At 66.9% G+C, this 55,030-nt stretch carries 56 protein-coding genes and 1 tRNA gene (2 of these 57 only partly in view); 26 read left to right on the top strand and 31 right to left on the bottom strand.

Features of this window, described 5'->3' with window-relative positions; all coding sequences use genetic code 11:
• The 3 genes from QRT08_RS05905 to QRT08_RS05895 all read right to left on the bottom strand — a co-directional run.
• On the bottom strand, positions 1 to 745 hold the 5' portion of the coding sequence (locus QRT08_RS05905; protein ID WP_286044990.1) for an ABC transporter permease. 245 nt of this gene lie to the left of the window's left edge; only the first 745 of its 990 coding nucleotides appear in the window; the start codon lies at positions 743 to 745; its stop codon lies off the left edge, out of view.
• A 25-nt stretch (positions 746 to 770) separates the two neighbouring features.
• Positions 771 to 2,357, bottom strand: a complete 1,587-nt coding sequence (locus tag QRT08_RS05900) for an ABC transporter substrate-binding protein (protein WP_286044989.1) — start codon at positions 2,355 to 2,357, stop codon at positions 771 to 773.
• 134 nt (positions 2,358 to 2,491) lie between these two features.
• A complete protein-coding gene (locus tag QRT08_RS05895; protein WP_286044988.1) occupies positions 2,492 to 3,421 on the bottom strand; it encodes a DMT family transporter in 930 nt (309 codons plus the stop codon).
• Between the two features lie 80 nt (positions 3,422 to 3,501).
• Between QRT08_RS05895 and QRT08_RS05890 the strand changes: the two genes are divergently transcribed.
• Positions 3,502 to 4,128, top strand: a complete 627-nt coding sequence (locus tag QRT08_RS05890) for a reverse transcriptase-like protein (RefSeq protein ID WP_286044987.1) — start codon at positions 3,502 to 3,504, stop codon at positions 4,126 to 4,128.
• Here the strand turns inward: QRT08_RS05890 and QRT08_RS05885 are convergent.
• The gene (locus QRT08_RS05885; RefSeq protein ID WP_286044986.1) at positions 4,125 to 5,195 is read right to left on the bottom strand and encodes a M24 family metallopeptidase; all 1,071 of its coding nucleotides are present in this window, start codon (positions 5,193 to 5,195) and stop codon (positions 4,125 to 4,127) included. The genes QRT08_RS05890 and QRT08_RS05885 overlap by 4 nt on opposite strands.
• A gap of 174 nt (positions 5,196 to 5,369) precedes the next feature.
• On the opposite strand from QRT08_RS05885, the gene QRT08_RS05880 reads away from it, so the two are divergent.
• Positions 5,370 to 6,227: a COX15/CtaA family protein gene (locus tag QRT08_RS05880; RefSeq protein ID WP_286044985.1), complete on the top strand. Its 858-nt coding sequence runs from the start codon at positions 5,370 to 5,372 to the stop codon at positions 6,225 to 6,227.
• A gap of 209 nt (positions 6,228 to 6,436) precedes the next feature.
• Here QRT08_RS05880 and QRT08_RS05875 read toward each other — a convergent pair whose 3' ends face one another.
• The gene (locus tag QRT08_RS05875) at positions 6,437 to 7,882 is read right to left on the bottom strand and encodes a replication factor C large subunit (protein WP_286044984.1); all 1,446 of its coding nucleotides are present in this window, start codon (positions 7,880 to 7,882) and stop codon (positions 6,437 to 6,439) included.
• Between the two features lie 153 nt (positions 7,883 to 8,035).
• On the opposite strand from QRT08_RS05875, the gene QRT08_RS05870 reads away from it, so the two are divergent.
• Both QRT08_RS05870 and QRT08_RS05865 read left to right on the top strand, forming a co-directional pair.
• Positions 8,036 to 8,584, top strand: coding sequence for a hypothetical protein (locus QRT08_RS05870; protein WP_286044983.1), 549 nt, complete (start codon positions 8,036 to 8,038; stop codon positions 8,582 to 8,584).
• 48 nt (positions 8,585 to 8,632) lie between these two features.
• Positions 8,633 to 9,886, top strand: coding sequence for a hypothetical protein (locus QRT08_RS05865; RefSeq protein WP_286044982.1), 1,254 nt, complete (start codon positions 8,633 to 8,635; stop codon positions 9,884 to 9,886).
• 48 nt (positions 9,887 to 9,934) lie between these two features.
• On the opposite strand, the gene QRT08_RS05860 is transcribed toward QRT08_RS05865, so the two are convergent.
• The 4 genes from QRT08_RS05860 to QRT08_RS05845 form a co-directional block, all read right to left on the bottom strand.
• Positions 9,935 to 10,387: a pyridoxamine 5'-phosphate oxidase family protein gene (locus QRT08_RS05860; protein WP_286044981.1), complete on the bottom strand. Its 453-nt coding sequence runs from the start codon at positions 10,385 to 10,387 to the stop codon at positions 9,935 to 9,937.
• Between the two features lie 65 nt (positions 10,388 to 10,452).
• Entirely contained in the window at positions 10,453 to 11,637 is a 1,185-nt protein-coding gene (locus QRT08_RS05855) for a metal-dependent hydrolase family protein (RefSeq protein ID WP_286044980.1), read from the bottom strand.
• An 85-nt stretch (positions 11,638 to 11,722) separates the two neighbouring features.
• Complete coding sequence (locus QRT08_RS05850; RefSeq protein WP_286044979.1) at positions 11,723 to 12,211, bottom strand: GNAT family N-acetyltransferase; 489 nt, start codon at positions 12,209 to 12,211, stop codon at positions 11,723 to 11,725.
• 147 nt (positions 12,212 to 12,358) lie between these two features.
• Complete coding sequence (locus QRT08_RS05845; protein ID WP_286044978.1) at positions 12,359 to 13,003, bottom strand: metal-dependent hydrolase; 645 nt, start codon at positions 13,001 to 13,003, stop codon at positions 12,359 to 12,361.
• Between the two features lie 153 nt (positions 13,004 to 13,156).
• Here QRT08_RS05845 and QRT08_RS05840 point away from each other — a divergent pair, with 153 nt between their 5' ends.
• Complete coding sequence (locus QRT08_RS05840; protein WP_286044977.1) at positions 13,157 to 13,870, top strand: helix-turn-helix domain-containing protein; 714 nt, start codon at positions 13,157 to 13,159, stop codon at positions 13,868 to 13,870.
• On the opposite strand, the gene QRT08_RS05835 is transcribed toward QRT08_RS05840, so the two are convergent.
• A complete protein-coding gene (locus QRT08_RS05835) occupies positions 13,863 to 14,756 on the bottom strand; it encodes an AAC(3) family N-acetyltransferase (RefSeq protein ID WP_286044976.1) in 894 nt (297 codons plus the stop codon). The two genes, QRT08_RS05840 and QRT08_RS05835, sit on opposite strands and share 8 nt — an antisense overlap.
• Before the next feature lie 143 nt (positions 14,757 to 14,899).
• Here QRT08_RS05835 and QRT08_RS05830 point away from each other — a divergent pair, with 143 nt between their 5' ends.
• Entirely contained in the window at positions 14,900 to 17,581 is a 2,682-nt protein-coding gene (locus tag QRT08_RS05830) for a M14 family zinc carboxypeptidase (RefSeq protein ID WP_286044975.1), read from the top strand.
• Between the two features lie 95 nt (positions 17,582 to 17,676).
• Here the strand turns inward: QRT08_RS05830 and hmgB are convergent, their stop codons facing one another.
• Positions 17,677 to 19,026 (bottom strand): hydroxymethylglutaryl-CoA synthase, encoded by a 1,350-nt coding sequence (gene hmgB, locus QRT08_RS05825; RefSeq protein WP_286044974.1) that lies wholly within the window; start codon positions 19,024 to 19,026, stop codon positions 17,677 to 17,679.
• A gap of 134 nt (positions 19,027 to 19,160) precedes the next feature.
• Positions 19,161 to 19,745, bottom strand: coding sequence for a DUF2150 family protein (locus QRT08_RS05820; protein WP_286044973.1), 585 nt, complete (start codon positions 19,743 to 19,745; stop codon positions 19,161 to 19,163).
• 163 nt (positions 19,746 to 19,908) lie between these two features.
• Here QRT08_RS05820 and QRT08_RS05815 point away from each other — a divergent pair, with 163 nt between their 5' ends.
• Together QRT08_RS05815 and QRT08_RS05810 are read left to right on the top strand one after the other, a co-directional pair.
• The gene (locus tag QRT08_RS05815) at positions 19,909 to 20,853 is read left to right on the top strand and encodes a hypothetical protein (protein ID WP_286044972.1); all 945 of its coding nucleotides are present in this window, start codon (positions 19,909 to 19,911) and stop codon (positions 20,851 to 20,853) included.
• Positions 20,844 to 22,562, top strand: coding sequence for a pyrroloquinoline quinone-dependent dehydrogenase (locus QRT08_RS05810; RefSeq protein WP_286044971.1), 1,719 nt, complete (start codon positions 20,844 to 20,846; stop codon positions 22,560 to 22,562). Before QRT08_RS05815 ends, QRT08_RS05810 begins: the two co-directional genes overlap by 10 nt.
• A gap of 199 nt (positions 22,563 to 22,761) precedes the next feature.
• Here QRT08_RS05810 and fer read toward each other — a convergent pair whose 3' ends face one another.
• The 4 genes from fer to QRT08_RS05790 form a co-directional block, all read right to left on the bottom strand.
• Positions 22,762 to 23,223 carry a ferredoxin Fer gene (gene fer / locus QRT08_RS05805; protein WP_286044970.1) on the bottom strand — a complete coding sequence of 154 codons (462 nt, stop codon included), beginning with the start codon at positions 23,221 to 23,223 and terminating at the stop codon, positions 22,762 to 22,764.
• Positions 23,224 to 23,335: 112 nt separating this feature from the next.
• Positions 23,336 to 23,632, bottom strand: coding sequence for a GYD domain-containing protein (locus QRT08_RS05800; RefSeq protein ID WP_286044969.1), 297 nt, complete (start codon positions 23,630 to 23,632; stop codon positions 23,336 to 23,338).
• A gap of 198 nt (positions 23,633 to 23,830) precedes the next feature.
• On the bottom strand, positions 23,831 to 24,670 hold the full coding sequence (locus QRT08_RS05795; RefSeq protein WP_286044968.1) for a TatD family hydrolase: 840 nt from the start codon (positions 24,668 to 24,670) through the stop codon (positions 23,831 to 23,833).
• Positions 24,671 to 24,700: 30 nt separating this feature from the next.
• Positions 24,701 to 25,174: an NYN domain-containing protein gene (locus QRT08_RS05790; RefSeq protein ID WP_286044967.1), complete on the bottom strand. Its 474-nt coding sequence runs from the start codon at positions 25,172 to 25,174 to the stop codon at positions 24,701 to 24,703.
• A gap of 198 nt (positions 25,175 to 25,372) precedes the next feature.
• On the opposite strand from QRT08_RS05790, the gene QRT08_RS05785 reads away from it, so the two are divergent.
• From QRT08_RS05785 to nikR, 6 genes are all read left to right on the top strand, one after another.
• Complete coding sequence (locus QRT08_RS05785; RefSeq protein WP_286044966.1) at positions 25,373 to 26,914, top strand: S8 family serine peptidase; 1,542 nt, start codon at positions 25,373 to 25,375, stop codon at positions 26,912 to 26,914.
• Between the two features lie 38 nt (positions 26,915 to 26,952).
• Positions 26,953 to 28,035, top strand: coding sequence for a glycine cleavage system aminomethyltransferase GcvT (gcvT, locus tag QRT08_RS05780; protein ID WP_286044965.1), 1,083 nt, complete (start codon positions 26,953 to 26,955; stop codon positions 28,033 to 28,035).
• Entirely contained in the window at positions 28,035 to 28,409 is a 375-nt protein-coding gene (gene gcvH, locus QRT08_RS05775; RefSeq protein WP_286044964.1) for a glycine cleavage system protein GcvH, read from the top strand. The genes gcvT and gcvH overlap by 1 nt, the downstream gene beginning before the upstream one ends.
• Positions 28,410 to 28,488: 79 nt before the next feature.
• Positions 28,489 to 29,826 (top strand): aminomethyl-transferring glycine dehydrogenase subunit GcvPA, encoded by a 1,338-nt coding sequence (gene gcvPA / locus QRT08_RS05770; protein WP_286044963.1) that lies wholly within the window; start codon positions 28,489 to 28,491, stop codon positions 29,824 to 29,826.
• Entirely contained in the window at positions 29,823 to 31,280 is a 1,458-nt protein-coding gene (gcvPB, locus tag QRT08_RS05765) for an aminomethyl-transferring glycine dehydrogenase subunit GcvPB (RefSeq protein ID WP_286044962.1), read from the top strand. Before gcvPA ends, gcvPB begins: the two co-directional genes overlap by 4 nt.
• Before the next feature lie 64 nt (positions 31,281 to 31,344).
• A complete protein-coding gene (gene nikR, locus QRT08_RS05760) occupies positions 31,345 to 31,773 on the top strand; it encodes a nickel-responsive transcriptional regulator NikR (protein WP_286044961.1) in 429 nt (142 codons plus the stop codon).
• Positions 31,774 to 31,828: 55 nt separating this feature from the next.
• On the opposite strand, the gene arsB is transcribed toward nikR, so the two are convergent.
• The 3 genes from arsB to QRT08_RS05745 form a co-directional block, all read right to left on the bottom strand.
• A complete protein-coding gene (gene arsB, locus QRT08_RS05755; protein ID WP_286044960.1) occupies positions 31,829 to 32,992 on the bottom strand; it encodes an ACR3 family arsenite efflux transporter in 1,164 nt (387 codons plus the stop codon).
• A 96-nt stretch (positions 32,993 to 33,088) separates the two neighbouring features.
• A complete protein-coding gene (locus QRT08_RS05750; protein ID WP_286044959.1) occupies positions 33,089 to 33,538 on the bottom strand; it encodes a RidA family protein in 450 nt (149 codons plus the stop codon).
• A 95-nt stretch (positions 33,539 to 33,633) separates the two neighbouring features.
• Entirely contained in the window at positions 33,634 to 34,023 is a 390-nt protein-coding gene (locus QRT08_RS05745) for an ArsR/SmtB family transcription factor (RefSeq protein WP_286044958.1), read from the bottom strand.
• A gap of 106 nt (positions 34,024 to 34,129) precedes the next feature.
• Between QRT08_RS05745 and QRT08_RS05740 the strand changes: the two genes are divergently transcribed.
• Together QRT08_RS05740 and arsM are read left to right on the top strand one after the other, a co-directional pair.
• Complete coding sequence (locus tag QRT08_RS05740) at positions 34,130 to 34,501, top strand: ArsR/SmtB family transcription factor (protein WP_286044957.1); 372 nt, start codon at positions 34,130 to 34,132, stop codon at positions 34,499 to 34,501.
• Positions 34,498 to 35,292 (top strand): arsenite methyltransferase, encoded by a 795-nt coding sequence (gene arsM / locus QRT08_RS05735; RefSeq protein ID WP_286044956.1) that lies wholly within the window; start codon positions 34,498 to 34,500, stop codon positions 35,290 to 35,292. The genes QRT08_RS05740 and arsM overlap by 4 nt, the downstream gene beginning before the upstream one ends.
• A gap of 53 nt (positions 35,293 to 35,345) precedes the next feature.
• Here arsM and QRT08_RS05730 read toward each other — a convergent pair whose 3' ends face one another.
• The 4 genes from QRT08_RS05730 to QRT08_RS05715 form a co-directional block, all read right to left on the bottom strand.
• Entirely contained in the window at positions 35,346 to 35,783 is a 438-nt protein-coding gene (locus QRT08_RS05730; protein ID WP_286044955.1) for an arsenate-mycothiol transferase ArsC, read from the bottom strand.
• A gap of 182 nt (positions 35,784 to 35,965) precedes the next feature.
• Positions 35,966 to 36,127: a DUF7838 family putative zinc beta-ribbon protein gene (locus QRT08_RS05725; protein ID WP_286044954.1), complete on the bottom strand. Its 162-nt coding sequence runs from the start codon at positions 36,125 to 36,127 to the stop codon at positions 35,966 to 35,968.
• A 158-nt stretch (positions 36,128 to 36,285) separates the two neighbouring features.
• Positions 36,286 to 36,561, bottom strand: coding sequence for a hypothetical protein (locus QRT08_RS05720; protein ID WP_286044953.1), 276 nt, complete (start codon positions 36,559 to 36,561; stop codon positions 36,286 to 36,288).
• A gap of 75 nt (positions 36,562 to 36,636) precedes the next feature.
• Positions 36,637 to 37,851 (bottom strand): MFS transporter, encoded by a 1,215-nt coding sequence (locus QRT08_RS05715; protein WP_286044952.1) that lies wholly within the window; start codon positions 37,849 to 37,851, stop codon positions 36,637 to 36,639.
• A 143-nt stretch (positions 37,852 to 37,994) separates the two neighbouring features.
• Between QRT08_RS05715 and QRT08_RS05710 the strand changes: the two genes are divergently transcribed.
• A complete protein-coding gene (locus QRT08_RS05710) occupies positions 37,995 to 38,528 on the top strand; it encodes a cob(I)yrinic acid a,c-diamide adenosyltransferase (protein ID WP_286044951.1) in 534 nt (177 codons plus the stop codon).
• On the opposite strand, the gene QRT08_RS05705 is transcribed toward QRT08_RS05710, so the two are convergent.
• Positions 38,522 to 40,225 (bottom strand): adenine deaminase C-terminal domain-containing protein, encoded by a 1,704-nt coding sequence (locus QRT08_RS05705; protein ID WP_286044950.1) that lies wholly within the window; start codon positions 40,223 to 40,225, stop codon positions 38,522 to 38,524. The genes QRT08_RS05710 and QRT08_RS05705 overlap by 7 nt on opposite strands.
• Before the next feature lie 137 nt (positions 40,226 to 40,362).
• Between QRT08_RS05705 and QRT08_RS05700 the strand changes: the two genes are divergently transcribed.
• Positions 40,363 to 40,437: transfer RNA gene (locus QRT08_RS05700), tRNA-Val, on the top strand.
• A 461-nt stretch (positions 40,438 to 40,898) separates the two neighbouring features.
• Here QRT08_RS05700 and QRT08_RS05695 read toward each other — a convergent pair.
• Complete coding sequence (locus QRT08_RS05695; protein ID WP_286044949.1) at positions 40,899 to 41,024, bottom strand: hypothetical protein; 126 nt, start codon at positions 41,022 to 41,024, stop codon at positions 40,899 to 40,901.
• Positions 41,025 to 41,208: 184 nt separating this feature from the next.
• Here QRT08_RS05695 and QRT08_RS05690 point away from each other — a divergent pair, with 184 nt between their 5' ends.
• The 3 genes from QRT08_RS05690 to QRT08_RS05680 all read left to right on the top strand — a co-directional run bounded on the left by QRT08_RS05690 (position 41,209) and on the right by QRT08_RS05680 (position 44,627).
• Positions 41,209 to 41,970 (top strand): GNAT family N-acetyltransferase, encoded by a 762-nt coding sequence (locus tag QRT08_RS05690; RefSeq protein WP_286044948.1) that lies wholly within the window; start codon positions 41,209 to 41,211, stop codon positions 41,968 to 41,970.
• A gap of 38 nt (positions 41,971 to 42,008) precedes the next feature.
• Positions 42,009 to 43,157 (top strand): threonine synthase, encoded by a 1,149-nt coding sequence (gene thrC, locus QRT08_RS05685; protein WP_286044947.1) that lies wholly within the window; start codon positions 42,009 to 42,011, stop codon positions 43,155 to 43,157.
• Between the two features lie 369 nt (positions 43,158 to 43,526).
• Positions 43,527 to 44,627: a glutamate-cysteine ligase family protein gene (locus QRT08_RS05680; RefSeq protein ID WP_286044946.1), complete on the top strand. Its 1,101-nt coding sequence runs from the start codon at positions 43,527 to 43,529 to the stop codon at positions 44,625 to 44,627.
• 9 nt (positions 44,628 to 44,636) lie between these two features.
• Here QRT08_RS05680 and sucD read toward each other — a convergent pair whose 3' ends face one another.
• The 3 genes from sucD to QRT08_RS05665 all read right to left on the bottom strand — a co-directional run bounded on the left by sucD (position 44,637) and on the right by QRT08_RS05665 (position 47,493).
• The gene (gene sucD, locus QRT08_RS05675) at positions 44,637 to 45,506 is read right to left on the bottom strand and encodes a succinate--CoA ligase subunit alpha (RefSeq protein ID WP_286044945.1); all 870 of its coding nucleotides are present in this window, start codon (positions 45,504 to 45,506) and stop codon (positions 44,637 to 44,639) included.
• Complete coding sequence (sucC, locus tag QRT08_RS05670) at positions 45,503 to 46,648, bottom strand: ADP-forming succinate--CoA ligase subunit beta (RefSeq protein ID WP_286044944.1); 1,146 nt, start codon at positions 46,646 to 46,648, stop codon at positions 45,503 to 45,505. Before sucC ends, sucD begins: the two co-directional genes overlap by 4 nt.
• Before the next feature lie 137 nt (positions 46,649 to 46,785).
• The gene (locus QRT08_RS05665; RefSeq protein ID WP_286044943.1) at positions 46,786 to 47,493 is read right to left on the bottom strand and encodes a DUF2270 domain-containing protein; all 708 of its coding nucleotides are present in this window, start codon (positions 47,491 to 47,493) and stop codon (positions 46,786 to 46,788) included.
• 295 nt (positions 47,494 to 47,788) lie between these two features.
• Between QRT08_RS05665 and QRT08_RS05660 the strand changes: the two genes are divergently transcribed.
• From QRT08_RS05660 to QRT08_RS05650, 3 genes are all read left to right on the top strand, one after another.
• Positions 47,789 to 49,411, top strand: a complete 1,623-nt coding sequence (locus QRT08_RS05660; RefSeq protein ID WP_286044942.1) for an alkaline phosphatase family protein — start codon at positions 47,789 to 47,791, stop codon at positions 49,409 to 49,411.
• Positions 49,412 to 49,571: 160 nt separating this feature from the next.
• A complete protein-coding gene (locus QRT08_RS05655; protein WP_286044941.1) occupies positions 49,572 to 50,567 on the top strand; it encodes an ABC transporter ATP-binding protein in 996 nt (331 codons plus the stop codon).
• Positions 50,567 to 51,340, top strand: coding sequence for an ABC transporter permease (locus tag QRT08_RS05650; protein ID WP_286044940.1), 774 nt, complete (start codon positions 50,567 to 50,569; stop codon positions 51,338 to 51,340). The genes QRT08_RS05655 and QRT08_RS05650 overlap by 1 nt, the downstream gene beginning before the upstream one ends.
• Positions 51,341 to 51,540: 200 nt before the next feature.
• Here QRT08_RS05650 and QRT08_RS05645 read toward each other — a convergent pair whose 3' ends face one another.
• Positions 51,541 to 51,942 (bottom strand): nuclear transport factor 2 family protein, encoded by a 402-nt coding sequence (locus tag QRT08_RS05645; RefSeq protein WP_286044939.1) that lies wholly within the window; start codon positions 51,940 to 51,942, stop codon positions 51,541 to 51,543.
• A 247-nt stretch (positions 51,943 to 52,189) separates the two neighbouring features.
• Here QRT08_RS05645 and QRT08_RS05640 point away from each other — a divergent pair, with 247 nt between their 5' ends.
• Entirely contained in the window at positions 52,190 to 53,143 is a 954-nt protein-coding gene (locus QRT08_RS05640) for an NADPH:quinone reductase (RefSeq protein WP_286044938.1), read from the top strand.
• A gap of 41 nt (positions 53,144 to 53,184) precedes the next feature.
• Here the strand turns inward: QRT08_RS05640 and QRT08_RS05635 are convergent, their stop codons facing one another.
• Positions 53,185 to 53,787, bottom strand: a complete 603-nt coding sequence (locus QRT08_RS05635; protein WP_286044937.1) for a HalOD1 output domain-containing protein — start codon at positions 53,785 to 53,787, stop codon at positions 53,185 to 53,187.
• Between the two features lie 4 nt (positions 53,788 to 53,791).
• Positions 53,792 to 54,685 carry a DUF7504 family protein gene (locus QRT08_RS05630; protein WP_286044936.1) on the bottom strand — a complete coding sequence of 298 codons (894 nt, stop codon included), beginning with the start codon at positions 54,683 to 54,685 and terminating at the stop codon, positions 53,792 to 53,794.
• 152 nt (positions 54,686 to 54,837) lie between these two features.
• Between QRT08_RS05630 and QRT08_RS05625 the strand changes: the two genes are divergently transcribed.
• Positions 54,838 to 55,030, top strand: the beginning of a protein-coding gene (locus QRT08_RS05625) for an SDR family NAD(P)-dependent oxidoreductase (RefSeq protein WP_286044935.1). It continues 509 nt past the right edge of the window; the window shows 193 of its 702 coding nt (coding positions 1-193); the start codon lies at positions 54,838 to 54,840; its stop codon lies off the right edge, out of view.

Here is a 55,030-nt window from a genome sequence, read left to right as displayed (position 1 = left end):
TTCTGAGGACGTGTTTGTACCGCACGAGCGTCTCGGGGAGCCCCTTCGCGCGGGTGGCGTCGACGTAGTCCCTCCCGAGCTCGTCGACCATTCCGCTTCTCGTCAGTCGGGTGATCAGTGCCGTGAAGTAGGTCCCGAGGGTGATCGCCGGAAGCACCATGTGCCGGGCCCAGATCCGGATCCCCTCGGGGCGCGCCTCGAAGACGAGCAGTTCGATCGCGGGGCCGAGGCCGATGGGACGGCTGCTCGTCGGCAGCCACTTCAGTTGGACCGCGACGACGAGGATCAGCATGATCCCCAGCCAGAAGTTGGGCGTGCTGATGCCGATCAGCGAGAAAAAGGTCGCCCCGTAGTCGGCGGGCTGGTGACGACGGGTCGCGCTCACGACGCCGAGCGGGATGGCGATGACGACCGCGACGAGCGTCGCCGCGACCGCGAGTTCGACGGTGGCGGGGAGCCGCGCGAACACCCTGATGCTCGCTTCCGTCCCCGAGACGTAGGAGTAGCCCATGTCGCCCTGGAGCAACCCTGCGATGTAGTCGACGTACTGTACGTGGATCGGGTCGTTGAGCCCGAGGTCCTCCGCGATCGCCTCGCGTAGCTCCAGGTCCGCCCCGGGCGGGGCGACGAACGCGACCGCGCTGCCGGGCGTCATGAACCGCAGGAGGAAGACGAGCGTGATGACGCTCCAGACGACGAACACGCCCTGGAGGAGACGCTTGAGTACGAACTTGCCGAGTGCCATGAGATTCCCTGTAGACGGATCCGAATCAGGCGCTCGAGATGTCCTTCGCGAGGATGTCCTCGTCGCTCCGGGCCGTCCAGTCGAGGGACTCGTTGACGCCGTAGATGCTGTACTGGTTGTGGAGGAACACCCACGGCGCGAGTTCGTTGAGCAGGGCGTTGACCTCCTGGAGCTGCCCCTCGCGGGCGTCCTCGTCCATCTCGGCCTCGCTCTGCTCGATCAGCCCCTCGACCTCGTCGTTCTGGAAGTGATAGCTCGCCTGACCGGGCATGAACCACGGCACGAGCGTGTAGTTGGCGTCGAAGGTGGGATTGCCCCAGCCGATCAGGTAAAAGCCCGGCGAGGTCGACATCTCGCCGTCGAGGATCTCGCTGACCAGATCACCGAAATCCCGGATCTCGAGGTCACACGAGACGTTTTCGAGGCCGTCGATCTGGCTCGCGGCGGCGCGGCCGATCTCCTCGTCGCCGAGGTATCGACCCGTCGGGGTGTGGAGGGTGATCTCCTCGCCGGCGTAGCCGCTCTGCTCGATCAGCTGTTGGGCCTGCTCGGGGTCGTGCGGGTACGCTTCGACGTTAGGGTCGTGCCCGAAGTGACCCGCGAGCGTGGGCTGACTCGTCGGTTCGCCGAACCCCTCGAGCAGTTCGTCGATGATCCCCTCGACGTCGACCGCGTAGTTCATCGCCTGGCGGAACTCCTGGCTGTCGAACGGGGCGCGGTCGTTGGTCATCACGAGGAAGATCACCCGTGTGCTGGCGATCGACTCGAAGTACATCCCGTCCTCGTCCTCGATCCTGGGCGTCTCGCTCGGCGGGACGTCCGTGATCAGGTCGGTTTCGCCGGCCAGCAGGGCGTTGACCCGCGTGCTCGACTCGGGTGCGCCCTCGAACGTGACCTCGACGACGTCGCCGGTGTTGTCGGCGTCCCAGTAGTCGTCGAACGCCGTGAACGTCGCTCTGACGTCCTCCTCGAACTCCTCTAGCTGGTAGGGCCCCGTCCCGTTGGCCTCGCGGATCGTCTCGCCCTCGCGTTCCTCCATCCACGACTGCTGGACGATCCGCCCGAACGAGGCGAAGTTCGCGAGCATCGCGGGACTCGGTCCGTCGGCGAAGACGTCGACGGTGCCCTCCTCCCCGGCCTCCGCGCTCTCGACTCCCGAGAGGCCGTCCTGCTGGGGGCTGACGATGCCGACCTCGTCGTCGACCGTCCGGTTGATGCTGTAGGCGACGTCCTCGGCGGTCAGGTCGTCGCCGCTGTGGAACGAGACGCCCTCGCGGAGTTGGAACCGGACCTGGTCGTCGGCGACCTGCTCGTAGTCGCTCGCGAGGTACTCGACGATCTCGCCCTCTGCGTCCCGGTACAGGAGCGGCTCGTAGGCCTGATCGAGGACGTTGTACGTCGGCGTGTCGTTGTGGTCCTGCGGGTCGACCGTGGTCGCGAAGGTCCCCTGCGTGACCGTTATCTCGAGGTCCCCGTCACCGTCGCCGCCGAGCGGGTCGCCGCCGTCGTCGTCGCCCCCGACACAGCCCGCAAGCCCGGTGGTCGCGACCGCCGCGGACGCACCGGCGAACTTCAGAAACCCCCGCCTATCTATCGCGGTATCGCGTGGCATACAGCAGTCATTGTGTATGGATTATATATACCCTGCGATACGAGTATGCACTATCCGACGGGATATATCTTTGAGACACAGATCGGGGGAAAGAAATCGCCCGATCGGGAACTTTCGGTCCGGCAGCCGGCGGCTCACAGGCGCTCGGTTATCGCGGCGCGTAACACGGGGAGTTCGGCGGCGAGCTGTCGGCGCTTGATCAGACAGAAGCCGACGAAGATGACGAGGAACCCGGCGACCGTCGCGGGATCGATCGTCTCCGCCAGCAGGAGCCAGCCGGCGATCGCCGCGACCACGGGCACCACGTAGGAGACGAGGTTGATCTCGATCGGCCCGACCCGTTCGAGCAGGTCGAAATACAGGAGGAAGCCGACCGCGCTCGACACCACCGCGAGGTAGGCGAGCGCGACGACCGCCTCGGGGGTCCACTCGATCGCCGCGAGCGACTCGCCCGGCATCGCAACGGAGAGGGCGTGCATCACCAGCGCGCCGAGCGCCATCGACCACCCCTCCAGGGTCTCGATCGGGAGTTCGGCCTCGCTGCGCCTGAGCAGCACGCTCCCGAGCGCGAAGGCGGTCGCCGCGGCGAGGATCAGGCCCGTGGCGATCACGTCGGCCGAGAGGACGTTCCCGGGGTCGGGCCGCGAGAGGACCACGACGCCCACGAGGCCGAGGCCCATCCCGAGGAGGCCGGCGGGTGCCAGCCGTTCGCTCGGAAGCCAGATCCGAGCGAAGGCGGCCGTGAGCACCGGCGAGAGGCTGACGACCACGGCCGCCATCGCGCTGGTCACGCTCTGCTGGCCGACGAACAACAGCGCGTGATAGGCCGCGATGAGCAACACGCCGCCGATGACGACGAGGGACCACTCCCCGCGCGTTCGGGGGACCGGACGGTCGGTGACGTAGATCGCGTAGGCGAGCATGAACGCCGCCGCGACGTCGTAGCGAAGCGCCGCGAACAGCACGGGCGGGAAGTACTCGAGGCCTGCCCTGATGGCGACGAAGGCCGTCCCCCAGACGGTCGCCAGCAGGAGAAACAGGGCGGGGGTTCGATACCTGCTCACGTCGGAACTGTCGCGGCGACCGACTTCAAGCCCTCGGGTCCGGGCCACGCTTATATAGGATCGCCGTCATACCTCCTCCCATGGCCGCCTATGGCCGCCGGTCCCTCCGCGATCGCTTCGACAGCGCCCCGACCCCCCACGTCGCCCACCCGCCACGAACCCATCACCGCGACTTCTACGTCGCGACCGACGGGTCCTATCACCTCCACGACCATCGGGCGGGAATGGGCGTCGTCATCGAGACGCGGGACGGGGAACGGGTCGCGCGCTTCGCCCTTCCCACCACCGCAACCGACAACAACGTCGCCGAGTACCAGGCGCTCCACTTCGGGCTCGACGTGCTCGCCGCGCGCGCCCCCCGTACCGCCCGCGTCGGCGTCCTCACGGATCACGACTCGCTTGCGACCAACGTCAACGCCACGGCACTCGCCACGCGCGACGGCTGGCATCCCGGCGAGATCCGAATCCCGCCCGCGGGGCAGAACCACTGGCGGGGCATCCGCGCACGCATCGCCGGGTTCGCCGAGCTGCGTGCGGCGGTGATCGACGGGGCCGACAACCCCGCCCACCCGCTCGCCAACTCGCCGGAGGAGTACGCCCACGTCAACCGCGAACCCGACCGGTGTCTCCGACCCGAGACGCCCCCCGTGAGGAGCGGCCCGGGCGTCCCGCCGCCCTCGCGCGCCGACCGCCACGCGGGCGACTAGTCGAGTTCCAGAATCGCCGGGCGTTCGAGTTCAAGCCCCGCCGCGGAGACCGTGCGGGTCGGCCACTCGCCGGTGGTCGTCAGGACCTCCGGCTCGTCCTCGGTTACGAGCACCGTATCCTCGCTTTTCGCGCCCTGCACGGTGGGGTTCCACGCGTACGCCATCGGCAGCGTCACCTCCCCGTCGTGCCACGGGGTCGCGATCCATTCTCTCCCCTGGTACCCTGCCGCGCCGCCCTGGTGGTGGCGTTGCCACTCGCGGGGATAGCTCACGTCGCGGTAGGCCTCCTGGATCGACGCGAAGACGTCTCGGGCCTCGCCGCCGGCCTGCCCCACCCTCCTGGTGGCCGAAAGCGCCGCCGTCTCCACCTTCGTCGCGGCCTCGTGGCGCGACTCGAGCCAATCGGGTGCGTCGAACGCCACGGTCCGGGTACAGCTGGCGTACAGCCCGTTCCGGCGAGCAGTCACGGAGACGAGCGCGTACCTGCCGAGCTTCGTCGTCGTCGGCGTGTAGTGGCGGTACTCGCGGGCGCGTTTCGCGCCGCCGACGAGCGCCACCGGCGAGTCGATCCCCCGATTCGCGAGTCCACCTCGGAGGTCGGCGGCGACCTCGCGTTCGGTGCTCGTCGGTTCGAGGTCCCGACAGACCTCTTCGAGGACCTCGGCGGTGTCGCGCCCTAGATCGCGGTAGCGCTCGATATCGCCCTCGGTGAGGGGGTAGCGAAGCGCGCTGATGTCGACGTGTCGGAGGCCGGGGGCCCGGAAGTCCGCGGCCGCCGTATCCTCGGTGTATGAGGCGACGGCGTCGGCGAGCGAACCGGCGTACCAGTCGTAGGTGAGCACGCGTTCGCCGGAGAGTTCCTCTTCGGCGAGTCGGGCGGCCTCGATGTTGTCGGTGATCACGACCACGTCGTGGCCGTCGTAGCCCGCGGCGGCGACGCCGACCTCCCCCGCGCGGTCGACGACGTTGTTCCCGCCGGTGAGCCACGCGAAGTTCTCGGGGCGCGCGAGCCAGACGGAGTCGAGATCGTATCGCATCCGGTAGGCGTCCAGTCGAGTGCGTTTCATATCCGGGACTCTCCCGGGAGGACCAAAACTGCCGGGGGCCGACCCCGGTTGGACAGAGCTATACCCTCACCTGTACGTCAGCGAGCGGGTTCGTCCAACCGCCGTGACGAACACGCCCACACGGGGACAGCCGAGGGTATATGTGCGGCGGGTCCCGAGGTCCGGACGATAGCCATGACGCGAGTCACGACGCGGAGGTTGACGAACCGCTCTCGGTTGCGCTCGCTGCTGGTGGCGACGACGGGGCTCACCTACGTCCTGTTGCTGATCGGGATCTACACGGCCGCCGCGGGCGCCGGCCTGACCTGTGCGGGGCGGTGGCCGCTGTGTGACGGCGCGGTGTTCGGGCTGTTCCCCGCGAACTGGCCGAGTTTCATCGAGTGGTTCCACCGGTTGGTCGCGATGATCGCGGGCTTCGTCGTGATCGGCGCGACCTACGGGGCCTGGCGCTGGCAGGACGACCGGCGGATCCGACTGGCGATGACGGTCGCGCTCGCGCTCTACCCGCTGCAGGCGCTTCTGGGCGCCGGGACGGTGCTCGACTACTCGCTGTTCTACCTCACCGCGCACTTCCTCACCGCGCTGACAATCTTCGGGTCGCTCGTGCTGGCGACGCTGTGGTATCTGTCCGACCTCGCGAGCGTCGGACGGGTCCGCTACGCGCTGTTCGCCGCAGTCGGGCTGTTCCCGGTCCTCGTCGCGCTCTCGCCCGGCACGCTGATCGCCCACACCGCGGCCGTGCAGGCGATCTACTACGCGGTCGGCCTCGCGCTGTTCGCGACCCTGCTCGCGGCGGCCGTCTGGTCGGGCCTCCTCGAACCGAGCGCCCCCCGTCTCTCGCGGGTGCGCCTGCTCGCGGCCGTCGGCGCGGTGGTCCTCGCCGCCCAACTGTTGTTGGGCCGCTACGTCTACACGGACCTGATCCAACTGCTCGACGCGACGGCGATGACCGTCGCGTTCCTGATCGCCGTCGCCGCGGCGTGGCTCACCTCTCGGATCGGACCCGCGACGACGGGCCCGCAGGCTCAGTAGTAGTACAGCTCGAAGCCGTTCTCGCAGCTCGAACAGCTGTCGGAGGTTCCCTTTAGGCGATCGTTCGGCGCCGCGGTCGGGCCGATAGCGGTAGCCGCAGTCACGGAACCGCAGTGGGGGCAGGTGACGTGGAGGACTTCGGAGACCATGGGGCTACACTATACAACACGATTACATATAACTACGACGGTCCTAACCGCCCCGTAGGATCACATGAAGTCGCCCAGACCCGACTGGGAGTCGTCGGCGTCCGACCCCTCGTCGTCGCGTTCGTCCGTGTGCTCGTCGCCATCGCCCCCTGCGGGGTCGTCGGTATCGGCGTCCTCCTCGGCGCTCGACCGGCGTGCGCCCTCGAACGCGCCACCCGAACCCTCGACCGCGGTTTCCTCGCGAAGGCGCTCGGCGTCCGCGACGATGTCCCGGACCTTGTTGGTGTCCTTCCCGCTACCGGTGATAAACGAGACGTGTTCGGCGTCCAGTTCGTAGCGCGCGGTCATCGCGACGGTGAGTTCTCGGTTCTTGCAGTGGTGGGTCATCGCCGCGAGGTAGGGCAGGACCTCCCGCCGGGCGCTCGACATGCTCGTCCCGCTCGACTCGGCGATCCGCCGGGCGACGTAGTCCCGTCGGTCGCGCGCCGCGCGCGACCTCCCGAGTTTCCGCCAGTAACTCGGCGGGCCGTAGCGGGTCCACCCCCCCTTCGGCTCGCGGCGGGCGGCGGCGACGCCGGCGGTCATGTTGTCGCTCGCGTAGCGCCAGTACGAGTAGTTCTGCGTCGCGCGAACGCGCCCGAGCCAGCGATCCGCCCGCGCGAGGGCGGTGTAGGCGTCGGCGAGTTCCGCCCCCTCGAAGTCCTTGGGGACGTTGTCCTCGATCCAGTTGATGAGGTCGTCGGGGGTCTCGTCGACGTCGTAGGAGGCGTACAGCGCCTCTTGAGCGCCCTTCTCCTTGATCACCTCGTCGAGGAAGTCGAAGATCCCCTTGGTGCGGTCGCGTTCGCCCGTGACGACCGCCTCGGCGGTCAGGCGGTCCTCCTTCTCGGCGATCGCCTGCAGGTCGTTGACCGCCGACCGGAGGTCCCCGCTCGTGCTCTCGGCGATCGCCTCCAGCGCGCTCTCCTCGAACTCGATGCCCTCCTGTCGGCAGATGTCCCGGAGGACGGGCACGATCGAGCGCTTCGAGACGTCCCGGAACTCGATGGTCTCGCAGGAGTTCCTGAGGCTCTGGGACATGTCGTAGAACTCGTTGGCGATCAACACGACCGGCTGGTTCGCGGACTTGATCACGTCGGTCACGGCCCGCGAGCCGCCGTAGTCGACGTTGCCGTGGAAGTTGTCGGCCTCGTCGAGGATCACGAGCCGACGGCCCGCCGATCCCCCAGTGAGGGTCCCGCTTCGAGCCGCCTCGCCCGCGATTCGCTCGACGATGTCGGCCTTTCGCTGGTCCGAGGCGTTGAGTTCGATCGTCGGCCAGCCCATGTCGTTCGCGAGCGCGTGGGCCGCGGAGGTCTTGCCGACGCCGGGACTCCCGTGGAGGATGACGGCCTTTCGGTGGTCCTCCCACGTGGTCGCCCACTCGCGCAGCGCGTCGCGGGCCTTGTCGTTGCCCCGCACCTCCGACAGCGTCGTCGGGCGGTGCGTCTCGGTCCAATCGGCCATTGCCGAAGGAAAGCACGAGGCGCGTTTAGTGGTTGCGGAGCGTCACTCCTCGAACTCGTCGACCCCACGAGACGAGCGGGAGCGAGCCGTTACCGACGCCGGTTACTACTCAGTTATCTTATATTTATGCCCTCTTCCAGCGCTCTACTCGATATGTGGTTCCCCGCACACGTCGCGATCGGCTACGTCATCGGCCGAAAGACGGCGCTCGACACGCGGTGGTGCGTTCTCGGGTCGATCGTCCCCGACCTCGTCGACAAGACGCTCGGATCCCTCGGCGTGTTTCCCGCCTATCAGACGGTCTCACACTCGCTGCTCGGCCTGAGCGTCGTGGCCGCCCTCCTTTTCGGTCGCTACGGCCCCCCGACCGTCGGGGTGGCCGTCGGCTGGACGGCCCACCTCGCGGCGGACGTCCTCCAACTGTTCGTGAACGGCCGGGGCGACCACGCCGTCGCCATGCTGGGGTGGCCCGTCCTCCACTGGGAGAACCCGATGGTCGTCGATCCCTCGGCGGCCTACGCCGAGGGACTGTTCGCCTCGATCCCGTTCGTACAGGAGGGCTACGTCCGCTACTACCTCGCGCTGCCGGCGTTCTATCTCGAACTCGTGATACTCGCGTACGCCGTGTGGCTCCTCGCGTTCGATCCCGCTGTGACGCCGGCCCTCGACGGGCGCGGGACAAACGGCGAGGGGGCCCGCTGAACGATTCCGGCAGAACGCCTTTATGCCCCGTCCGGATAGCCGAAGGCGATGGTAACCGTCCTTCCGATAGTATTCGCTCTGATCGTTCTCGCGGTCGCCGCGGAGGTCGTCTCCCGGCGCGCGCTCGAACGCTACGGCGAAGGGTTGGGTAGCATGCCGACCGTCGTCCTCGAGGAGTTTCCGGGGATCAGTTCCGCGTTGCTGGAGAAGTACACCAGTTTCGACCCCGAACTCGGGTGGGTCCCCCAGCCGAACATGAGGAAACAGAAGGACACCGGCGACCACCTCCCCGGCGAGGAGGTCGAGAGCGTCGTCACCTACTCGACCGACGAGTACGGCAGCCGGGCCTGTCCCGCCGCCGAACGTGGGTCGGGACGCGGCGCGGTCTCGACCTACGGCGACTCGTACTGTTTCTGCCGGGAGGTCGACGACGAGGACACGTTCCAGAACCACCTCGCCAGGAAGATCGACTCCCACGTCGGCAACTACGGCGGCGGGAACTACGGCCTCGATCAGGCGCTCCTGCGGATGAAACGCCAGTACCCCGAGGACCCCACCGACCACGTCTGCATGGTCGTCACCGCCTCCTCGATCGCCCGAATCCTCTCGGTCTGGAAGCACTACCAGGAGTTCGGGAACGTCCTCGCCGTGAAGCCGCGATACGAACTCCGGGACGGCGAACTCGAACTCGTCGAGAGCCCGGTCGACGAGAAAGAGGGGTTGCTCGACCTCGAATCCCGCGCGCCCTTCCTGCGGACGCACGACGACCACTACGAGAACTGGTTCAAACCCCATCTGGCGAGCTTTCCCTACGCGACGGACTTCCTCGACGACCCCGACCAGGTCAAGTACGCGCTCTACGGCGCGGGGATGGACCTCGAAAGCGAGTACGGGATCTCGATTCCGGGGATCGACTTCGGGGCGCGACAGGCGGCGACGACCCTCCGACTTGAACGGTCGCGCGTGCGCTATCACGAGCGGCTGTTCGAGGAGAAAGCCGACCTCTTCGACGCGCTGATCGGCGAGTTCGTCGACTACGCGAACGAACACGACTTCACCCCGGTGTTCGTGATGGTCCAGCAACTTCGATACGCGACCCACGAGGCCGAACACGGCCCGATCTACGGCGACCTCATGGAGCGCCTCGACGGGCACTACCCCGACCTGGAGACGATCGACATGGCCGAGCACCTCTCGGGCGACCCCGAGTCGCTGTACGTCCAGCGCGGCGAGGGCGGCCACTACAGCCCCGAGACCAACGAGCGGATCGCCGAGGTGCTCGAAGAGCGCCTGATCGACTGAGCGGGCACCGAAACCGCGCTTCGACTGCCGTTTTGACGACCGCGGCGGTCAGCCCTCGTTCTTCTGGCCAGTCATCTCCTCGATCTCCAGTACCCACCCCTGGATGTCCCGCATGGGTTCGGCCTCCGAGAAGAGGCTCGGATACCACGCGTTGTCGTCGATCGAGTCCCTGACCGTCTCCCACTCGTCGTCGGCCACCTCCCGGATCCGCCCGTGTACGATCACGCTCCGCCAGGCGTGTTTCGACTCCACGTCGTAGATCGTGAAACTCGCCCGGTCGGTCGCCGCGGCGAACGCCTCCTTCCTGCTCTCCTCGCCGACCCGGAGGAAGACGAAGTAGAGCCGGTCCGTCCCGTCGTAGCCGAAGGACACCGGAACGCCGTAGGCCTCGCCGTCGCGCGCGAGCGACAACACCCCGATCCCCCGATCGTGAAGAAACGCCCCGACCTCCGCCTCGTCCATCCCCGTTCCAGTGATCTCGCCGAACGATTCAGTGGTCATCTCTCGAGGTTCGTCGGCGAACGGGATAAACACGCACGCTCGGTTTCAGACCGCTCGGTGGCCGATCAACGACCGCTTCGGCCGTCCGGGAGTCCTCCCGCGACGACCTCCCCGCCCTTGAGCACGGCCGTCGGCTCTCGAAGCAGCGAGACGTCTTCGAGGGGGTCGCCCTCGATCACCAGCAGGTCGGCGAACCGACCGGGTTCGAGGACGCCCACGTCGAGGCCGACCACGTCGGCGGCGGTCGCGGTCATCGCCTCGATGGCCTCCTCCGGGGCCATTCCGTGTTCGACCATGAAGGAGATTTCCGTACTATTCGTCCCGTGGTAGTTGAAGGGCGTGCCCGCGTCGGTGCCGCCGGCGATCTCCACGCCGGCCTCGTGGGCCCGCTTGAACGACTCGATGTGGCGCTCGTAGACGTCGCCGGTCTTCTGCGTGCTCTCGGCGGTGGCCTGCTCGGCGTTGCGCGCGATCCGATAGGGCGCAGACAGCGTCGGAACGAGCGTCACGTCGTTCGTGACCAACAGGTCGATCGCCTCCGCGTCCATGAAGGTGCCGTGTTCGACCGTGTCGACGCCCGCCGCCGCCGCGGCCTTGATCCCCTCGGCGCCGTGGGCGTGGGTCGCCGCGTGGACCCCTCGCCGGTGGGCCTCGTCGACGATCGCCTCGAGTTCCTCGTGTGTGAACGCGAGCGTCTCGGGGTCGGTGCCCGGGGTCGTCACCCCGCCGGTCGCCATGAACTTGATGAAGCCCGCCCCCTTCTTGACCTGCTCGCGGACCGCGCGGCGACACTCGGTGGGGCCGTCGACCTCGCGCCCGAGGTGGTGGCCGTGGCCCCCGGTGATCGTGATCGACCGGCAGTTCGCGAGCGTCCGCGGGCCCGGAATCTCCCCCCGATCGATCGCGCGTTTCACCACGACGTCTAGATCGCGCGCGCCCATCGCGCGGACGCTCGTCACGCCCGCCTCGAGGGTCGTCCGGGCGTTCTTCACCTCCGTCAGCGTGAGTTCCGCGTCGCTTCGCCCGACGACGTCCTCGATCGTCGCCTGTCCCGACAGCGAGAAGTGGACGTGGGCGTCGACCAGCCCCGGTACCACCGTGTGGCCGGGGATCGAGATCGCCGGTTCGTCGCCCTGTCGGTCGGCGTCGCCGACCGCCTCGATACGCCCCGTCTCGGGGTCGAACCGGATCGCCGCGTCCGTCTCGACCGCGCCGCGCCCGTCGAACAGGCGCGCGTCCCGCAGAATCATTGTCGGGCGTTGTCGGTCGGGAGGCTTGAATGGCACGAACCGCGCCGATCGTCGTTCCGACGGATTCTATATCGCCGATAACGGTTTACGGGAGCGGCCGGGCGACCATCTCGCCCCACGGCTCGAAGTCGTGGCGGTCGTAGAACGCCCGCGCGCGGGCGTTCTCGGGGTCTACGTCGAGGACGAGTCGATCCAGGGGGAGGTCCTGCTCGCTCGCGAGCGCGCACGCCGCGTCCATCAGGTCGTCGGCGACGCCGGTTCCGCGGTGCTCGGGCGCGACGTAGAGTTCGTTCAGGACCGCCGCGTCCCAGATCATCGCCAACCGTTCGGGCAGGACGAAGGCGTAGCCGACGGGCGCGTCGTCGTCGGCGACCGTCACACACCGGGGGTCCGTGGCGACACACCGGCCCACCCAGTCGAGATACCGCTCGCGGTAGGCGGGGGTGAGTTTCGCCTCGTAGAGCGCCTCCTTCTCCTCGCCGCCCGTTCCGGCCCCGAGGCCCCGCTCGAAGGCCCGTTTGAGCGTCCAGAGGTCGTCCTCGTCAGCGCCGGGTTCGTACGGTCTGAGCTCCATGCGGGCGCTTCGAGGGGCCGGGGCTTCGCGCTGTCGTTGTACCGTCGGTCATACCGCCGTGAATCGCCAGGAGCCACGACGGGCGAGACTCGTGTCCGTGCCCGTCGACTCACACCACTGCCGGTCAGGCGTCCACGATCGACGGTATCAGTCCTCGCTCAGGTACTCGGCGGTCCGGGTGACGGTCGTCGTCCGGAGGTCATCGATGATGCGCCGGGTGACGACCGCACAGCTCGCGACCATCAGGACGAACTGCTCGCCGGTCAGGGCGACCGGGAACCGCCGCCTGCCGTCGGCGCGTACCGTGTCGAACCCGGTCCCGTAGTGGGTATCGGCGGTCGTCCCGAGTTCGACGACCTCGATGAAGTCGACGGCGAGTCCGTTGTCGTGCCAGAGCACGAGATTGCCCGAGATCATGTAGAACCGGTCGTACAGCGGCCAGAAGGCGTTGATACCGTCGCCGAACGAGTCGAGGACGATGTGTGCGAGCGTCATGGAGACGATGCTGACCCAGGCGACCTGGACGCCGTAGGCCCCCCACCGACGGAGGACGTAGGACTCCTCGCGGACGTAGACGTCCCAGACGAGCAGGCCGACGAGGAGGGCGGGGAACAACAGCGTGTGTAACGCCGCCCGGTGCGTCCCGGGGAGGACGAACCCGACGAACACGTCGAGATCGGGGACGCCCGAAACCCCCATCACGACGAGGATCGCCCGCGTGTCGAAGTGGTCCGCCAGAAGCACCGCGCCGATCAACCCCCCAAGGGCGATGTGTACCGTCACAGGTGGCATGGGACTGTATACCGTGTGACTCCATATGAGTCTGTGTGCTAGAAGAGATCACAGGAGCACTCCGTACCGACCGACCGACAGCTATGAGTGGACGCCTAGACGATCGTCGAACGAGATGTTCGTCACACCTGCGGGCCGATTCGGGGGGACGGGATGAGTTCGCGCTCGCCGCGGGCCGAACTCGCCGAGAAGGTCGCCGGCGAGATCACGCTCAGCGAGGATCCGGGAGCGACGCTCAGGAAGTGGCGCACCGACTTCACGGTCTCGCAGACCGAACTCGCCGAGGAGCTCTCGATCTCCTCGTCGGTGATCTCCGACTACGAGAGCGGCCGGCGGAAGAGTCCGGGTATCGCGGTCGTCCGGCGGATCGTCACCGCGCTGCTCGACATCGACGAACGCCGCGGCGGCGACCGGATCCGACAGTACGCCCGCGTGATCTCCGCGGGGTTCGAGAGCGACATCGTCCACGACCTGCGCGAGTACCCCGCGACCGTCCCCCTGGAGCGGTTCTACGACGCGATCGACGCGACCGAGGTGGTCTCGGGCACCTCGGATCGGATCAGCGGCCACACCGTGATCGACAGCATCGAGGCGATCACTCGTCTGTCGAGCGAGGAGTTCTACCGCCTCTACGGCCAGAGCACGAACCGCGCGCTGGTGTTCACCGGCGTCACCCGCGGGGAGTCCCCGCTGGTGGCGATGCGGGTGGTCAACCCGACGCCGAACGCGGTCGTCCTCCACGGGCTCTCGGAGGCGGACCTCTGGGAGCACGCGCCCGACCTCGCGCGGATCGACGGCTTCTCGCTCGCGGTCTGTACCACGGAGATCGAGACGACCCTCGATCGCCTGCGGACCCTCCCTACGTGACGAGGTAGTACGGGTCCGCGAGGATCTTCGGGGTGAGCACCTGCCGGATGTCGCGCGCGCGAAACGCGAACACCTGCAGGCCGTTCAGGTCGTAGCTGTCGAGGACGCCCGCGCGTTCGAGGTCGTCCTGGATCTTCGCCCTGTTCCACGTGACCTCCATCGTGTACTCGTGTGACCGGTGGGTGATCCGCTCCGCGGTCTCGTCCTCGCGGTAGAGCACGCCCTCGTACTCGACCGTCTCGATGTAGGGGACGTTCAGTCGGTTCTCGAGGTAGTGGATGTGCGAGGAGCGCAGCCAGTCGGTGCCGACGTTCAGGTACTGGACGTTCTCGCGGTCCAGTTTGGCGAAACAGCCGTCGGCCGCCCACGTATCGTCGTGGCGACAGCCGTCGAAGCGATACGGCCCCCGCACCAGTATCGAGTTAGTCGGGTCGTCGGTCCGGTACTCACAGTCCTCCAGAAACAGCCGCGAGAACGCCCCGAACCTCGGCAGCGAGTGGCGCTTGTGGTAGACCCCGCCGTCGACCGACCGGAACGCGGGCGTAAACCCCGGGTTGAGGACCGACTCGAAGCGCTCGTCGAGTCGCCCGAGCAGGAACTCGTAGGGATCGCGCTCGAACGCCCGGCTGATGTCGCGCAGGCCGACGTGGACGAAGACGGTGTCGGTCCGGTGGGAGTCGAGAACCCGGTCGAACGTCCCCTCCGAGACGGTGCCGACGTCGTACTCGCGGCGTTTTCGCTGGAGGGCCATCGAGGCCCGATTGCGCAGCGTCCGACCGCGGTGATACCCCTCGCTTGCGGTCCGGATCGCGGTATCGATACGTGCTTCCCCCCTCCGCTCGGTCATCGGTAGCTCCATGTTCCCCTCACCAGTAGTGTTGCTCATTCAACTATTCAATGTATCGTATATCACGATACGAATGTATTTCATCCGTCATATTTCCCCCTCCGCGTCCCAGACCGATGTAGCATAAAATATATAAATATATTCGAAATAAAATAAAGATTTAACCAGACGGTCCTTTGATGATGAAGGACTTCAAGATGGACCGCGCGACACACGAACGGGCGGCGAGCGAGCGGCTCTCCGACGTACCGATCTCCCGGCGGGGGTTCGTTCGGCTGTCGGCGGCGACGGCCGGCGCGCTCGCGCTCCCGGGGAGCGCCCACAGCGACCACACCTCGGAGAAGACCGGCGATCGCTACGAGTTCATCCGGAACCACACCCCCGAGGACTACGAGATCCCGACGCTGATACGGCTCAACGGGGAGGACGGGCTCTCGGCGGTCGACGACGGGCTCACGGCCTACCGCGAGACGCGCACGCCCGAACCCGCGGCCTACGGCCGCCTCGACGAGGGGGCGGTCTCGGCCGTCCTCGACGTCGAGGCCGTCTCGGAGCTCGTCCACTCGCCGGGCGCGAACCCGTTCTGGATGCTCGGGGACTACTCGGAGGGGGTGTTCCCCGATCCCGAGGAGAGCGTCGACTACGTTGGGTTCGAGGAGACGGAGGCCGGCCTCTCGCATCTCGCGGATGAACACCCCGAACGCCTCGCACTCTCCTCGATCGGCGAGAGCCCCGGCCACCGGGACCTCCTCGACGGCGAGGTCGATCCGAAGGACCTCTGGGTGGCCGAACTCACGAACGACGTCGGGAACCGGGAGACGTTCGCCGGGAAGGGGAAACTCGTCTCCACCCTCTCGATCCACGGCGACGAGCGCGTCGGCGTCGAGGCCGGAAACCGGTTCATCGAGCGCGTGCTCGGGGGGGAGGAACCGGATGTCGAGGCCGTCCTCGACGAGGTCGTCCTCGTGTTCCTGTACGCGAACCCTGACGGCTGGGTGGCCCGCGACCCGCGGTACTCGGGCGGGCTCGACGCCTTCGAGCGCGAGAGCGCGACGGGGGTCGATCCCAACCGCCAGTACCCGACGGCCGGGTGGATCGACCCGGTCCACTACCCCGCCGACCCCGACGGTGCGGACCTCATCAACGGTTCGGCGGGCGTCGACGGGGACGTCCCCGACCGCGTCGCCGAGCACGCGCCCGATTCGCTCGCGATCGCTCACCACGTGCGCGGCTACGAGAACGTCGAACTCTTCGCCGACCTTCACGGGATGCACTGGTCCGAGCAGTTCGTCGTCTCGCTGGTCGCGAACGGACAGTTCGATCACCGAGCACTCGCGGAGATGGACCGGCTCAACCGCGCGATCGGCGCGGGCATCGAGGAGGAGATCGGGTCGCTTGAGGAGAACATGGGGGCGATCTCGCTCGGGCCCGAGCGCTACGACCCCGTCCGCGAGGAGGGCGGGGACCTCCCCGACACGGAGGCGATGTTGCCCGGATCGCTCTACGACTTCGGGACGGTCTACGACGCCCTCGACTACGGCACCACGGGCGCGTTGCTGGGCTGGGCGGCCCACCCCGAGGAGGCGGGCGGCCTCGGCGCGAAGTCGATCGCCCTCGAGATGGCGTTTTCGAACACCATCACGCCGATGGAGGCGGAGTACATCCCCGAACTCGTGGCGACCCAGGCCGGCGCGTACGTCGGCGCGCTCCGGACGATGAGCCGCGAGGTTCCCGACCTCTCGGCGCCGGGGATCGCCGGCGAGCGCTCGACGGCGGTCGTCACGACCGACTCGCTGACCCGCTCGTCGGACACGCTCTCGTTCGTCGGCGCGGAGTCGGAGCGGACCCGCACCACCGTCGAGATCGACCCGAAGGGGACGGAAACGATCGCGCTCACGGTCTCGCCGCCGACCGACGAGGTCTCGATCCACGTCCGGCCCGACGGGACCGAACCGATCCGCGCGACGCTCTCGGACCCCGACGGGGCCGAGCGACGGTCGTTCAACGGCGCGGGCGGCGGATCGAAACGCGAGTCCGGATGGACGATCGCCGACCCCGCCGTCGGCCAGTGGCGCGTCACCGTCGAGAACCCCCGATCCGCGAGCACCGAGGTGGCCGTGCTGGTCGACGCGGTCGTCTCCGACGCGAGCGACGACGCGCCCGATCCGCGGGACGTGCTCGGCTACGAACAGCGCCTCTACGACTCGACGCCCCTCGCGTACTTCGAGAGCTACGCCGAGTTCGCGGAGGGCAGCGTCGAGTTCGTCTCGCCAACGGAGGTCGAAGAGGGGGTGCTCGTCGAGGACGACGAGGCGGTCTACGACAACGTCGTCCTGATCCACGACGCGATCGACGCTCCCGACGCGATCGACGAGTACGTCGAGACCGGCGGCACGCTCGTGCTGACCGACGCCGGGATCCGGGTGCTCTGTGACCTGCAGGCAGGTTCCACGGCGCTCATCGACTCCCGTGCCGTCTCGACCGACGAACACGAGTTCGCCGCGCTCGACGAGCACAGGGCCGGCGGTCACCCGCTACTGGCCGACACCCGCGAGATCGAACGCGAACTCTGGACGCTCGCGCCGAAGGGGTACGCCATCGGGGAGGAAGCGCCGGTCACGACGGTCGTCCCCGAGGTCTTCGAGGCCGCCGGGGGGTCGATCGCGGCCACGATCGACGGCGGGGTCGCCGTCGGTTCGCTCGGGAACGTCCACGTGATCGGAAGCCTGCTCCCCCCGAGCAGCCAGGCCCACCTGCACCCCTTCGGCCTGCTCGACCACAGCGTCTCGACGCTCGGCCACACGATCCTCTCGAACGCGCTCGGCTACGAGATCGCCCGGGGCGAGAACGAGCCCCTGTTCTGACGGTCCACTCGACGAACCGGTACGTTCGGCTCACACCGTTTTCCGCTCGCTCACTCCGTTCACTCGCGCAAAAATCTGCACCAAAAAACCGACTTTCACTCAACGAACCGATACTTGCGCTCGCCCATCCGGCCCCAGCCGTCGAACACGAACTCCGATTCGGGGGCCGTGAACTCCTCGACGTCCCCGTCGACGTCGCTCTCGACGTCGTGGTTGTGGACGTCGTGGACTCGCTCGTACTCCTCGTAGGAGAGGTCGTAGCGGCGCTCGATCCCCTCGTCGATCGTGAGGTCCGCGATCTTCTCCTCCCACCCGGGCTGGACGGTCTCGGCGTGGATCTCGGCCTGCGCGCCGCTGCCGTACGAGCCGACGAGCAGGCGCTCGCCCGACAGATCGCGCCCCTCCTCGAAGGCGGTTCTGAGCGCGCTCGCGCGCGCGAGGTGGACCGATCCGGTGTACCAGTTGCCCACGTTGCGCGAGATGGTGAGCGTTGGATCGACGATCCGAGCGTACCACTCCTGATAGGCGTCGGTGCGCTTCAGGCCGTCCATGTACTCCCGCAGGGCGTCCTCGAAGGCCGCCTCGTCCTCGAAGGCCTCCTCTCTGGGCTGGCGGCCGATCTCCTCGGCCAGTTCGTCCTCCCTCTGCGTGTCCCGTATCATGTGACGGTAGCCGAAGAGGGCGGCCTTCCGGACCATGCCCGGGAACGGCGTGTGGAACGGGATGTACGCGAAGTCGTCGGTGTGGGTGCGCCCGGCGACGCTCTCGAAGTCCTCCAGGGCCTCGCGCATCCGGGCGAGATACACCTGCACGGAGCGCTTGCCGTCGACCGAGGGGAACTGCTGGTTGGGCTTCAGGAAGTCCGTCTCGTCGGCGCTTCCGTAGCCCTGCTCGGTCGAGAGGGTGACCAGATCGGGATCCTCGGAGATGAGCATCGCCACGGCGCCGGCCCCCTGCGTGGCCTCGCCGGGGTCGTTTCGCGCGTACAGCGCGGTGTCGGTCGCGATCACGAGCGCCGATCTCCCTCTATTGCGCCCGGCCTTGATCCAGTTGTAGGCGTCGTCGATCGACTGGGTGCCCGCGAGACAGGCGAACTTGCGCTCGCCCTTGTTGGCGTGGCTGAACTCGCCCTCAAAAACCTCCTCGAGACAGCCCGCGATGTAGGTAGAGACGGGTTTGGAGTTGTCGAAGGAGCTCTCGGTGGCGACGTCGATCCGGCCGATGTCCTCGGGTTCGAGTCCCTCGTGTTCCATCAGTCGGTGGGCGGCGTTCGCCCCCATCGTGACGATGTCCTCGTAGGTGTCGGGAAACGAACTCGCGTTCAATCCGAGGCCCTTCGTGTACTTCTCGGGGTCCTCGCCCTTCGCCGGCGCGAACGTGTTCGGCAGGTCGAGTTTCAGCTTCCCGGTCCAGATCTCGATGGCGTCGATACCGACCTCGGTCATGCTCCCTACCTGTCGCCGGTGTTATATGGATCTGTCGACTATCGATTCGACGATCGACGAAACAGCCCGGCTCCGGACGGGTCGTCGGGCGGGATACGTGGTCGTGATAAAACGAATCCGCCTCCGAGCGGCGCTCAGTCCTCGTCCTCTTCCTCGATGACCTCGGGGTCGCGCATCGCGCTCTGGAGGCTGTCGAGGCCGTTGACCCACTCGGCGACGAAGCCGTACTCGATCTCCTCGCCGACGCTCACGTCGAGGTCCTCGCCGTCGATGATCCGGGTCCCCCCCTGCGCGCAGTAGCCGAGCGCGGCGTCGAAGTCCTCCTCGGCCTCGGCGTCGGCCGCGGCGCGGACGTACTCCTCGACGTTGGCCTCCTCGCTGGCTCCCCGGAGGAGGTACTCCTCGGCGGCGGCGAACACGCAGACGAGGCTCGTCTGGACGCCGTCGATCAGGAACGCGGTCTCCTCGTTTTCGACCTCGACGTCCGAGAGGACGATCTCGCGCACGTCGGCGAGTTCCTCGATGGCCTCCTCCTCGCTCAGGTCGCCCTCCTCGTGGGCGCTGACGATCTTCGCGACGGCGATCGCGGCGTCGTCCTGTAGGTTCAGGAGGAGGCGCGCCGAGTCCTCGTCCTCGGGGTCGATCTCCTCGGCTTTCAAACGGTCGATCCAGTTCTGCCACCGTTCCTCGGAGTAGAACGCTTCCGGCGGGGTGCTCATACCGGACGGTGTGGACCCGCGCTCAAAGCCCTTTCTCTACTCGTCTAGAGTAGCGACCGTGTCGGTCCCTGCACGCTCGTGTCACCGCGCCACAACTAATATAATTATAAAATATGCACGAATGCACAGACTTATCCCCGTATTCTCCGACGAGGGGAACGGAATGGTACAGAGTAACGTCCCACAACCGACGGTCGAGCACCGACAGGAGTTGGCGAGCACCCTCGGTGTGGGCGGGCCGGCGACCGGCGAGAGGCTGACGGTCGACCGGCTTCGAGAGGCGGTCGACGACGACCCCGACGAGGTGTTCACCTCGATCGGTGAAACGATCAGAACCGGCCTGTCGGGACGGCTGGACGCGGAACTGTTGGGCGAGGAGCGTTCGCGGATGGTCGAACAGCTCTCACGGACTTCGGAGGTACGAGCGGCGGGCATCCCCGCCGGCGAGACGGGTCCGGCGGTCCTCTATCGGGGGCTCGTCGAGCCGGCCTGGAGGGTGTATCACCATCTCGCGGCCGTCGGCTTCTTCGAGGGTATTGAGGAGAACCTACCGAGTTTCACCCCCGATCACATCGAGGGGACGGCCCGCGAACTGGTACAGGCCCGGCCGCTTTCCGCCGCGCTAGCGGAGTGTGGGTTCGACGAGCGCGAACGGATGGCCCTGATGCTCAACGTCGCGAACAACGACACCCGCCTCTCGCGGTGGACGCCGACGAGGGAGATCCCCGAGGGCGTGGAGTTCGACGTGGAGTACGTCCCGCCGCTCCACCGGCGGGCGATGGGCGGGGCGCTGTTGTGGATTCGGGCGCTCGACGACCACCTCTGGCGAAAGGAGATCCTGATAACGGACGACATTCTGGACGACGCTCACTGGGACACGAAGGCGATGCTCGGCGGGCTCTACCTGATGGCGACGGCGGCCCACGACGTCGCGGCGGGCGAGGACGGCTCGCTCACCGACGCCCAGTTGACGGCGACCCTGACGGCCAGTACGGCGGTGATGATCGTCAACCAGGAGGAACTCATGCAGGACGTCTTCTGGATCACCGAGGAGAAGCGAAAACCGAGCGAAGCGAGCGGGCGAGAGGAGGAACTACCATGGCAATAGAGGACGATAAAGCGATCCGAGCGGCGAGCGACACCGTCGTCGAGGAGACGGAACTGGGCTATCAGGTGTTCAACGCGCCCGACGAGTCCGTCCTCCACCAGACCGACACCGATCGGATTCCGCGATACGACGTCACCCAGGAGATGCTCGACGAGTCCGGCGAGGACGAGGAGAGCTGGCTGATGTTCTCCAAGAACTACGAGGCGCATCGCTACACACCCTGCGAGACCATCACGAAGGACAATGTAGGAGAACTCGAACTCGAGTACACGATGGAGGTCGGGGCCAACTCCAGCATGGAGGGCTCGCCGGTGATCGTCCCCGGCGACCCCCCGGTGATGTACCAGACCAACGGGCCGAGCCACGTGAAGGCGATCGACCCCCGCGAGGGCGACGTCCTCTGGAGCTACACGTTCGCCGCGCCCGACGACGCGGTGCTCTGTTGTGACGACAACAACCGCGGCGTGGCGGTCTGGAGGGACAAGATCTACCTGACGACTCTCGATTCGGGCGTTCAGGCGCTGAACCGCTACACCGGCGAGGAGGAGTGGTACGCGAGCACCGCCGACCACGAGGAGGGCTATTCGGCGACCTGGGCCCCGATCGTCTGGAAGGGGATGCTCTTTACGGGCAGCGCCGGCGGCGAGTTCGGCGTCCGCGGGTTCCACTGTGCGTACAACGCCGAGACCGGCGAGGAGCTCTGGCGCCTCGAGAACTGCCCCGAGGAGGAGTACGTCGGCGAGAGCATCGAGCAGTCCGGCGGGACCAACTGGATGACGGCGACGTTCGACCCCGAGCGCGAACTGCTCTACTACAACGTCGGCAACCCGAGCCCCGACTTCAACGGCACCGTCAGACCGGGCCCGAACAAGAACACCTGTTCGACGCTGTGTGTCGATCCCCACGACGGCGAGATCCGGTGGGCCCACCAGGAGTCGGCCCACGACATCTGGGACTACGACTCGGCCAGCCAGCGGATGATCATCCGCGACCTCGATATCGACCACCTCGATTACACCGGTGACGTGGTCTACAACGGCGGCAAAACGTCGTGGACGTACACGATGGAGCCCGAAACCGGCAAGCTCCTCGTGCGCGGCCAGCCGATGACCCAGCAGATCAACATGATGACGATGGTGCCCCACGTCGAGGAGGAGCGCGACTACGTGATGCTGCCGGGCCTCCTCGGAGGTCACGACTGGCAGCCCCCGACGTACTGCCCCGAGACGGGGCTCGCCTATCACAAGACGCTCAACACGCCCCACGAGATCTACTGGCGCAACGAGGAGTACAAACCGGGCGAGAAGTTCTGGGGCGGGATCGTCGACGTGGAGCCGGACGAGGAGCTCGTTCCCGACGAGTACAACGGCCACATCAGCGCGATCGTGGCCGTCGATCCGGCCACCGGCAAGGTCGAGTGGCGCGACTGGATCGACAGCGACCGCTACCTCTGGGGCGGGACGATGTCGACCGCTTCCGGACTCCTCTTCGCCGGTACGCAGAACGGGGACGTGATCGCTTACGACGGCGAGACCGGCGAGCGCCTCTGGGAGTACGACGTCAGCAATAAGGCGGTCAGCGGCGACCCGGTGAGTTGGTACGACCCGGGTGCAGAAAAGCAGTATATCGCCATTCAGGTCGGCGGTAGCGGCTTCGTCGGGCGCGGGCCGCGCGGCGACCAGCTCGTCGTGTTCTCGCTGTCGGCGTGAACGGGTCCGGACCCGTTCCCGCCGCCGAGGGAGTCCCGATCTAGCTGGTACCGCCCTACGGTTGATCCACATCCGTCACCCGCCGGGACTGAGGGGTTATCGTAGACGTTCAGCGATTTCCTCTCCACGAATCGAACGCCGGCCCCGGTCGAGACGCGCCCCGTCTCCGGCTGGCTGCGATACCCCCTCTGAGACGCCGTTATCCTCTGTTCCGTGCGATCTCGCGGGCGTAGGGCATGTGAATCGCGTTGAACACGATCTGGAGGTCGTCGCTGACGGGCGAACACGCACAGGTCAGGCGCATGTTTCGCTCCTCGACCTCCTCGTCCTCGAGAAACAGGTTCATGTCCATCTCGGCCTCGCCACCCCTGAGAACGCCGACGCACATCGCACACGTCGCCGACCGGCACTGGAACGGCCACTTGAGCCCCGCCTGCTCCGCGGCCCGCAGGAGCGACTCGTCGCGCTCGACCTCCATCACGCCGTAGTCCCGTTCGTCGAGGTCCGCGTCGGCGGCCTTCTCGAACAGGTCATCGTCCTCTACGTTCCAGTCGTTACGCTCGATCGCGCGGTAGTTCAGGTACTCGACCGTCGACGGCGGGAGGTCCTCGTCGACGACCGTTTCAGCCTCGGACCTGACCGCGGGCAGTTCGATGTCCATGTACTACGTGGGCACGTCCCGGTCTCTTGTACCATTATCGATCATGGTGGATATCCGGAGGGCGAGATACCGTTCGACAGACACCAGTAAGTACCGTCGGTAGGCGGCCGGTCTATTCGGGAAGGTTGGTAATGACCTCGCGGTACTCGTCTTCTGTGAAGGCTTTGAGCGTCTCGGTCTCGCCACCACCGCCTCTCCCGTATGTGAGGGCGAGGTGTGCGGCTGCTTCGTCGTCTGGCAGATCAGCGATGTAAACGAAATCATACTGTCCAAATGTCATGTAGAAGTCCCTGTACTCGCCACCTAACGATTCGGTCGCCTCTTTGACTTGTTCGAGTCGATCAGGGCTCTGATCGATGTTCTCCGCGCCTTTCTGGGTGAGATTGACTAGTACAACGTATGTTGGCATTGGGTTTCCTCCCGCGTGGGTGTCTCAGCCGCCGCCGTTCGTCTACCGGCGATTCGACGGGCTGAGACACACCCTGTATAAGTCATTCCTCGCTAACATAACCCTTGTTATAAATCACCATACAATAGGAGTCCTGATAGATACGCGTCCTCTGTGAACGGTTCTAGCATATCCTGTTCGCACTATCGCCGGATCCACTCATCCCGATCTATCGAGCGTCCCGACCGTATCGATCCCGTACACCCATTCGGGGGTCTCGACGTGTGCCGTTCGAATCGCGCCCTCGTAGCCCTCCTCGCGGAGCCACGCGACCCGCCGGGGGACGGTCTTGGGACCCAGCACCGCTCCAGGACGTTGGGGATCGTCGATGAAGTCCGTCTCCATTAGGAATGGTACGCCCGACTCGGCGGCGCGGCGGAGTTGGTCCTTCTCGCAGATGACGCTCGGGGTCGGCCCTTTCAACCGTCCGTTCGCGTAGTGTTTGACGACCCGGTGGGCCGGCAGGCCGCGCTCCTCGGCCCACTCGGCGATCTCCGTGAGGTCCTCGCTGCCCTCGGTGTGGAGTTGGACCGCACGGTCGTGTTTCGCACCGAGCGCCAGCGCGTGTTTCAGCACGTCGTTCGAGGCGCTCCAGACGGCGTCGCTCACCTCGTAGTGTGGGCGGCCCGACTTGAGGCCGAGCGCCCGGCCGTCTGCGACGTACTCCGCGGCGAGGTCGAGTCCCGCGCGCATGATCTCGCCCGCCCCCTCGGGGCCTCTGGCGGCCTCCGTCAGCCGGGAGATCAGACCGGGATGCACGCCCAAAACGGGCCACGCGCGCCCGTCGAGGACGTCGTTCGCGCTCTCGACCGCGTCGAGCGTCGTCTCGAAGATGTGCTCGAAGTCCGCGCCCGACGCGGGGAGGTCCCCGAGGTGCCAGGAGGGTTTGTTGACGACGAGCAGGTGGGTGCCGCCGGCTCTCGAAAAGTCCTTCACGGCCTCGGTCCCCCGGCCGTGGTCGGGATCGAGGTGCATGTGGTCGTCGAGGATCGGCTCCATACCGGTGCTTCTCGCGCGGGCCCGAAAGGGCTACGTATCGCCGTCGAGCAGGATCGCCTCCTGGGCGGCGTTTCGCAACGCGTCCGAGCGGCCGTACGTACCGGGGGCGACGGCGATCGTGTGAATGCCGCCCTTCGCGGCCTTCTCGAGGACGGGCTTGAAGTCCGTGTCCCGCGAGACGACCATCAGGGTGTCGATCGCGTCGGTGTAGACGAGTTCGGTCGCGTCGATCGCGAGTTTCACGTCGACGTCCCCGCTCGTGATGACGACCTCGAACCCGCGGGCTTCCGCGGCCTGGATCAGACCGGGCGTCGCGTGTTCGTCGAGATAGAGTCGGGTCGCGACGAGCGTCCCGGCCTCGTCGCCGACGGCCCGCACGTCGTCCAGATCTACGTCGAACTCGTCCCGGAGGACGTTCGGGCCGTCGACGAACAGTCCGACTCGACGGCCCTCCGGATGTCCCCCTCGGAGCCGTCTCACGACCCACCGTAAACCCCCGACCATGCGTCTCCAACCGTGGAGACGGCCCAAAACCGTATCGAAGTTCCGACGACCGCTATTCTTCCGGATGAAGTATTATTTTAATATATAATACCAAAATTTAAATTACGACAACGTGATAGTAGTGCGCTTCATGTCGAACATCACACGGGACGGTTCGACCGCAGATCGGTTCTCGAGATCCTCGCGGCCGCGACGGGCGTGGCGTCGCTCGGCGGCCTCGCGCAGGCGACGCCCGGGCGGAGCCCCGGTCCCAAAGAGGGGGAGGTCCTCGTCGGCGTGGCCGCGAGCGCCGACGGGCTGGAGAGCGAGGTCGAACGCCACGCCCCCGGCGACGCCCGCGTCGTCCACTCGAACGAGGCGATCAGGTACGTCGCGGTGCGGTTCCCCGCGCAGGCACCCGACCGCGCCAGCGAGAACTTCATCGAGGCGATCACCCAGCGCGAGCACATCCGCTACGCCGAGCGAAACGTCACCTACGAGGCGCTCGCGACGAACGACCCGCTCTGGAGCGAGCAGTACGCGCCGGAAATGGTCGGCTGTCCGGAGGCGTGGGAGACCACGCCGGGCGATCCGGCCGTGACCATCTCGGTCGTCGACCAGGGGATCCAGTACGACCACCCGGACCTCGAGGCGGGCTACGAGGACGGACGGGACTTCGTCGACGGCGACGGCGACCCGTATCCCGTCTCGGTCGAGGAGAACCACGGAACGCACGTCGGCGGAATCGCCGCCGGCCGAACGGGCAACGGGACCGGCCACGCGGGGATCAGCGACTGCTCGCTGCTCTCTGCGCGCGCGCTGGGCGACGGCGGCGGCGGTTCCCTCTCCGACGTCGCCGACGCGATCACGTGGTCCGCCGATCAGGGTGCGGCGGTCATCAACCTCTCGCTGGGCGGCGGTGGCGACACCCAGACGCTGAAGAACGCCGTCTCGTACGCGCTTTCGAACGGCTCGCTGCCGGTCGCCGCCGCGGGCAACGACGGCCAGCACGGCGTCTCGTATCCCGCGGCCTACGAGGAGTGTCTCGCGGTCAGCGCGCTCGACCCCGACGGGAGTCTGGCGTGGTACTCGAACTGGGGCGAGGAGATCGACCTCGCCGCGCCCGGCAGCGACGTGCTCTCGGCGGTGCCCTTCGACGATTACGACGAGTTCTCGGGGACCTCGATGGCCGCCCCCGTCGTCTCCGGTGTCGGCGGCCTCGCGCTCTCACAGTGGGACCTCTCGGCGAGCGATCTCAGGCTCCACCTGCAGGCCACCGCCGAGGACGTCGGCCTCCCGGCGGCCCGACAGGGGAGCGGGCGCGTCGACGCCGCGGCGGCGGTGGGAACCGATCCCGACGGGAGCGGTGGTGACGGCGGCGACGGTGGCGACGGCGGAGACGACGGGGATAGCGGAGGCGACGAGGAGCCCACCTGCGGATCCGAGACCGAGACCGCGACGGTCACCGACACGCTCTCGGGGTGGACCGACTCCGATTGCTGGCGCTATCCGTGGCGGACCGACCCGTGTCAGGTCGTCGTCGAACTCTCGGGACCGTCCGATGCCACCTTCGACCTCTACGTCAACGAGGGCGGGGGCTGTCCGACCACCGGAAGCTACGACCACCGCTCGTACACGATGGGCAGCGAGGAGACGATCGTCGTGGACTCCCCCGACGCCTCGGACGACCTCTACGCGCTCGTGGACGCGTGGTCCGGCAGCGGGAGCTACGAGTTGACGATCACCGAGAAGGGCGACTAGAGGGAAACCCTTAGCCCCTCGCGCGTGAGGTGTGAGGTATGTCCGATCGCAAACCGCCGCTGTACGCCGCTCACGAGAATCGAGGGGCGACGTTCACCCCCTTCGGCGGGTGGGCGATGCCCGTCGAGTTCGACTCCATCCGCGAGGAGCACGAGGCCGTCCGCGAGTCGGCCGGGATCTTCGACGTCTCGCACATGGGCGAGATCTCCGTCTCGGGACCGGACGCCGCTGCCCTGCTTCAGGGCCTGACCACCAACGACGTCGAGTCCCTTTCCATAGGAAACGCCCAGTACTCGACGATCACGAACGACGACGGCACCATCCTCGACGACACCGTGATCTACCGCCTCGCCGACGAGGAGTTCCTGTTCATCCCGAACGCGGGCCACGACGGGGAGATGGAGGAGCGCTGGGTCGATCACCGCGAGGAGTGGGACCTCGACTGCGAGGTGGAGAACCGGACGGAAGAATGGGCGATGTTCGCGATCCAGGGGCCCGACGCCGAGGACCTCGTCGCCGACGCCGCGGGCGAGGACCTGCGCGAACTGGGTCGGTTCTCGATCACCGAGGCCGAGGTTGCGGGCGCGGACTGTCTGCTCGCCCGGACGGGGTATACGGGCGAGGACGGCTACGAGGCGCTCGTCCCGTGGGATTCTGCCGAGCGGGTCTGGAACGAGTTCGACTGCCAGCCCTGCGGGCTGGGCGCTCGGGACACCCTCCGGATCGAGGCCGGATTTCTCCTGTCGGGTCAGGACTTCCACCCCGAGGAAAACCCCAGAAACCCCTACGAGGCGCGGGTGGGATTTACGGTCGACCTCGACACCGAGTTCGTCGGTCGCGATGCGCTCGCGCGCGTGAACGAGGACGGCCCCGAGGAGTTGTTCGTCGGAATACGCCTCGAAGAGCGAGGAATCCCGCGTCACGGCTACGAGATCTGGGTGGGGGACGAGGCGGTCGGCGAGGTCACGAGCGGGACGATGAGTCCCACGCTGGGCGAGCCCATCGGACTGGGCTACGTGCCCGTCGAGTACGCCGAGGAGGGCACCGAGGTGGCGGTGCGGATCCGCGGGTCGGACAAAAGGGCAAGGATTGAAGCCCCCGGCTTCCTCGGTGATAGGTAATGAGCGTCGAGATACCCGACGACCTGTACTACCTCGAATCGCACGAGTGGATCGACCCCAATACTGGTCGGATAGGAATCAGCGAGTTCGCGCAGGACGAACTCGGCGACGTTGTGTTCGTCGAACTCCCCGCGGAGGGCGACGAACTCGAACGGGAGACCGAGTTCGGCGTCGTCGAGTCGATCAAGGCCGTCTCGGACCTGTACTCGCCCGCGAGCGGCACCGTGACCGCGGTCAACGAGGCGCTGTTCGACCGGCCCGAACTCGTCAACGACGACCCCTTCGGCGAGGGCTGGATGCTCGAACTCGACTTCGAGGAGGGCGACCTCGACTCGCTGCTCTCGGCCGACGAGTACCGCGACCAGATCGAGTAGCGAAACCCCGCCGTTCATGTAGTCGTACCCGTAAGACCCGCCATGAACCGGCGGACAGACGCCACGCTTTTCAGGAGTTATGACAGCACGGAATAGCCGCGGTAGCCCCTTCGCACCGCACACCGACGAGGAGACGGCCGCGATGCTCGAGGCGGTCGGCGTCGAGAGCGTCGAGGACCTGTTCGACATTCCCGAATCCGTGCGCTTCGACGGCGAGTTCGGGATCGACCCGACGGGCGAGCGCGAACTCCGCGCGGAGATGCGGACACTGTTGGGGAGAAACGACGACTTGACGGAGTTCCTCGGCCGCGGGCACTACGACCACTACGTTCCCTCGCTGGTGGACCACCTCGCGGACCGTTCGGAGTTCCTCACGAGCTACACCCAGTACCAGCCCGAGATCACGCAGGGGTTCCTGCAGGCGCTCTTCGAGTACCAGTCGATGCTCGTCGAACTCACCGGACTGGAGATCGCGAACTGCTCGATGTACGACGCCGCGACGGCGCTGGGCGAGGCCGCGACGCTCGCCGATAGAGTGAGAGAGACGAGCGGCTCTCGGATACTGGTGCCCGACCTGATGCGCGAGGAACGCCGCTCGGTGCTGGAGAACTACACCGAGGGCGCGGGGCTGGCGGTCGAGATCTACCCGCACGACGACGCGAACGCCGACCTCGAAGCACTCTCGGACCTCGTGAGCGAGGAGACGGTGATGGTCTACGCCGAGAGCCCGACGGTTCGGGGAACCATCGAGGAGGGATTGGAGGAGGTCGCCGCCCTCGCCCACGCGAACGACGCGCTGTTCGCCCTCGGCTCGGACCCGGTCGCGCTGTCGGTGCTCGAAAAACCCGGAAAAATCGGCGCGGACGTCGTGATCGGCGACGCGGCCACGCTGGGACTGGGCGCGAGCTACGGGATGGGGCTGGGCCTCTTTGCCACCCGCGAGGGGTTCGTCCGGCAGGTCCCCGGACGGCTGGTGGGTGCGAGCACCGACGCCGCGGGCGAGCGCACCTACACGCTGACGCTCCAGACGCGCGAACAGCACATCCGCCGCGAGCGCGCGACCTCGAACATCTGCACGAATCAGGCGTGGGTCGCGCTTCGCACCGCGATCCACGCCGCCTCGCTCGGGCCCTCGGGGCTCGTGGATCTCGCTCGGGAGTGTCTCGAAGCGCCCGCCGACCTCGCGGAGCGCCTCAATTCGATCGCCGGCGTGCGAGCCCCGGTCCACGACCGTCACCACTTCCGGGAGTTCGTCGCCCGAACCGATCAGCCCGCACAGGCAGTGCGAGAGACGCTCGAGGAGTACGGCTTCGCGGTCCACGCGATCGACGACCACCTCGTGCAGGTCTGTGTGACCGAGACCAATAGCGGAAAAGCGGACGCGCTCGTCACCGCGTTCAGGGAGGCAGCACGATGACGCTCGAATACACCCAAGCGCGCTGGAACACCGAGGATGAGGGCTACGAGCCGCTGCTCTCGGAGAAGAACGAGACGAGCGTCGACACCGACGACGTCCCGCTTCCCGACGGCCTGAAACGCGACGAACTGACGCTACCGGATCTCTCCGAGCCCGAACTCGCCCGCCACTACACGCGACTCAGCCAGATGAACTACGGGGTCGAGTCGGGGCCCTACCCGCTGGGGAGCTGTACGATGAAGTACAACCCCAAGTTCACCGAGGACGTCGCGGCCCACCCCGCGGCGGGGGTTCATCCGGACCGCTCGCCCGAGAGCGTGCAGGGCACGCTCGAACTCCTCGCGCGCCTCGAGGACCAGCTCGCCCGGATCGGCGGCATGGACGCGGTGACGCTCCAGCCGCCCGCGGGCGCGGCCGGCGAGTTCGTCGGCATCCTGATCGCGAAGGCCTACCACGAGTCGCGCGACGACGAGCGCACCGAGGTCGTGATCCCCGACGCCGCCCACGGAACGAACTTCGCGAGCGCGGCGATGGGGGGCTACGACGTGGTCGAACTGCCCTCGGGCGACGACGGCCGGGTCGATCTCGACGCCCTGGAGGCCGCCCTCTCCGAGGAGACCGCCGCGTTGATGCTGACGAACCCCAATACTCTAGGTCTGTTCGAGCGCGACATCGAGGAGATCGCGGGGATGGTCCACGAGGTCGGCGGCCTACTGTATTACGACGGCGCGAACCTGAACGCCCTCCTCGGACGGGCGCGTCCGGGCGACATGGGCTTCGACGTCATGCACTACAACGTCCACAAGACGTTCGCGACGCCCCACGGCGGGGGCGGTCCCGGCGCCGGGCCCGTCGGCGTGGTCGAGGAGCTGGCGGAGTTCCTGCCGAGCCCGCACGTTAGAGAATCGAACGGGGGTTCGTCGCGAGCGGAGCGAAGCGACGTCAGGTACGAACTGTTCGAGCCCGAGAACTCCATCGGGAAGGTCCACGGCTTCATGGGCAACTGGCTCGTGTTGATCAAGGCCTACGCCTACATCGCCCGGCTGGGCGATCCCGGACTATCGGACGCGAGCGCGAAGGCCGTCCTCAACGCGAACTACCTCGCCGAGCAGGTCGAGTACGAGGTCCCCTACGGGCCGTTCCACCACGAGTTCGTCGCCAGCGCGGGCGAGCAGGACGCCGCCGACGTGGCCAAGCGAATGCTCGATTACGGCGTCCATCCCCCCACCACCAAATGGCCCGAACTCGTGAGCGAGGCGCTGATGACCGAGCCCACGGAGATCGAGAACAGACGATCGCTCGACCAACTCGCCGCGGCGTTCGACGCGGTCGCGGGCGAGGACCGAGGGACCATCGAGGCGGCACCCGAACGAACGACGGCGGGACGAATCGACCAGACGGAGGCGGCGCGGAACCTCCGGCTCTCGTGGCAGGCGCTCGACGACGATTCATAACCTCTCGGCCGTTTCGGCGGCTGTTTTAGCAACTCTTACCATCCATACGCCCCTCGATTAATACATGACCGTCGTCAGCGTCTCGATGCCCGAAGAGCTTCTGAACAGGATCGACGAGTTCGCGGACGACCACGGCTACACCGGCCGCAGCGAGGTGGTTCGGGAGGCCTCCCGGAACCTGCTGGGGGAGTTCCAGGACAGGGAGTTGGAGGGCCACGACCTGATGGGCGTCGTGACCGTGTTGTTCGACTACGAGACGACGAGCGTCGAGGAGCGCATGATGCGCCTGCGCCACGAACACGAGTCGCTCGTCGCCTCGAACTTCCACAGCCACGTCGGCGACCACTACTGCATGGAGCTGTTCGTCCTCGAGGGCGACCTGGAGTCGATCTCGCAGTTCGTCGGGAAGGTCCGGGCGACGGGCGACGTCCTCACCGTCGACTACTCGGTGATCCCGGTCGACGACTTCGCCGCGACGCTCTCGGGGTCGTAGTCGGCGGCGGGATCGGCCCCGTCTTACCCTCGAAACGGGTCGGCGTCAACCGTGGTCAGTCGTCGTCGGTCGTCGGCTGGCGGACGGACGATCCGGGACGCTCGGTTTCCGATCCCCTCCAGTCCAACCGGCGCTGGAAGTACAGCGCGACGTGGACGAGCGCGAGCAACACCGGCACCTCGATGAGCGGGCCGACCACGGTCGCGAAGGCCACGCCGGAGCCGACGCCGAAGACGGCGACCGCGACGGCGATCGCGAGTTCGAAGTTGTTCGAGGCCGCGGTGAAGTCGATCGCGGTCGTCGTCGAGTAGTCCGCGCCGATCCCCCGCCCCATCCCGAAGCTCACGAGGAACATCACGACGAAGTAGATCGTCAGCGGGACGGCGATCAGCAGGACGTCACCCGGCGAGGCGACGATGGTCTCGCCCTGCGTGGCGAACATCACGATCACGGTGAACAACAGCGCGAGCAGCGTCAGCGGATCGATCCGCGGGACGAACTCCTCGTCGTACCACTCCTCACCCTTGGCTCGCGTCCCGAGATAGCGGGTCAGAAAGCCGCCGGCGAAGGGGATTCCGAGGAAGACGACGATCGCCTGGAACACCTGCATGGGCGTGACGTCGAAGGCCGTGATCCCGGCGACGAGCGTCTCCATCCCGAGTAGCGGCGGGAGAACGAGCGCGAAGAACCAGACGTACACGCCGTAGGTGAGGATCTGGAAGAGGCTGTTGAACGCGACCAGCCCGGTCACGTACTCGGGCGAGCCCTCGGCGAGTTCGTTCCAGACCAGCACCATCGCGATACACCGGGCCATCCCGATGAACACCAGCCCGAGGAAGTACTCGGGGCGGGCGGGCAGGCCGGGAACGAGCCCGCTGAAGAAGACCACCGCGAGCCCGAACATGAGGGTGGGACCGATGAGCCAGTTCTGGACGAGGCTGAGGCCCAGCACGCGCCAGTTGCGAAAGACGGTCGGAAGCCGCGAGTAGTCGGCCTTCGCCAGCGGCGGGTACATCATCAGGACGAGCCCGATCTCCACGAGGTGGAGGTCTTGGATCGGGCCGACGACGGAGGGAGCGACGAACCCGAGGCCGACGCCGATCGCCATCGCGGCGAAGATCCAGACGGTGAGGTACTTATCGAGGACGTCCATCGAGCGCGGATCGCCACACGTCTCACAGTCACACTCCGGCCCGTGATCGTGTTCGACGGCGCTCATCGATCGCCTCCCGACTCACGACCGACTCTCGTAGCGCTTCGACTCGACACCGATCGGTAACGATAGGTCGTACTCATTGATAGCGTGGTCGCGTGGTCACTCGTCAGCGGCGATGGCGTCGAGTTGGATCCCCGCATCGCTCGGCAGCGAGCAGACGCCGACGGTCGTCCGCGGGGGGTACTCGCCGTCGAACCGTGCCCGATGCACCTCGTCGACCGCATCGCGTTCGTCGAGATCCGTCAGTTGGACCTCGACCTTCATGACGTCCTCGAGCGTCGCACCTCGCCGGTCAAGCATCGCTTCGAGCCGATCCAGACACTCGGCGGTCTGCTCATCGATTGAAAGACTGTTCAACACTCTTCCGTCTCGCTCGGGGAGGACCCCTTCGAGAAAGAGGAGGTCGGAACTCCCCGTCCGTCGGCCGAACGCGCCGGTATTCCCGGTTCCCTCCCGCTGTCTCCTGCTCTCGTTGCTGGGGCGGTCGAGTTCGTTCGAGGCGGCTTCGCCGCCGGTTCCCGTCGTCCGTTCGCCGACCGATTGAACCATATCTTAATTGAATGTGTGTTCATGTATAAGTCTGGTGCTACCGGAACGACTCGTGGATACTCGGCTACCGATGGACCGTCGAGAGGAGAGGACGGTTAGCGGGTGCCGTCGAGAACGACCAGAAGCGCGTTCGCCCGCGGGGTCGCCCGGTACTTGCGCCACCGGCCGTCCTTTCGTTTGGTGACCAGACCGGTCTCGACGAGTTTCGCGAGCGCGTGGCTCACGGCGCTGTCGCTGACGTCCATCAGCGGCGTGATCTCGCAGACGCACAGTTCGCCCTCGGCCTCCACCAGCAACCGAACGAGCCGGTATCGCGTCTCGTTGCCGAGCGCCGCGAGCGTTCCGACGTCCGCCGAAAGGGCCTCCTCGTCGACCAACGCGTCGAGTTCGTCTAGTTCCTCGAGACGCTGCTGGAGGTCCGCGTTGCGACACTCCCCGAGTTCGTCCGCCAGGTATCGCTGGATCCTGTCCGTCGCTTCGGCCATGCGGATAGTTGTACAGATCCTCAAATAAGGTTTCCGACGACCTCCGTCGATCCGTGTTCGACCGCAACAGCTATATTAGCAGTAGATTATATTAGAATACGCTAATATGAATGAGACCGACCTGTTTCGGGAGGATGTGGGATCAACGGCGGACGAGGAGGGTGGCTGTTGTGCGCCGGCACTGCGACTGGACGACGACCTGATCGATGCGGACGTCCGCCTGCTCTCGACGCTCGCGAACGAGACGCGTTACGAGGCCCTGCGGCTGCTTGCGGCCTCGGAGGAAGAACTCTGTGCCTGCGAGATCGAGGGGGCGCTCCCCGTGAGTCAGAGCGCGGTCAGCCAGGCGTTGAGCGCGCTGTACGCAGCCGACCTCGTCGAGCGGCGAAAGGATGGGCGGTGGCGGTACTACCGTCCGAGTGGGCGTGCATGGACGATACTCGAGACGCTCGACGCCGTTCGAGGTGAGGGGCGATGACCGACGGGATCGACCCGGCGGCACAGCGCGCCGCCGTTCGGGAACGGTACTCGGCGATCGCCACCTCGGAGGCCGGCGGCTGTTGCGACCCGAGTTCCTCGGACTCGTGTAGTGACTCGCCTGGGGAGACGAGCGAGCGACTGGGCTACTCACCTGACGAGATCGAGGCGGTCGCGGGCGAGGCGAACCTCGGGCTTGACTGTGGGAACCCGACGGCGATCGCGGACCTGCGGCCCGGCGAGACCGTCCTCGATCTGGGTTCGGGCGGCGGGTTCGACTGCTTCCTCGCGGGCCAGCGGGTCGGCTCCGAGGGCTCGGTCATCGGCGTCGACATGACCCCCGAGATGGTCGAGAAGGCACGGGAAAACGCCGCGAAGAACGACACCGAGAACGTGGCGTTTCGCCTCGGCGAGATCGAACACCTGCCGGTCGCAGACGAAAGCGTCGACGTGATCATCTCGAACTGCGTGATCAACCTCTCGACGGACAAGCCGGGGGTGTTCGAGGAGGCCCGTCGCGTCCTGCGTTCGGGCGGGCGGCTGGCCGTCTCGGATGTCGTGCTCACGGCCGACCTCCCCGGAGAGCTGCGGGCCGACCCCGACAGCATCTCGGCCTGTGTCGCGGGAGCCTCGACGATCGAGGCGCTCGAATCGATGCTCTCGGACGCCGGATTCGAGGACGTCGGGATCGAGCCGAAGGGCGACAGCGAGGAGTTCATCCGCGAGTGGTCCGACGAGCGCGACCTGAGCGAGTACATCGTCTCGGCGACGATCGAGGCCCGAAAACCGTAGCTTCCCCGTGGAATCGAGACGATCGTCCGCACCCGTACGGTCCCGAAGTCGATCTACTGCCGCGTCTCGACCTCCGCGAAGTACTCGTCGAAGAGGGCGTCGACCCGGTTTGCGATGTCGTCGCGGATCGCCCGCACCTCCTCGGGGTCCTTCCCGTCCGGGTCCTGGAGATCCCAGTCGCGCACGTCCGTCTCCGCGTCGAGGTTGAGCGTCGAACAGCCCATCGTCGCGACGACGTCGCAGGATTCGAGTTCCTCGGTCGGAATCTCGCGGGGCGTACGATCCGAGAGGTCGATATCGAGTTCGCGCATTGCCTCGATCACCTCCTCGTGGACTTCCTCGGCCGGGTGCGTGCCGCCGGTGACGATGCGTACCGATTCGTCCAGTCCGCGTCGGGCGCGCTCTCGCTCGGCGAACGCGCTCGCCATCTGGCTGCGGCCGGCGTTCTGGACACAGACGAAGCCGAACTGCACCGGAGAATCCTGGCTCATGGAAGGGAGTAACGCCGGTGACGGCTTCATCGTTGCTATGAAAACTATATATCGCTACGGAGTCGTAGCGCAGTATCGCCGTTCCGAAGCGTTGGGGGTCCGCAACGACACCCTTCCGTGTTGCCGTTATCCGTAACATACCCTTCGGGAGACTCAGAGGAATCTCCCCGAACCACCGACGCTTAGGCCTGACTGGAGTCGATACCGTTGATCTTGACGAACCCGTAGTCACAGTCGGGACAGTGCCATTTCACCTTCTCGCCAAGGTGAAGCGTCGTGCTCGCCGCCCGGTAGAACGTCCGCTCGGACCCACACTCCGGGCAGTCGTGGTCGAGTTCCTGCATACCGTCTCTCGAACGTGGCGGCGCTTAACCGTGGTGATTCCCCGTCTTCGCTCGAGATATATCGTATATTGCGATACGAATTTCGGACCGGTGGTCGCATCGACATGCTGGACGGGTAACGGCGCGCTCACCGGGTCGCGTCGTGCATCGAGGAGGGATCAGTGCGCGGCGGAAACCGGCGTCGGAAGCCGGTGGCGATAGCACGTCCGGTCCTCGGCGCGCAGGACGATCCGGTCCTCGACGCGGTCGAGGTCGATCGTCGCTTCCCCCTCGGCGGGGAGACGGACCTTACAGACGTGCTTGTACGCCCGTCCGTCGTCGGCTCCGTCGAGCGTCCTGCTCTCGATCGAGGTACCGGTCTCGCGCTCCCGGAGTTCGATTCGGTACTCACCGTCGCGTTTCTCGATCTCGATGATCGCCGGGATCTCCGTCATGGATAATCATCCCCTTCTCTGAAGTATAAATCTAATCCGAGACGTCATCGCGTAGCAAGCGTCGCGTGCTATCGATCAGCCACCGAGCGAGGTTCGGGGGCTGACGCTGCCGGTCTGGCGATGGACGCCGTAGACGAGCACGCCGCCAGCGAGCAGCGGGACGATCGCACACGCGGCGTACACCGGCGAGAAGCCGACCGATTCGACCAGCGGCAGCGAGAGCATCGGTCCGAGGCCGCCGCCGACGTCCCCGAGGACGTTGTTCGTTCCCATCGCCCGCCCCATCCGGTCGTCCGGCGTGAGATCGGCCAAGAGGGCGATCAGCGGGCCGCTGGTGCCGCCCTGTCCCGCGCCGATGAAGGTGCAGGCCAGAACCAGGTCGACGACCGAATCGGCGGTCGTCAGCAGGAGAAATCCGACGAACGAGACCGCGAGGAACGTCAGGAGGACGGGAACGCGCATTCCGAGTCGGTCGCTCACGACCCCGCCGCCGAGCATCAACGCCGACGCCGAGAGGACCGTGACCGCCATCAGCACGCCCGAGGAGGCCTGTGGGCCGTACTCGAAGACGGAAAAGTCGTTCGCGGCCAGAAAGAGCACGAGCGTCGAGAAGAGCGCGCCGAGGTACGCGAAGTAGAGCCCGAAGTTGACGAGTCCGACCGTGAGCGCGGGGACGGTCGTCTCGATCTCCCACGGCTTGATCGCCGTCTTCGCCCCGCTGACGTGGGTTTCGGGGATGGTCGCGTACGCGAGCACGCCCGCGACGAGCGCGAACGCCGCCGCGAGCGCGAACGCCGTCGGGATCGAGAACAGTTCGCTCACGACCCCGCCGAGGACGAGGCCGGCGGGGAAGCCGAGCGTCATCCCGCCGCGGACGACGCCCATGTTGGTTCCCCGCGAGGCGCCGGTGCTCACGTCGGCGGCGATGGTGTAGGCCGTCGCGAACACCAGCGCGCTGCCGACCCCCCAGACCACGCGCGCGAGCAGGAACCACGCCTCGGGCAGCGCCGACAGCATCGCGACGATGTACCCGAGGGTCGCGCCGGCCTCGATGAACAGCCCCGCGATGAAGGGCGTCCGGGTGCCGATCCGGTCGACGAGCGCGCCCGCGGGGGTGTTCGCTACCGTGCGGGTAAAGCGGTTCGCGCTCAGGATGACGCCCACGAGAAACGGCGAGATCCCCAGTACCGCCCCGAGGTTCGGGAGGATCGGGAAGACGACGCCGCCACCGAAGCCGACGAAGAAGGTGCTGACGATGACCGCGAGGACGACCGCACGCGCGCGTTTCACGCCGCGAACGGCCCCCAACTGCGTGATCGAGTACGGACTCCCATTGGCCCACCGTACCCCGTTCGCGCGCTTAGGGCTTGTCGCTCCGGCACGGCCTTCCGGGAGTCCTCCGAAGCTAAGTAGCCGCCCGACCTCTGGCCGGTATGACGATCTACACCGGTCGCGGCGACGAGGGGCTGACCGACCTCCGGACCATGGAGCGCGTCTCGAAGACCAGCGCCCGGATCGAGGCCTACGGCACCGTCGACGAGGCAAACGCCCTGATCGGGACCGTTCGACCCACCGGCTACGACGACGTCGACGCCCAGCTAGGGGGGATCCAGAACCACCTCCACGTCGTGCAGGCGGACTTCGCGAACCCCGATCCCGACGAGGACGACCCTCGGGTCCGCGAGGAGCATGTCGACCGGTTGGAGGAGTGGATCGACTCCTACGACGAGGAACTCGACCCCCTCCGGAAGTTCGTCCTGCCCGGCGGGAGCGGGACGGGCGCGAAGCTGCATCACGCCCGTGCGGTCGTCCGGCGGGCCGAACGCCGCGCCGTCGCGCTCGCCGAGGAGGAATCGATAAACGAGGTCGCCGTCGTCTACCTCAACCGGCTCTCGGACGCGCTGTTCGTGATCGCGCGGGCGGTGAACAAACGCGATGGCGTCCGCGAGGAAAATCCGAGCTACTGAAGCCCGACGAGTTCGCGCTCCTTGACGTCGGCGTAGCCTGAAAACGACAGTTTCAGCGCGGGGACGCCCGGGAACGAGAGCGTCTGGATCGCGAGCAGCGGTCGGTCGATCCCGACCCCGCGCGCCCGGAGCGCGCTCTCGACCGTTCCGAACAGGGTCGCGGTCTCCCCGACGTCGAGGTCCGAACAGGTCGCGCCGACCCGGAGGGGGAGTTCGGCGACGACCTCCCCGTCGGCGACGGCCCACCCGCCGCCCATCTCCTCGACGCGGGCGGCCGCCCGCGCCATCTCGGTCTCGTCGGCCCCGACGACGACCACGCCGGGGAGTTCCCACGTCGACGAGGCGGCCACCGCACCCGACTGGAGCCCAAGCCCCGTGAGAAAGCCGGTGAATCCCCGCCGTCGGTCGGCACGCCGGTCGTGCAACGCGGCCTTGAGCACGTCCCCCTCGGGATCGGGACGGAACTCGCCGCCCTCGACCGGCGGCGAGACGCGCGTCTCGCCGGTCAGTAGTCCCCCCTCGAGCGTGATCGCGCGGACCGCCTCCCCGTCGGCGGGGACCGAAAACGCCCCGGGGTCGGTCGGGATCGAGACGCTGTCGTAGAACTCCTCGGGGTACTCGCGGTTCCGCGGGCCGACCGTGGCGGTGCCGTTCCTGACGACCACCTCACCGCCGCTGACGACGGTCTCCACTCGAACCCCCTCGAGATCGGAGAGCACGACCACGTCGGCGACGTTGCCCGGCGCGAGCGAACCCCGGTCGTCGAGCCCGAAGTGGCGCGCCGGCGAGAGCGTCGCCATCCGGAGCGCGTCCGTGGGGTCGATCCCGGCCTCGATCGCGCGCCGGACGACCCGGTCCATGTGGCCCTGGGGGAGGTCGCGCGGCCAGACGCCGTCGGTCGACAGCGAGCACTCGGCGGGACCGACCCGATCGATGGCCTCGGCGAGCGCCTCGACGTCGTCGCGGACCGACCCGCAGCGCCCGACGACGTGGATACCGTTCTCGGCGCGCTCGATGACTCCTCCCCGATCTATCGCCTCGTGGTCGTTGTCGACGATCGAGGCGAAGGCGGCGAGCTTCCCGCCCCGACAGCCGGCGGCGTGGCCCGTCACCGGCTTGCCGAGGTCGCCCGCGCGCTCGTAGAGCGCCTCGGCGGGCGTGTCGCGGCCGACCGCGTGGATCCAGTCGGTCTCGCCGACGCCGACGATCCGGTCGTCCGCGAGCAGGTCGACCAGTTCTCGCGCCTCCTCGCCGGTCGCGTCCGCGGGTTCGAACGTGTCGAACAGCGGGGTCGGCGGGAGCGCGACCGCGACCGTCACCGGCAGGTAGGCGGTCGCCGCGAGGAACTCCTCGACGCCCCGTGGGCCGAACGCGCACAAGGCCGTACACTCGGAGATCACCGTCGTCGTCCCGCCCTCGAGCGAGCGGTGGTAGGCCAGTTCGTAACACTGGAGCATGTCGAGATGGGTGTGGGCGTCGACGAACCCGGGGACGACGGCCCCGCTGTCGGCGTGGATCACCTCCGTCTCGGGGCCGATCACCCTGTCGGCGTCCTCGGGGAGCGCCGCGACGCGGTTGTTCACGACCGCGACGGCGCGCGAGCGGAACTCGCCGAGTTCGGGGAGCAACACCCGCCCGCCCTCGACGACGAGGTCCGCGGGTCGGTCGCCGAGCGCGACCGGTTGGAGGTCGTTCATCCGTCGATCACTGCCGTGCGACGCGTCATTGGTCCGTGATACCGGACCGGGGGCTAAACCAGTTGTGTCACCGGGCGTGGTCTTCGGGGGTGGCGAGACAGAATCCTTAAGTCCGGCCCACGGGAACTACCCGCTGCGGGTCGGTGATCTAGTCCGGCCATGATACCTCCTTCACACGGAGGAAGTCGGCGGTTCAAATCCGCCCCGACCCATTTCTGACGGCACAATGCGACGAGCAGCGCGAGGAGCCTGTGTCGGCGAAATGGTTACGAAGGATTTGAAACAGGGAACGAAGCGAGCGTCAGAGAGCGAAGTGACCGCGGTTCAAATCCGCCCCGACCCACTGATATTTCTCCGGCATCTACCTGCGAACACCGCGAGCGACAGCGAGCGTGTGTGAGCAACGCCGTGCCGGAGAATCGAAGCGTTGGGCGGTTTGAACCCAGAGGACGAGCGAAGCGACGTCCTCGTGGTTCGAATCCGCCCCGTTCGTCCCTTCCCACCACTGGAACACGGCCGAGAGTACCGTCAGGGATGAGGGCCCGTACTGTGACTGCCGAACGTATTAGTGGCCGGGACCACACTCGTCGGACATGAACGCTGGACTCAAAGGCCTGCTCAAGCGAATCCTCACGCTGAAAGCGCTGCGAAAACTCCTCCGAAAGCTTCGGAGCTAGAACACGAGGCCGACGAGGCGGTAGAGCAGTCCGATCACGAACAGGGCGATCAGCAGGGTCGTCACGACGGGGACGACCGGCGAGAGCGTCCCCGGTTCGAACCCGAGTTCCTCCTCGAACATACGGGAGGCTGTCCCCGACGGCTCATAAGCCTTCCTTCGCCCGCCGCGGAGTCGCTCGGCGGCGAGGGCGAAGCCGAGACACCGGCAACGAGAGCGGCGGCTCGACGACCCATCCGTCGAGCCGGGCGGCAAATAACCGCGCTCGTGGAACAACAGTTTAGTAGCGAGCCGCCGCAATCGAAGTATGGAGATCAGAGACGCGACACGGGAGGACGTGGACGCCATCCGCGAGGTGGCGCGCCAGTCGCTGCAGACGTCGTACGCTCACTTTCTGGAATCGGAGACCATCGACGACGCCGTTGAGCAGTGGTACGGCGACGGCCGGCTCGAGGAGCTCATCTCGGACGAGGCCGACGACGTCTACATCCCCGTCCTCGAGGTCGACGGGGAGATCGTCGCGTTCGCCCAGTGTTACCTCGTCGAGTTCCCCGAACGCGTCGGCGAGATCCACTGGCTGCACGTCGATCCCGACCACCGCGGTGAGGGCTACGGTTCACGGCTGTACGATCACGCCCGCGAGACCTTCGAGGCCGACGGGATCGATCGGTTCAAGGGGTTCGTCTTCGCGGAGAACGAGCCCGGCAACGAGTTCTACGAGCGCCGTGGCTACGAGTCGGCCTACACCCACACCCAGGAGATCGCCGGCGAGGAGTACACCGAGAACGTCTGGGTCGACATCCCCGAGGGTGAACAGTACCGGCGCGCGGTCGAACCCCACGAGAACGAGGAGGGCGAGACGCTCTACGTCGCCTACCGGGAGGCATCGGTCGGGTCGCGTGGTGCGTTCCACGTCTCGTACCTCGACGAGGATCTGGAGAGACGCTACGGCTGGTTCTGCTCGGTCTGTGAGAGCTTCGACAACGCGATGGACCCCTCGGGGCGGGTCGTCTGCAACGAGTGTGGCAACGTCCGCAAGGCCACCCGTTGGGACGCCGCCTACCTCTAACCAGTAGGCTCTTCTCGCCCGTCTCCCTCGCGTCCGGTATGCCGCCCGTCCGCTGTTACGACTGTGGCCGCTCGTTTCCCCTCGCCGAGCGAAAACGCTGTGAGTGCGGCGAACCCCTCTGGTTCGGGATCGGGGCGTTTCGGTGGCCCGCCGGCCGGGATCCGGGGATGTGGCGCTACGCCGACCTGCTCCCCGCCGAGACCCCCACGGGTATCGCGGCGGCCGCCGGCGGGACGCCGCTGGTGCGGACGCCCAGCCTGGACGTCGACGGGGTGCGACTGTTCTGCAAGGACGAGGGGCGAAACCCGACGGGGAGCTTCAAGGACCGCGGCAGCGCGGTCGCGCTCGCCTATGCGCTCGAACACGGGATCGGGCGGGTCGGCACGGTTTCGCACGGCAACATGGCGATGAGTACCGCCGCGACCGCCGCGGGCACCGGCATCGACTGTACGGTCTGCGTGCCCGCCGACATCCCCGAGGAACGCCTCTCGCACATCGCGCGCTACGGACCCGACATCGTTCGCGTCGAGGGCGACTACGGCCGCCTCTACGAGGTCTCGCTGGACGTCGAGGGCATCGAGTTCGTCAACTCCGATACCCCCCTCCGGGTGGCGGGTCAGAGGACCGTCGCGTTCGAGATCTGCGAGGCGTTCTCGCCCGAGGTGCCCGACGCGATCGTCCTTCCCGTTTCGAGCGGCGGGCACCTGAGCGCGATCTGGAAGGCGCTGCTCGAACTGCGCGCCGCCGACCTCCTCGACGTGCCTCCCCGACTGTACGCCTGTCAAGCGAGCGCCTGTGACCCCATCGTCCGGGCGTTCGAGGCCGGCGAGCGGGAGGTGAGCGCGATCACGGGCGGGGAGACGATCGCGTACTCGATCGCAAACGCCGACCCTCCCAGCGGAAACCGGGCGCTCGCGGCGCTGCGGGACACCGACGGCGGGGCGGTGTCCGTATCCGACGAGGAGACCCGTACCGCCCAGCACCGACTCGCCCGCGAGGGCGGCTTTCGCGTCGAGGCCTCATCGGCGGTCGCCCACGCCGGATTCGAACGGCTGGTCGAGCGCGGCGAGATACGTCCGGGCGAGCGGGTTGTAACGATCCTCACCGGGAGCGGGTTCAAAGAGCGCGACGAGGTCGCGGTAAACGCGCGAACGGTCGTGCTATCGGACCTGCGCGATTCGATCTGATCCCCCATTTTCGACCGTGGGCGGTCCGAACACGACGACTCGTTCGATCGGGCGTCGACGTGCGTCGGAACCGTCGCCGATTCCCCATCTCGACATATCACGATCCATTCGCTCGGAACCGACCGATATACGATACTACCCCGGATAGGTCGACGGACATCGACATTTATCGACGCTCGTCGCGTGCCCGACCGGTTCGGTACCCGGTTTAGTATAACGACCTTGCAGCTGCGTGGGGGGACGTCTTTACGACAGCCGTCGAATCACGACGAAAGGTCACCGTTATAGGTCGGCGTGTTCGGCCGATGTCCGGGGATTTTCGAGCCGAGATAGAGCGGGAGACGTGCGGCTACAGTGATAACTGATACCATGAAAACGAGCATCGAGGTGGAGTACTGGGTGATCGACCGGACGGGCGCGCTGTGTACGCCCGGCGACTTGACGGAGGTCTCGCCGCAGGTCGAAGAGGAGTTCGTCGACTGTCTCCTCGAGATCAAGACCACCCCGTGTGAGTCGGTCGACGACCTCGCCACGCAGTTCGTCGAGCGACTGGACGAGACGCTGCGCGAGGCGGCGGCACGGGACCGGGGACTGGTCCCGTTGGGGACGCCGCTTCACGGCGGCACGATCGAGCAGCTCCCCGAGGAGCGGGCCCGCATCCAGCGGCGCGTCCTCGGCGACGACTTCGACTACGCCAAACACTGTGCGGGCACCCACATCCACTTCGAGAAGCGCCGCGTCGTCGACCAGCTCAACGCGCTCATCGCGCTCGACCCCGCGCTGGCGCTCGCGAACTCCTCGCCGTACTACAAGGGCCGTCGGGTCGCCGCGGGCGCACGCCCCTACATCTACCGGAAGAAGGGATACGCGAAGTACCCCGACCACGGCCAGCTCTGGGAGTACGCCGAGAGCGTCGCCCAGTGGAACGACCGACTCGAACGGCGCTACGACGAGTTCGAGCGCGCGGCGATGGAAGCCGGCGTCGACGAGGAGGCCTTCGAGGCGAACTTCACGCCCGACGACGCGATCTGGGCGCCGGTGCGGCTGCGCAAGTGTTTCCCGACCGTCGAGTGGCGCTCGCCCGACGCCACGCTCCCGAGCCAGATCATCCAGCTCGCACGGGACATGTACCCGGTGATGGACGCGGCGAGTCGCGTCGACGTCCGCATCGAGGGCGAACGCGGGCGCGTCACCGACGAGGAGATCACGCTCCCGGAGTTCGACGCCGTCCGCGAGTACACCGACGCGGCGATCCACGACGGGCTCGACTCCGAGCGCGTCCGCGAGTACCTCGAGCGCATGGGGTTCGACGTCGACGCGTACGACCCGCTCACCCGTCGGTTCGACGGCCGGCCGCAGATCGACGAGGCCGACGCCCGCAAGCGCCGGCTGACCTACGCGAACGCGCTCGAACGCGACGTCGCCCGGCTGACGGGATCGAAACGAGCCGCACGAAAACAGAACGCCTGAACGCCTGATCTACAGCAGTTCCTCGACGGTGTCGGCGACCTCCTCGGGGGTGTCGCCGACGGGCACGCCGGCGTCGTTCAGGGCGTCGATCTTCGACTCGGCGGTGCCGGTCCCGCTGCCCGAGACGATCGCGCCGGCGTGGCCCATGCGCTTTCCGGGCGGGGCGGTCCGGCCGGCGATGAAGCCCGCGACGGGCGTGTCCATGTTCTCGGCGATGAACCGTGCGGCCTGTTCCTCGTCCTCGCCGCCGATCTCGCCGCACATCACCACGGCGTCGGTCGCGGGGTCCTCCTCGAACAGCGAGAGGGCGTCGACGAACGAGGTGCCGATGATCGGGTCGCCGCCGATCCCGACCGCGGTGGATTGGCCCAGCCCACGGTTCGTGAGGTTGTCGACGACCTGATACGTGAGGGTCCCGGATCGGGAGACCAGCCCGACGTTGCCCGACGAGAAGATGTTGCCGGGCAGAATGCCCAACTTGGCCTCGCCGGGGGTGATGAGACCGGGGCAATTCGGGCCGACGAGGTGGGTGTCGACCTCCGAGAGGCGTTTGTGGACCTTGCTCATGTCCTGTGTCGGGATCCCCTCGGTGATCGCCACCGCGAGATCCAATTCGGAGTCGAGCGACTCGAAGATGGCGTCCGCGGCGAACGCGGGCGGCACGAAGATAACGGATGCGTCAGCGTCCTCCTCGCGCACGGCCTGACTGACCGTGTCGTAGACCGGCACGCCGGCCACTTCTTGGCCGCCGCGTCCGGGCACCGCGCCCGCGACGACGTTCGTGCCGTACTCCATCATCTGTTCGGTGTGGAACTTCCCCTCCCCGCCGGTGATGCCCTGTACGACCACGCGGGTGTCCTCGTCGACTAAGATACTCATGCGTCTCCCTCCTGTGCGTTTTCGACGGCACGCTGTACCGCTTCTTCGAGCGTCTGTTCGACCTGTACGAGGTCGGCGTTCAGGATCTCCATGCCCTCCTCGGCGTTGGTCCCCGCCAGTCGGACGACCACGGGCTTGGGGATCTCCTCGAACTGTCCGAGGGCGTCGTTGATCCCCTTCGCGACCTCGTCCCCGCGGGTGATGCCGCCGAAGATGTTGAACACCACGCTGTCGACGTTCTCGTCGGAGAAGACCATGTCCAGCGCGTTGGCGATCCGCTCCGCCTTCGCGCCGCCGCCGACGTCGAGGAAGTTCGCGGGCTCGCCACCGTAGTAGTCCACGAGGTCGAGGGTCGTCATCACGAGGCCCGCGCCGTTGCCGATGATGCCGACGTTGCCCGAGAGGCGGACGTAGTCGAAGCCGTACTCGCCGGCCTTGCGTTCGAGGTCGTCCTCGTAGGACTCCTCCTCCATCTCGGCGAGTTCGGGCTGGCGAAACAGCGCGTCCTCGTCGATGTTCATCACGGCGTCGGCGGCGACGACCTCCCCACCACTGGTTACCATCAGCGGGTTGATCTCCGTGTCGGAGGCGTCCCGATCGTCCCACAGCGAGAAGAGCGTCGTGAGCACGCTCGAGACGTCGCTTGCGACCTCGCGGTCGATCCCGGCGTCGTAGACCGCGCGGCGGGCCTGGTACGGCTGGAGGCCGAAGGCGGGATCGACGTGCTCGCGGGCGATCGCGTCGGGGTCCTCCTCGGCGACCGATTCGATGTCCACCCCGCCCTTTTCCGACACCATCGCGACGGGTTTACCCTCGCCGCGGTCCATCGTCACGCCGACGTAGAGTTCGTCGGTGAAGTCGACGGCCTCCTCGACGAGCACGCGGTCGACGGTGTAGCCCTTGAGGTCCATCCCGAGGATGGCGTCGGCGGCCTCGCGGGCCTCCTCGTCGTCGTCGGCGAGTTTGATCCCGCCGGCCTTGCCGCGACCTCCCACCTGTACCTGTGCCTTGATCGCGACCGGATAGCCGATCGACCCGGCGGCCGAAAGCACTTCGTCGGTGCTCTCGGCGAGTTGCGAGTCGGGCGTGGGAATGCCCGCGTCGGCGAACACCGACTTCGCCTGATACTCGTGAAGCTTCATTGGTGACTCGAACGGAACTCCTGCGTACGGCGAGTTAGTAGTACCGAAAGTCGTCGCCTACGCCCATACGTGGGCGCGCGAGATCCCACGGAGGCGGCCGGTTCGAGCGGCGTATCGGCCGAACGGCCACCCGGTGATCACTCCTCGTCCTTCCACTCGCCGGCTTCCACCCCGTGGTACTCCCCTTTGGCCTGTCGGGGGGTCGGCCACGCCGTCACCATCAGGGCGGCGGCGTAGTACAGGAGGACGACGCCGACGACGATGCTTCCTGCGACGCCCGGCATCGCGGCGGTTTCGAACCACCGTTCGTCCGGGACGAAGAGGGTGATTCGGAACAGCCACGCCACGAGCAACACGCTCAACAGCAGGAAATACACCCGTCGCAGTCGCCGCGTCATCGCCTCCCGGGCCGAGACCTTGAGGGTCGGGTTGCGGAGGTCGTCGGCGAGTTCGGTTCGCCACTCCCGGCGGATCGCGGTCTCGGGGTTGAACGCCGTGGCGAAGACGTTCTCCTCGATCATCCGGACCCGGGATCGTGTGGCGTCGAAGGACCGATACCGCCTGATGTCGAAGAGGAGGAAGACCGACAGCGCTAGCATCCCGATCAACAGGAAGTACGGCGGGCTATCCGGCGAGGCGAACGACAGCGAGAGGACGGCGGCGATGACGGCGATGGCCCAGTCCGTCGTCAGGTCGAGTCGGTCGAGGCGCGTCGACATCTGTCCCACCTCCCCCCGGTAGTAGTGGGGGAGCAAGGAGAGGAAGTCCGCCGGTTCCGTCCCGGCTTTCGCAGCCACCTCACGCGCGTCGCGGGTTTCGGGGTCGAATCGATCGTTTTCCGCCATACGTCACGTTCGTCGCCATCGGATAAAGAGAGCACAGCGTCCCTGCCACCCGTCCCACGCCAAACCGACCGCGACCCCGTTCGACCTGCGGGTAACGTACCATCGCACAGTCTTGTCGGAGTACTGTTATATAAGACGGGTGTGATTTCTACCCCTCATCCGTCGCCTAAGGCCGGTTATAAATCATACGAAATTAGACGTTATCGCACGGCTAAACCCCGATCGGCGTCGTCGCATCGGGATGTTAGCGGATCTATAATAAGGAATGCGTCGGGTGTAGGTCACCCTGGTTGCAATGTCAACGGACCGTGGTGGGGACGTCGATACGTTGTTGATCGGTATCGACGCCTGTAGTCAGGGGATACTCGAACCGTTGTTCGAAGCAGAGAGGGTGCCGACGATCCAGTCGATCTGGGAGGCCGGCCCGAGCGGCCCGCTCGAGTCGCAGATTCCGCCGTGGACCGCGAGCGCGTGGCCCTCGCTGTACACCGGGACGAACCCCGGCAAACACGGCGTCTTCGACTTCCTCACGTACGACGGCTACGACTGGGGCGTGGCGAACGCGAGCGCCGTCGACGAACACTCGCTGTGGGAACTGCTCGACTACCACGGGAAACGAAGCGTCGTCGTCAACGTCCCGATGACCTATCCGCCGAGCGGGATCGACGGCGCGGTCATCCCGGGCTTTACCGCTCCCGAGAACCCGCCTTCGCACCCCGAGGGGATCCTCGAGGAGGTCCGCGAGGCGATCGGCGAGTACAAGGTGTACCCGACGCCGGGCGGCGAGGCCGAGGCCTTCGAGGAGTACGTCGACTCCGTGCGGATGCGAAGCGACGCCTTCCTCTACCTCGCCGACCGGTTCGAACCCGACTTCGGGTTCGTCCAGTTTCAGGTCACCGACACGGTCTTTCACCAGTACGGTTACGAGGAGGACCTGGTCGCGGAGATCTACGAGGCCGTCGACCGCGAGATCGAACGGATCCTCGAGGCGACCGACCCGACCGTCGCGCTGCTGGTGAGCGACCACGGCCTCGGCAAGTACGAGGGGAGCGAGTTCCGCCTCAACACCTTCCTCAGAAACCACGGCTACATCGAGACGACCCGCAGCGCTGCGGGGATGCCTTCCTGGCAGACCGTCCGCGAGCAGTCGCTCAGGAAGGGCGAGGAGAAGACCGAACGCGAGCCGACGCTGCTCGAACGCGGGGTCGCGACCGCCGCGAACTTCGGGATGACCACCCATCGGGTCGCTCGCGCACTCGAGCGCGTCGGGCTCGACGACCTCGCGAAACGCCACGCGCCCGCGGGCATCGTCAAAGCATCGGACGAGCAGGTCGACTTCGCCGAATCGACGGCGTACATGCGCTCGCGCGTCGAGACGGGCGTCCGGATCAACCTCGCGGGGCGCGACCCCGAGGGCGTCGTCCCCCCCGCGGAGTACGAGGACCTTCGTGAGGAACTGATCGAACTGCTCTCGGACGTTCGCGCACCCGACGGCGAGCGCGTCTTCGAGGACGTCGCGCGCGTCGAGGAGTACTTCGAGGGGCCGAACGTCGAGCGCGCGGTCGACGTCATGACCGTGCCCAACGACTGGAACTACTTCCTCTCGGCACAGCTCCGCGAGGACCTCTTCGCCCCGCCCTCGGAACCGTGGAACCACAAGCTCGACGGCGTCGTCATGGCGACCGGCCCCGGGATCGACGCCGATGCGGACCTCGCGGGTGCACACCTGCTGGACGTCGCGCCGACGGTGCTCTCCGCGCTCGGGGTGCCGAGAAGCGACCGGATGGATGGCGAGCCGCTCGCGCTGGTCGCGACGAGCGACGAGACGACCTACCCCGACCACGAACGGGGTGTGCGAGAGACGACCGCCGACGGGGACGTCGAGGACAGACTGGCCGACCTGGGCTATCTGGAGTAGCGATAGTAGTCATTGAACGGCAACGCACACACGCTTTGCGAATACACGGCCAGCGCCCCGCGGGCGCTGGCCATCGGCTGCAAGCGGTGTGTGAATGGGTTCAACGACTACAATATCCGCATCCGTCGCGCTTTATCGTCGCGAGCACTTCCGTCCGACAATGACGCTGGCGATAGAAGCGACGGGACTCGAAAAGGAGTACAGCGACGTCCGGGCGCTCGATGGCCTCTCGCTGTCGGTCGAGGCCGGGGAGTTCTTCGGCCTCCTGGGTCCGAACGGTGCGGGCAAGACCACGTTCATCAACACGCTGGTCGGGCTGGTCAGGAAGACCGGCGGCGAGGTGACGGTCTTCGGAAACGACGTCGAGGACGACTACCGCGCGGTGCGCGACAGCATCGGCCTCGCGCCACAGGAGTTCAACGTCGACCGGTTCTTCCCGATCCGCGAGGTGCTGATGCACAAGGCGGGCTACCACGGCGTGAGCGGAGAGGAGGCCGAACGTCGCGCGAACGAGGCGCTCAAGCTCGTCGGCATCTACGACAAGCGCCACACCCGATTCGACTGGCTCTCGGGCGGGATGAAACGCCGACTGCTCCTGGCACGCGCGATCGTGACCGATCCCGACCTCCTGATCCTGGACGAACCGACAGCGGGCGTCGACGTCCAGTTGCGCCACGATCTCTGGGAGGTGATCAACCGGCTGAACGACGAGGGGACGACGATCCTCCTCACTACCCACTACATCGAGGAGGCCGAACGCCTCTGTGACCGCGTCGCGATCATGGACGCGGGTCGGAAGGTCACGGTCGCCACCCCCGAGGAGTTGACCGAGCGGGGAAGCGATACCGTCACCGTAGAACTGCGTGACCCGCCCGCGAGCGCGCCCACGATCGACCGCGGGGTCGAGGGCGTCGAGGAGGTCCGACTGGAGGGAGGTCGGCTCGTCGTCCGCGTAAACGGCGCTGGCGGACGGGTCGCCCCACGCCTGCTCAACGGCCTCGAAGCGCGGGGCCACGAGATCACCGACATCGAGATCTCTCGAACGTCGCTGGAGGAGATCTTCGTCGAACTCACCGAGGGCCAGCGCGGGGCTAGCGGGGCCGATGGGAGCGACGGGGCCGACGAAACCGCCCGCCTCGCGGGGGAGGCGCGCTGATGGTCGTCAACCCGCTTTCGGCCCGGTTCTACACGCTGCTCGAACGCGAGGTCCAGCGGTTCGTCCGGCGGCCGTGGAACACCTTCCTCCCGCCGATGATCACGAACGTGCTCTACTTTTCGGTGTTCGGCGTCATCCTCGGGACGCGCATCGACTCGATTCAGGGCTTCTCGTACATCCTGTTTCTCCTGCCCGGCCTCGTCGTGCTCGGCGCGATCTCGAACGCCTTCGAGAACGCCTCCTTCTCGATCTTTCACGGCCGGTGGAACGAGTACATCCACGAGACGATCACCTCGCCGCTCTCGTACACCGAGATGGTCGTCGCCTACGTCCTCTCGAGCGCTTCCAGAGGAATCGTCGTCGGGATCATCATCGCGGTCATCGGCGCCTTTTTCACGCCCGTGGGAATCGAGCGACCGCTGTATCTCGTCGCGTTCATGCTCGTCGTCACGCTCCTGTTCGCCGCCCTCGGCGTCGTCGGCGGGCTGGTCGCCGAGGACTTCGACCACCTGACGGTGATGAACCAGTTCATCCTCCGCCCGCTGGTCTTCTTCGGCGGCGTCTTCTACTCGCTCGAGATCCTGCCGCCGCTGTGGCGGACCGTTTCCCTCCTGAATCCGATGGTCTACATGGTCAACGGCGTGCGCTACGGCTTTCTGGGCTACTCCGACGTCGACCCGAACGCCGCGCTGGCCGTCCTCGTGGGACTGACGCTAGTCGTGAGCGCCGTCGACGTCGCGCTGTTCGCGCGGGGGTACGGGCTGACCGACTGAGGCAGATCGTACTCCCTTTCCGATCTTCGCCGATCCGGCGACGGGATACGGAATCGGTCCGTCGCCGTCCGACTTCGTCGAATTTCATCGGATCCGATGGAAATACGCGTACTGGATACGGAGGATATCTGCAGTAGACCGATCCCAACCGTCGGATACTCGTTCGTTGGGCTCACTACTGAGAGCGGAGAAGACGAGGCCTACGACTCGAATGCCTGCTGCATCACGACGGTATCAGTATAGTTGGTGAACCGCTGGAGTTTGCCGTCTCGGAGTTCACAAATGTGTGCGAATGGGACCTCGTAGTCCCGTCCGGATTCCGTGGTGATCATGAAGTTGCCCTCCACGACCACCGTGTCACCGCGGTCGATGAATCGATCGGGGTCGGCCTCGAAGCGGTCGAGGGTATCCGGAATGGTCCCGAACACGTTCTCCAGTATCTCATCGGGACCGTGGTGCGTACCCGCGGCAGGGTCGCCTTCGGGCTCGGTCCAGGTGATGTCGTCGGTCCACCCGTTCAGGACTGCTTCGGTGTCTCCTCGGTTAAATGCGGCGTACAACTGCTCCAGCGACTCGACGTTTTTGGGTTGTTTGATCGCCATGACGGCCACCTCTTATCTAGACGCGCACGGAGGAGATAGCATTGTTCTCTTTAAATCGGTTACATTCGACGAACGAATAACGGATTCGGGATGTTCACGGGTTCGCTCCCACGGGTGTGCGAAATACGCGCCCTGGACGCAGTACGTCCGAAGGAACACATCATCTTCGATGAGTCTCGACAGGACCACCCGCTTTCGTGGATGCCGCTACGGGTAGCGCTTTGTCCCCTCGGAACAATCCTTCGCCATGCGTGCGGTACGATACCACGACCACGGCGGACCCGAGGTACTGGACGTAGAGGAACTAGAGCAACCCGAACCGGGGGGGCACGAACTGCTCGTGCGGGTCGAGGCCGCGGGGGTCAACCCCGTCGACACCTACTTCCGCGAGGGGTCGTTCCAGCCCTACCAGTTGCCGATGACGCCCGGGTCGGATTTTTCAGGTATCGTCGAGGAGGCGGGCGACTGGACGCCCGGCTTCGAGGCGGGCGACCGCGTGTTCGGCACCGGCCTCGGGCGGGACCACCAGGGAACCTACGCCGAGTACGCGCTCGTGCCCACCGACAGGGTCGCCCGACTCCCCGAGAACGTCGCCTTCGACGCCGGCGGCGGGGCGGGCGTCGCCGCCGTCACCGCCTGGCGCGCGCTGATCGACCACGCGGGGCTCGAACCCGCCGAGACCTGCCTGATCCACGGCGGTTCCGGTGGGGTGGGCCACGCCGCCGTCCAACTCGCGGCCGCGACCGGCGCGGACGTCGTGACGACCGCCTCGCCCGACTACCACGACGCGTTGGCCGACCTCGGTGCCGACGCCGTCTTCGACTACGCGCGCGACGACCTCGAAGACGCAGTCGGGGAGTACGAGCCGTCCGTGATCCTCGATCACCGACTCGACGAGTACCTCGACTTCGACGCGGCGGTCGCCGCGCAGGGCGCGCGCGTCGTCGGGATCGGGAACACGGCCCCGCAGGCGGGCTGGGAGAACGTGCCCGCCGCGCGGGCGAAGGAACTCCGGGTACACCTGATGAGCATGTTCAACACGCCCGACCTCTCGGCTCGCCTCGAACGGGTGGCCCGGCTCATGGAACGGGGCGACCTCGGGATCCGCGTCGAGCGGAGCTACCCCTTGGAGGAGGCGGACGAGGCCCAGCGCGCGGTGCTGGGAGAGAGCTTCCTCGGAAAACTGGTGATCGAGCCGTAGAATCCCCCGTCGGATCTTCGTGGACCCGACGAAAACCCCTCTCAGTCGCCGACGTAGTACCACATCGCGTTGCCCTTCGCGACGTCGGGACAGGCGCCCAGTCCGGGTTTGACGATCGTCTCCCACCAGCCGCCGTCGGGGATCGCGTACTCGCCCGGATAGCAGGGATAGACCTCGCGGATGAAGTCGCTGCGCCGTGCGCTGCCCTGGCTCTTGAGGTACGAGTACGACGCGAGGATCGCCCGCCTTCGCTCGGCCTGTTCGGTGCCCGTTCCCGGGATGTAGCGGTCCTCGACGAGCCTGCGGATGCGGTCGGGGACGTCGCGTTTCGGTCGCCGGGGACGGTCGGTTTCGACGACGATCCGGCCGCTCCCGTAGACCTCGACCGCACAGTCCTTGTAACGAAACGAGAGGGAGTCGTCGTCGGCCGCGTCCCCGACGTGCGAGCGGATCGAGTCGGTGTCGGCGACCGATTCCAGCGGTGGGACGAGGTCCATCGGCGCTTCGTCCCTCGCCGCGGCGATGGCCGTCGTGACGGAGACGACGGGCGAGGTGTCGGAGGCAGGTGGGTGGTGGGTTTCGTGGGCGTGGTAGTTCTCGCCTCCGTCGCCGTCCGACCGTCCGATGGGATCGTCCTGTGACATGGTCCTACTCCTCTCGTCTGCCCCGCCGGGAGAGCAGGGCGTCGACGAGCGTCGGTTCGACCGCGAGTTCGGCCGTTCGACCCGTCCAGTCGACCGTTACCAGACCGGCGTCGGCCAGTTTCGGCAGACTGGCGTGATAGAGGTCGATCGCGACGAGACGCGCGTTCGCGGGTTCGTGGCCCTCGGGGTGGCGCGCGTTCTCGCCCGCGGCGACCCGCCCGGCGATCGTCTCGATCGAGAGGCGCTCCGCCGAGCGAAGCACCCGGAGCACCCGCTCCTCGCGCGAGTCGGCCACGGCGGCCTCCTCCTGATCGGCCTCGACGACGCGGTCGAACGCGTCGCCCACCAGCGAGAGCGTGTGGTCGTCGTGGTCGCGGGGATCGACCCGCGCGTAGGCGATCGCGCCGGTCATCCGCAGGCGTTTCGCGAGCGCCTCGATGAAGGAGACCGTGCGCTTCGTCCCGACGTGTTCGATCACCGGCGTCAGCGACTCGATCCAGATCACCGTCTGCTCGTCGGTGTGGAGCCACTCTGTGATGTAGAGGTTGATCGCGGTGTAGAGTTCGGCCAGATCGCTCGGGCGCTCGACCGCCGTCAGCGGGAGGTCGACCCCCTCGTGGGCCGGGCGCTCGGGGGTGGTCGCCGGGTCGATCGGCGTCCCGATCCGGATCGCGCCGGTCTTGACCGGCAGTTCGCCGAGTTGCCCCTCGCAGGCGTCGACCCACTCGAGCGGGTCCAGTCGCGTCGTGATCGCCAGGACGTTCATCGTTCGCGGGTCGCGCTGGTCCCAGATCGGGCCCCACGTCTCCTCGGAGGGCCCACGGAGCAGCACCGTCGCCGGGCCGTCGTCGTCCTCCCCGATCCCTCCCGGTGTGACGGAGTGTGAGGTCTGCGTCATACTCGCCCGTCGAGGGCGAACGGCAAGTAACTTGCCGTTCACGCCCCGGTATCGGCCCCTGAACAGGTCAGTTCGCGGAGTTCCCACGAGCGGGGCGTTCGACCCCCGACCCACCGGTCGGCTTTATCCGCGTGGCCGTCGAATCGGAGGACATGTCCGCGAGTTTCGACTTCGACGGGCGGGTGGTGCTGGTGACCGGCGCGTGTGGCGCGCTGGGCAGCGCGGTCTGTGCGGCGTTCGACGACGCGGGCGCGACCGTCCACGCGACCGACGTGGTCGACATCGACAGCGACGACTCGCTACTCGATCCCGACCGCGTCGAGTTCCACCGGGGGGACCTCACCG

Origin of the sequence: Halalkalicoccus sp. NIPERK01 (assembly GCF_030287405.1) — an archaeon.
Taxonomy (GTDB): Archaea; Halobacteriota; Halobacteria; order Halobacteriales; family Halalkalicoccaceae; genus Halalkalicoccus.
The sequence above is the reverse complement of the archived record's forward strand: the minus strand, read 5'-3'. Positions and strand labels throughout refer to the sequence as shown.

Bases quoted from the DNA above. Each gene is read 5' to 3' on its own strand.
- QRT08_RS05835 (WP_286044976.1), bottom strand. From the start codon at position 14,756: ATGAGCAACACTACTGGTGAGGGGAACATGGAGCTACCGATGACCGAG.
- gcvT (WP_286044965.1), top strand. From the start codon at position 26,953: ATGTCCGATCGCAAACCGCCGCTGTACGCCGCTCACGAGAATCGAGGG.
- QRT08_RS05725 (WP_286044954.1), bottom strand. From the start codon at position 36,127: ATGCAGGAACTCGACCACGACTGCCCGGAGTGTGGGTCCGAGCGGACG.
- QRT08_RS05855 (WP_286044980.1), bottom strand. From the start codon at position 11,637: ATGATTCTGCGGGACGCGCGCCTGTTCGACGGGCGCGGCGCGGTCGAG.
- arsM (WP_286044956.1), top strand. From the start codon at position 34,498: ATGACCGACGGGATCGACCCGGCGGCACAGCGCGCCGCCGTTCGGGAA.
- QRT08_RS05705 (WP_286044950.1), bottom strand. From the start codon at position 40,225: ATGAACGACCTCCAACCGGTCGCGCTCGGCGACCGACCCGCGGACCTC.
- QRT08_RS05890 (WP_286044987.1), top strand. From the start codon at position 3,502: ATGGCCGCCTATGGCCGCCGGTCCCTCCGCGATCGCTTCGACAGCGCC.
- QRT08_RS05635 (WP_286044937.1), bottom strand. From the start codon at position 53,787: ATGTCACAGGACGATCCCATCGGACGGTCGGACGGCGACGGAGGCGAG.
- QRT08_RS05820 (WP_286044973.1), bottom strand. From the start codon at position 19,745: ATGAGCACCCCGCCGGAAGCGTTCTACTCCGAGGAACGGTGGCAGAAC.
- QRT08_RS05650 (WP_286044940.1), top strand. From the start codon at position 50,567: ATGGTCGTCAACCCGCTTTCGGCCCGGTTCTACACGCTGCTCGAACGC.
- thrC (WP_286044947.1), top strand. From the start codon at position 42,009: ATGCCGCCCGTCCGCTGTTACGACTGTGGCCGCTCGTTTCCCCTCGCC.
- gcvPB (WP_286044962.1), top strand. From the start codon at position 29,823: ATGACGCTCGAATACACCCAAGCGCGCTGGAACACCGAGGATGAGGGC.
- QRT08_RS05845 (WP_286044978.1), bottom strand. From the start codon at position 13,003: ATGCCACCTGTGACGGTACACATCGCCCTTGGGGGGTTGATCGGCGCG.
- QRT08_RS05840 (WP_286044977.1), top strand. From the start codon at position 13,157: ATGAGTTCGCGCTCGCCGCGGGCCGAACTCGCCGAGAAGGTCGCCGGC.
- QRT08_RS05860 (WP_286044981.1), bottom strand. From the start codon at position 10,387: ATGACCACTGAATCGTTCGGCGAGATCACTGGAACGGGGATGGACGAG.
- QRT08_RS05680 (WP_286044946.1), top strand. From the start codon at position 43,527: ATGAAAACGAGCATCGAGGTGGAGTACTGGGTGATCGACCGGACGGGC.
- QRT08_RS05830 (WP_286044975.1), top strand. From the start codon at position 14,900: ATGAAGGACTTCAAGATGGACCGCGCGACACACGAACGGGCGGCGAGC.
- gcvPA (WP_286044963.1), top strand. From the start codon at position 28,489: ATGACAGCACGGAATAGCCGCGGTAGCCCCTTCGCACCGCACACCGAC.
- QRT08_RS05695 (WP_286044949.1), bottom strand. From the start codon at position 41,024: ATGTTCGAGGAGGAACTCGGGTTCGAACCGGGGACGCTCTCGCCGGTC.
- sucC (WP_286044944.1), bottom strand. From the start codon at position 46,648: ATGAAGCTTCACGAGTATCAGGCGAAGTCGGTGTTCGCCGACGCGGGC.
- arsB (WP_286044960.1), bottom strand. From the start codon at position 32,992: ATGAGCGCCGTCGAACACGATCACGGGCCGGAGTGTGACTGTGAGACG.
- QRT08_RS05745 (WP_286044958.1), bottom strand. From the start codon at position 34,023: ATGGCCGAAGCGACGGACAGGATCCAGCGATACCTGGCGGACGAACTC.
- QRT08_RS05800 (WP_286044969.1), bottom strand. From the start codon at position 23,632: ATGCCAACATACGTTGTACTAGTCAATCTCACCCAGAAAGGCGCGGAG.
- nikR (WP_286044961.1), top strand. From the start codon at position 31,345: ATGACCGTCGTCAGCGTCTCGATGCCCGAAGAGCTTCTGAACAGGATC.
- QRT08_RS05875 (WP_286044984.1), bottom strand. From the start codon at position 7,882: ATGGCCGATTGGACCGAGACGCACCGCCCGACGACGCTGTCGGAGGTG.
- QRT08_RS05640 (WP_286044938.1), top strand. From the start codon at position 52,190: ATGCGTGCGGTACGATACCACGACCACGGCGGACCCGAGGTACTGGAC.
- QRT08_RS05810 (WP_286044971.1), top strand. From the start codon at position 20,844: ATGGCAATAGAGGACGATAAAGCGATCCGAGCGGCGAGCGACACCGTC.
- QRT08_RS05795 (WP_286044968.1), bottom strand. From the start codon at position 24,670: ATGGAGCCGATCCTCGACGACCACATGCACCTCGATCCCGACCACGGC.
- QRT08_RS05900 (WP_286044989.1), bottom strand. From the start codon at position 2,357: ATGCCACGCGATACCGCGATAGATAGGCGGGGGTTTCTGAAGTTCGCC.
- QRT08_RS05630 (WP_286044936.1), bottom strand. From the start codon at position 54,685: ATGACGCAGACCTCACACTCCGTCACACCGGGAGGGATCGGGGAGGAC.
- sucD (WP_286044945.1), bottom strand. From the start codon at position 45,506: ATGAGTATCTTAGTCGACGAGGACACCCGCGTGGTCGTACAGGGCATC.
- QRT08_RS05655 (WP_286044941.1), top strand. From the start codon at position 49,572: ATGACGCTGGCGATAGAAGCGACGGGACTCGAAAAGGAGTACAGCGAC.
- fer (WP_286044970.1), bottom strand. From the start codon at position 23,223: ATGGACATCGAACTGCCCGCGGTCAGGTCCGAGGCTGAAACGGTCGTC.
- gcvH (WP_286044964.1), top strand. From the start codon at position 28,035: ATGAGCGTCGAGATACCCGACGACCTGTACTACCTCGAATCGCACGAG.
- QRT08_RS05880 (WP_286044985.1), top strand. From the start codon at position 5,370: ATGACGCGAGTCACGACGCGGAGGTTGACGAACCGCTCTCGGTTGCGC.
- QRT08_RS05730 (WP_286044955.1), bottom strand. From the start codon at position 35,783: ATGAGCCAGGATTCTCCGGTGCAGTTCGGCTTCGTCTGTGTCCAGAAC.
- QRT08_RS05660 (WP_286044942.1), top strand. From the start codon at position 47,789: ATGTCAACGGACCGTGGTGGGGACGTCGATACGTTGTTGATCGGTATC.
- QRT08_RS05870 (WP_286044983.1), top strand. From the start codon at position 8,036: ATGTGGTTCCCCGCACACGTCGCGATCGGCTACGTCATCGGCCGAAAG.
- QRT08_RS05740 (WP_286044957.1), top strand. From the start codon at position 34,130: ATGAATGAGACCGACCTGTTTCGGGAGGATGTGGGATCAACGGCGGAC.
- QRT08_RS05885 (WP_286044986.1), bottom strand. From the start codon at position 5,195: ATGAAACGCACTCGACTGGACGCCTACCGGATGCGATACGATCTCGAC.
- QRT08_RS05665 (WP_286044943.1), bottom strand. From the start codon at position 47,493: ATGGCGGAAAACGATCGATTCGACCCCGAAACCCGCGACGCGCGTGAG.
- QRT08_RS05710 (WP_286044951.1), top strand. From the start codon at position 37,995: ATGACGATCTACACCGGTCGCGGCGACGAGGGGCTGACCGACCTCCGG.
- QRT08_RS05750 (WP_286044959.1), bottom strand. From the start codon at position 33,538: ATGGTTCAATCGGTCGGCGAACGGACGACGGGAACCGGCGGCGAAGCC.
- hmgB (WP_286044974.1), bottom strand. From the start codon at position 19,026: ATGACCGAGGTCGGTATCGACGCCATCGAGATCTGGACCGGGAAGCTG.
- QRT08_RS05720 (WP_286044953.1), bottom strand. From the start codon at position 36,561: ATGACGGAGATCCCGGCGATCATCGAGATCGAGAAACGCGACGGTGAG.
- QRT08_RS05790 (WP_286044967.1), bottom strand. From the start codon at position 25,174: ATGGTCGGGGGTTTACGGTGGGTCGTGAGACGGCTCCGAGGGGGACAT.
- QRT08_RS05850 (WP_286044979.1), bottom strand. From the start codon at position 12,211: ATGGAGCTCAGACCGTACGAACCCGGCGCTGACGAGGACGACCTCTGG.
- QRT08_RS05865 (WP_286044982.1), top strand. From the start codon at position 8,633: ATGGTAACCGTCCTTCCGATAGTATTCGCTCTGATCGTTCTCGCGGTC.
- QRT08_RS05690 (WP_286044948.1), top strand. From the start codon at position 41,209: ATGGAGATCAGAGACGCGACACGGGAGGACGTGGACGCCATCCGCGAG.
- QRT08_RS05645 (WP_286044939.1), bottom strand. From the start codon at position 51,942: ATGGCGATCAAACAACCCAAAAACGTCGAGTCGCTGGAGCAGTTGTAC.
- QRT08_RS05815 (WP_286044972.1), top strand. From the start codon at position 19,909: ATGGTACAGAGTAACGTCCCACAACCGACGGTCGAGCACCGACAGGAG.